This is a genomic window from Legionella sp. PATHC035 (assembly GCF_026191115.1).
Classification (GTDB): Bacteria; Pseudomonadota; Gammaproteobacteria; order Legionellales; family Legionellaceae; genus Legionella.
In genome coordinates this window covers 1675172-1732842 of record NZ_JAPHOT010000001.1, presented here as the reverse complement: position 1 = coordinate 1732842, position 57671 = coordinate 1675172, and the positions used below count along the sequence as shown (strand labels likewise).

Sequence of the window (57671 nt, the reverse complement as noted above, 5' to 3'; positions counted from 1 at the left end):
TAATGTTATTTAGGACCAGATCATTTTTGCTCATGACTTGTCTCATCACTCTGGGTACGTTGGGACGCTCCATAAATCCATAGGAAGCAACAATACGCCAGACATTAGGATAAATTTTCTTTAAGGTGATTCGTTCGCTGCTTTTTACCCAAGGGATTGACTTGGTGTCTATCTTTAAAATAAACACCTTTTTCTGCAAAGCACGATTTTGTCTGACATGCCAGATCAATGCCGAAGGCGCATCCTCCGATGTCCGGGTTAGGAAAACAGCGGTCCCTGGCACGCGGGCAACTTGTTCTTCTGCGATATGCTTCATAAAGGTTTTGATAGGGACAACTGCTTCACCCAGCCGTTGCGACACAGCCTTTGTTCCTGAATGCCAAATCAGCATAATCCCATAGACAAAAATGGCGAAAATAACCGGTACATAGCCACCTTCCATAAATTTTGACACATTAGCAGCGAAAAATGCGCTATCAATTATTAAAAAGATACCGATAATTATTGCTGTTCTGAGAAGACTCCAATTCCATACTTCACGAAAGGCGATGAACAGCAGCGCGGATGTGGCAAGCATAGTTGCGGATACCGCCACCCCATAAGCTGCTGCCAGATTATCTGACTTTTTAAACCCTATAATCAGGCCAACGGTTGCGATCATAAGCAACCAGTTTGCAACACCAATATAGATCTGTCCATATCCTTCACAGGAGGTTTGGGTGATACGTAGTCTTGGCAGCCATCCCAATTGAATTGCTTGGCGAGTCATAGAAAATGTCCCGCTGATGATGGATTGACTGGCGATAATAGTGGCAATCGTTGCTAATAGGACAAGAGGTATCATCGCGACGGGAGGACAGAGGCGATAGAAAATATTATCGGATAATGGCACCCCTTCTAACACCAAGGCCGCTTGCCCCGCATAATTAAGTACAAGACTTGGAAATACCAGCCCCAACCAGGCAAGGCGAATGGGTGTCGCCCCAAAGTGTCCCATGTCAGCATAGAGCGCTTCCGCTCCAGTAACACATAAAAAGACCCCCCCTAATACTAGAAATCCTTTGAGACCATGGGAAAGTAGATAATCAAGACCGTACGAGGGGTTAAGCGCTTTCAGTACTGAAGGATGCTGGATAATACCCCATAATCCTAAGATACCCAGAGTGAGGAACCATGCTCCCATCACCGGACCAAAGATTTTGCCAATCTTCGCTGTTCCTTTAAACTGAATGGCGAAAAGCGCAATGAGAATGGCAATGGATAATGGAAGAACATAAGGAGTAAAGGACGGTGTAATTATATTTAAACCTTCCAATGCGGAAAGGACAGAGATTGCCGGAGTAATGGCACCATCACCATAAATAAGCGCCGCCCCAAATAATCCCACCGCAATGATTATGGGCCGGGTATGGAGCTTTACACCCAGCAATGACATCAAGGCTAAAATACCTCCCTCGCCATCGTTATCAATACGCATGGCAAAATAGACATATTTAATTGTGGTCACCATAATTAGTGTCCATACAATGAGCGAAAGAGAGCCCAGTATTGCCTTGGTGTCGAGCGTTCCTCCCATGAGGGTTAACACGGTTTTGAAGGTATAAAGCGGGCTTGTGCCAATATCGCCAAAAACAATACCCAGGGCAGAAAAGCTCAATACAGCCAAACTGGAATTTGAAACGGATTTTCTCATCATTTATGATTTATCCTAGAGGACTTTCTATCCTGCATCAATTCGAATATTAATAAACTGCCAGGGGTCACTTTGATCCATATATCGATTATCTGCATGGTCTTTATCTTTTAGAGGCGTCCAATCGGTATAATAACCACCGACTTTTCCAAGATAAGGGCTGGCGATACTCAGAATGTATTCATGGTCCATCTCATCGGGCTCTATAATGCCACGTTCTGGATTTTTAATCGCCCAAATTACCCCCGATAAAACTCCAGCAGCAACTTGTAAGCTTGTAGCGCTATTATGACTTGCTATGTTTCTCGCTTCATGTATGGATAGATGAGAGCCATACCAATAAGCGCCGTTTTTATTTCCCATTAATAAAACCCCAAGTTCATCGGTACCATCAACAATTTCATTTAACATTATTCGTTTATCTGTTTGCGGTTTGTATTTTCTTTGCACGAGCTCTTTTAAAGATAAAACAGCATCAGGACAGGGCTGATAAGCATAATGAACAGTTGGTCTGTAATACACGGTACTGTCTTTTTTTAAAGTTAAATATTCGGCGATTGATAAAGACTCAGCATGAGTAATTAAATAACCATGAATAGGTCCAGAGTTAGGGGTCCAAGTACGGACTTGAGTCTCTGCTCCTGGCTGACTAAGATATATGCCACACTTCGAGCCAAAGTGGTGGTGATTGGCATCATGAGGCCAATGACGTTCATGGCTTCCCCAACCTAGTTCAGCAGGTCGAAGCGCTTCAGAGATTAAACCATCGACTGACCAGGTATTTATAAATTCATCCGTTTTTTTGGTTTGAGAGGAAATTTGCGTATCATGTTCGGAAATGTGAATCGTTTTGATCTCAAGATCATGGGCTAATTGAGCCCATTCCACAGATTTTTGTGGTCGATCGCCATTCCACTTATTATCTTTCGCCAAATTCCATAAGGCTTGTTTCAGAAAGTGAGATACTAATCCAGGATTCGCTCCATGGGTTAAAACAGCGGTAGGTCCTTTCTTTTTATGCTGTAAGGTCGCATCACGTAAAGCATAATTAGAGAGTAGAGGATTATTTTCGTTATGCCTTTCTTCCCAAGGTTCAGCCGCCGCATCCAAATAGAGTATTTTATTTGCCTGGCAATATTTGATTAAATCAATAGTGGATACTCCGACCGATAAATTTAACAAAAAATCACCGGGCTTGAGGATAGAGGATAACAGCTCTCGGTAATTATTTTCTTTAACCGCACGCTCATCGAATGTGACGCGATAATGGTTCGCTACATCGGCACCCAAAGTATGTTTTGATAGAATGTGAATTTGAGATGGGTCTAATTGAATACATTGAAATAACAGCGGTAATATGGCTTGGCCAATACTTCCAAACCCAAGAATTAGAATTTTATTATTAAATACTATTTGAGTTGCTGATTTATCCATAATTCCCCCAAATAGAGTGATCTATTTTTAGTTGGTAGAGGTACAAATTTCAAAGAATTTCATTGAGCTACCTCATTGTAATTTTAAGTATAGCTCACAAAGATAATCTAATTCTAAATTTTAATTGAATGCGATTAGCGGCTGAAATAATCCAATGTGTGAAAGCCTAGTTTTTCGCTGATTCTTATTTTTTATAAATACAATGAGTTAATTTACAGTCTTCTCCTATCTATATTATATTGGGTGAAGCGCTTTTACGACAGCACCAAATCGACTAGCAATGAACTTATCGCACTCCATACAAAGGGATTCAATAGATGAAAAATTATGAAATGTATATTGATGGAAAATTTACTTCAGCCAAAAGCGGAGCTACCCGCGATATTATTGATCCCGGTAATGGCCAATTGCTTGCAACAGTTCCAGAAAGTGGCAAGGAAGATGTTGTGCTCGCAATCAAAGCGGCGCGTAAGGCCTTCGATAACGGTGGGTGGAAAAATACCTTAGCGCTTGAACGAAGCAAACTGCTATTCAAGATTGCCGATTTGATTCGTGCCAACGCAAAAAGGTTAGCCGAGCTGGAAACACGAAACTGCGGAAAACCTTTGGCCGAAGCTGAGTTTGATGTAACCGATGCAGCCAATTGTTTTGAATTTTACGCGGGACTCGCTACTAAAATTCATGGCGAAACAATGTCGGTTCCAGCGAATTCATTCAGTTATGTGGTACGGGAGCCAATCGGGGTGTGTGGGCAAATCATTCCCTGGAATTTCCCTCTACTGATGGCCGCTTGGAAGCTTGCCCCAGCACTAGCAGCAGGCAATACCGTAATATTAAAGCCATCAGAACTGACACCAATCACTGCACTTGAGTTATTTAAGCTGATTGATCAATGTGGATTTCCAGCAGGCGTTGTGAATCTCATTACTGGTCCTGGTGCGCAAGTAGGTGAAGAATTAGCCATGAATTCGATGGTGGATAAAGTGGCATTCACCGGGGGAACAGTAACGGGCAAAAAAATAATGCAAGCTGCCACGGGAAATCTGAAGCGAATAACATTAGAGCTTGGAGGAAAAAATCCCAATATCGTCTTTGCAGACTGCGATCTTGAGATGGCAATTGACGGGGCTCTTTTTGGGGCTTTTGCTAATCAAGGCGAGGTATGCTCTGCAGGTTCCCGCTTGCTTGTTGAGCGTTCCATTCACAAAAAAATCTTAGATGGGATGTTGAAAAAAATTCCGAATATCAAGCTGGGTCATGGTTTAGATGATGGAGTGAAAATGGGGCCACTGGTTTCCAGTGCACACCGGGAAAAGGTAGAGCAGTACATCAAGATAGGTATTGCTGAAGGCGCAAAATTGATTTGTGGCGGCAAACGTCCTGCCGGTGAGGCTTTTGCAAAAGGAAATTTTCTTGAGCCAACTATTTTTGATGAGGTGACGCCTGCGATGCGCATCGCTCGAGAGGAAATTTTTGGTCCAGTACTAGCCGTCATCCCTTTTGATACCGAAGAGGAAGCCATTCAAATTGCAAACGATACGGACTATGGTTTAGCAGCAGCTGTGTGGACTAAGGATCTTACTCGTGCTCATCGCGTGACCTCTCAAATTCGTGCGGGCATTCTTTGGGTCAATCACTACCATCCAACGCATAATGAAATGCCCTGGGGTGGATACAAACAAAGTGGAGCAGGTCGCGAGTTAGGGCTATATGGAATCGAAAGCTATCTTGAAGTCAAGCAGGTAAATATCAATCTAGAGGACGCACCAATTGGGTGGTACTCATGAATCAAATTAATATTAAAACACAAATACCAGGACCAAAATCGCAAATGTTGATGGAACAACGTCATAAACATGTTGCGCGCGGTCCATTCCACGCGACTCCCATCTTTGTGGAACGAGCAAAAGGCTCGTTTGTAGAAGATGTAGATGGTAATGTATTTTTGGATTTCTCATCGGGAATTGGTGTGGTGAATACAGGACACTGTCCCGATACGGTGGTCAACGCACTCAAGGCACAGGCTGATAAATTCATGCACACGAGTTTTAATATTCTTCCGTATGAAGGCTATATTAAGGTGTGTGAAAAATTAAACCATCACACTCCGGGGAATTTTGAAAAAAAATCAATCCTGTTGAATTCAGGTGCTGAAGCGGTAGAAAATGCGATTAAAGTGGCGCGTGCCTACACCGGAAAACAAGCAGTGATTTGTTTTGATCATGCTTATCATGGTCGTACTTACATGGCGATGGCACTTACCGCAAAGAATAAACCCTACAAGCATGGATTTGGGCCATTTCTTTCAGAAATTCATCGGGCACCCATTCCTTATGAGTATCGTTGGCAGGGAATAAATTGTGTCGAAGAGTGTTTTCATGATTTTGCTGAGCTCGTTAATTTTCGAGTCGGTGTTGAAAATGTTGCGGCAGTGATTTTAGAGCCCGTGTTAGGAGAGGGGGGATTCATACAATTTCCAGCCCTTTTTTTACAAAAACTGCGAGCGTTTTGCACGGCGAACAACATAGTGCTCATTGCCGATGAAATTCAATCGGGTTTCGGACGTACAGGCAATCTATTTGCGATGAAGACTATGGGAGTGGATCCTGACCTTACTGTCTCAGCAAAAGGGCTAGGAGGGGGGACGGTCCTCGCCGCCGTAACCGGCAAAGCGGAAATGATGGATGCTGCAATGGTGGGTGGGTTGGGCGGAACCTTTGGAGGAAATCCACTGAGTTGTGCGGCCGCTCTAGAAGTATTCAAAATATTTGAGGAAGGAGCGCTTTTGAAACATGTCGCCACTCTTTCAAAAGTACTTCACACTCAGCTTTCTGGATTTAAAGAAAAATATGAACTAGTCGGTGATTTTCGTGGTTTGGGTGTAATGCAAGCCATTGAACTGGTGGAAGATAAAACTACTAAAGAACCAAATAAAGCGGCAGCAGACCGATTAACACGATTTTGTTTGGAGCATGGACTGGTAGTGCTTAGCTGTGGAGGATATGGCAATGTAATTCGCCTCCTCATGCCGCTTTCTACTGGTGTCAACGATTTAGAAATCGGACTTTCTATCATTGAAAAAGGACTTAAGACAATGTAAAGACAGTGTAGGTTTTTATTCTGATGGTTTTTGCAATAAAATCATTGTTCCCAAAGGAAAAAAAGTGAGGGCCCGATTCGATTTCCAAATCCTTTTGACCTGATGATGAAGTTCTGCTTTAACACTTAGGCTTATGTTCCTCTGCATCAGAGTTTGCGTCCTTATGTAGCTCTTTACTTGTTTGAGAAATATGCAAGCCATCGGTAAACTCTAAATAGCTCGTAATGATGCGAGCAACATCTTGAGGCAACGCATTTCCCTTAAACAGTCCCATAAGTGCCTGTTGCGTCAAATTATTGAGCTTCTCTTCTTCTTTGCTCAGCAACTCTTTCATATCCGGGCTAGTTGCTAAATCGATTGGTTTTGAAGTGTAGCCTTGGGTAAAATCCCTATCTTGAGTAGAGGGGTGAATGTAGAGAGGGAGCTTAAGCAATGCCCGCTTTTGTACTTTAGACAGGTTTTTAAAGAGACTTTTAATCTCCTCTACCTTACCTTCTTCGATTGATTTAATATAACCTTCAATTGTTGCGCTCTTCAGCTTCAATGGTTCGATAAATATTGGCTGGCTTATCAGTTCTCCCTTAGAATATTGATAAGTGCATTCATCTGCAAAATAGCGGCCACCGTTAAAACGAATAATTTCATTAATTGATTTTGGAATTTCAATGACTGGCCTTCTACTAGGTAATAATAAAGATTTTTCACAAAACCCATTCTTTTTAATATAAAGCCCGATATCCCAATGAGTAGACGGACTAATTTTTAGAGACATCACCCAAGAATGCGAGCTATTTACTTTTCCTAGGGAAAAAATAAAGGTTCCAATGGGCTTTGATGCCAGCGCCTTCTCAATGTGCTGATCTTTAAGATCCAATTGTTCCCATGTCATTGACAGCAGAGAGGAGCCTCGCAGACCGTCCATTCCTTTCACCGCTTCAATTTGATTTAAAGGAATCCAATTTCTCTCCCTGGTAAGTCGTAGCATCATCGTTTTCAGATCTTGGAAGTTGCCCGGGTGATTTTGTAGGGTAAGCGTATGCTCATCAGCTGGATTTTGGGTGACTAACAAATGGAGCACCTTGATATCTGAAGATTTTCCTCTGATCACAATACTTAATGCAGCGACGGCATCTTGTTGACTAGTAGGGCGCAATAAAAAGGTTCCAAAGGGCATGTTGAGGAGACGCTTTTCAGCTTCTTTGCGGTCAATATTATAATAACATGCAGGGGCTTCAGATTGATTTTTTTCTTGCATTAAAAGTACCCAATGTATTTTTTTTGAATATTACCAGTATATTTTACAATCTAATTTTAATCAATTTGTTCATATTTAATCGCTCGGTACAGCACAATGGATAGGCAAAAAAATATTCAATCATCCTAGCTATTTGAGATGGCGTAGCGACGGTCTTTAAAACAAGCCGAATTTTCCAAAATGGGCCTCTTGTTTTTAAGTCCTCTAATAGAACAAAAATAAAATATTATGCATTTTGAGGGATTTCAGGGTTAACATCTGAAAAAGGAAAAGCATTTATTTCCAGATTAAGTAGGCCATGTGCTTGAATCATAATTTTGTCGAACTCGCCTAATAATGGTTTTCCTTCTTCCCTGTAGCTTTCGTGTAACTCCTGTTGTCCTTGGGCAAGTATTGTTGAAATTTGCCCTAAATCATTGCCGTGACCCTCTTCATCGAGTTCATTTAATTTCAAATAAATGCGGTGGGCTAATTCTGATTTTTTGGGTGAAAAAAATGGAGGAAGAGTAATTACATTAGATAAGAGCTTATGAACAGCATCCCAAAACAGGTTGCGCAAAGAGTAGGCTTCAAATTTCTTTGCTATATCGCTCGCTACACTCATTTCAGAAAAGCCTGGGGCATTTAACTGATTTAATGATTTTAAAAGGACGGGAAGGGTATATTGTGCATTTGGATAAAAATTTTTTGCATGGAAATTGTACATTAACTCTTGAGCATCAGGAGATTGCAGGTGTAATGACAGGCTACTGACTTTAGATTTAGCAGCTTTATTTTTTTCCATATAATTTAAGGTAGGATCATCTTTGATTGCATTCAGTTCTGTTTTGAGGTTTGTAATATAGTCTTGTTGTTGTGGATGAAGAGTAAGATCGTGTTTTAAGTGAGCCTCAAGCAAAGCACTGACCTCATCGATATATTGAAATGAGTGACACACTTTACGTAACTGACGATATAAATAAGATTCTTGTTGATTGTAATTTTTTAAAAAAAGAACAACCTTTCTTAGTTGATTTTTTAAAATCGCCGTTGCTTGTTGGTCATCCAGATTGGCAGTTTTATTCAAAAATTCCTGTAGACGGTCTAAGGCAAATTTGATGGGTGATGAATTAGTTTCCTTGAGATGATTTTCATAATTAGTTACCGAAATGATTGCTTGCTCAAGAAAGGAACGTTCATCATCGACCAAAGTAGCACCTAAGGGACGACGAAAATGAAGGGTTACTTTTCGTGGTTTAGGTAAAGGACCAATCTCTTTAATATGATTAATTTTGCAAAATTTGGGGTAAAACTCTTCGTGTTCCTCACTCAATCGTTGTAACTCCGTACGTACTTCTGTTTCATCAATACTCTTTCCTTCATAGAACCATTGATATAGCTTAGGATACAATTTCTGGAACAATTCGCCATGTTCCTGATTCACAAATAAACGATGATCCTGACTATAATGCATATGGTTACTTAGAACTTGTCGAGTGTTAAGGGCCGGACCTTTCGAGTAGAGCCACCAGCAATCCCGCATCTCATTGTAATATTCAAAGCGTTTCCCCGGGGTTAATGGCTTAGCTGGCTTATCTTGAAATTCTGTCCATTGATTATTCATGACCATCTTATAAGGTGGGCGGGGGGCATTTTCTGCTAAACTACCGGTTTCCTGACAAAAGCGATACAAATCATCATGTAATAATTTTGGCACATGATTTGTTTTTTTTTCAGGAGTTAACAGCATCGCCTTTCCATGCCAGCCAGGATACACTTTTATAGCAACTTTTGTCGTATGCGGGCTTGCAAAAACATACCTGCTTCTATCTTGAGGATCAAAACCAGGTTTGTATTCATGCAACATTACTGCTGCCTCGAGTCTTTGTACGTTTTTAGGAATAATATAGGAATTGGGATCATCTGCCCGCCCGGCACCCGGTACATGGTCAACCAAAAATAAATTTACTTTGACATCAGGGTACAAATTATCCAGTAAATTAGCTAACCTCACACAGGCATCAGCGCCGCGGCTATAACCATGCAAATTGACGGTTTTAGGCATCTCCCCACCATTTTCAATGATAAGTTGTTGTAGAAACAAAGTTGCTTCAAACAATAAATCATCCATGCCATCACCCAGCAAGCGGCCGGTGACCAACTTCATAAGGTCTTTTATACCCGAAAGTATTTCATCTGTGGCTTTCACTTTTGCTTTTTGAACGGGATCATAAATGTAGCGCCCAGGAGTTGGATGATCGGTACACCTCGGATCTGGCTCTGAGCCTACGCCATCGAACAGATGAGTTGCAACCTTGGCTCCAGCCTTCTCGGCTCCCTCAGCTGCCTGATGAAAAGCAGTCAGTACATCTTCATACTTACTGCGATGACAGTCGGTGCCTAGGAAGAAAAAACTTACAGTGTCTTTCATTAGTATTTGAATTAAAGTTACAGACTATTATTAAAATAATAGCATCTGTTCATTAATAATAAAATTTGAATTAAAAATAATCACGTGATTCTTGTTATTGCCATAATAAGGAAAAACCGATGAAACGAATGGGAGGCGTTCTATTTTTATAGACGGTGAAATGCACAATTCAATACTGGTTCATGGCCCTATGCCTTACTCGGTTTTTTATACACATAATAAAAAGATAGAGCACTTAGCTAATTTCCTATAAGATGCGGCCATGATTATTTTTCTGGGCTATTTAATGGAAACCAAATTAATCACTGAACCCACTGCCAATCAATTTCGTGAATCACCAGCAACTCCATCTGAGCATTACAGTCTTATACATTTCGACAAAAAACAAGGAGAAACGGCCAGGAAAATTATTATTGAACGAGTGCATGCTTTTATTCAACGGATAAAAAAAACTGCACAACCCTTTGAAATAAAGAAAGAAGGTGCCTTTAAACTTAATTTTGAGGTCAGTGAAATTGAGGATTGTCTCAGTCAAATGGAACACGAATTATGTGTGGTTGAAAGAGACCCTTTCTATTACTTGGAGTGGAATATTTTAGTTCCCCTCGCAGATGCATCTCATGGCCACAATTTTTTTGGACAATATTTTAATGTCAGCAAAATCGATTTGATCGAAGGGATTATTAATTATTGCTTTGGCAATACAATATGCTCTGGGAGCTTCCAACCCTCGATGATGCCTATCGATAATCATGTTCCAGGAAGAGTGTGTATCGATAAAATCGATCAAATTGTAGCAATGTATTCCGAAGCTGTTTGCTATGAACACGTGCATATGCCTAGTGAGCCCACCCCTCCAGTTTATGCTCATGTAGAAATAAACGACCGAGAACTCCAGTTGCCGGTGGATGTGCATCAAAACAGACCCTAAAAAGTCAATGATAACGAGAAATTATTGATGATCATCAATACGCTTAAAAATAATATAGCAACACAACAAAATGGTCGCCAAACCATCAGGAACAGTGAATGGAAAAGCAACTTATTGGTTGCTATAGAAAGTAAACTTAAAAAAGAAGATCCGCAATATACTGATATAAACCAATATGTTGCTGATATTCGAGCTGTTTGCGCAATGAAAAGAAATCGCTCGCATTTTTGGTCAGAGCCACACAGTGTGTCTGAGTTTGCCTTGATGATTAAAGAGCTACCTTTAGAACAGAATTCCTATACTCCCTAGGAGGAAAAAGTAAGCGTAGCCTTACCTTTTAAATTTTCCCTATAGGTAGGATATACAAGGGTTCTTCTTGGATACCCAAGATTGCTTTAACTTGATTTCCATCAAATGCTCCTATGGATACAGTCCCAAGATTTAATGACACAGATTGCAGATAAATATTTTGTGCTGCATGGCCTGCTTCCATAAAAACAAAGGATGCTCCTTTATCACCATATTGATTTAGTGTTCGAGAAAATTGAGCTGTTATAACAACATCAACAGCCCCTAATTGGATAGCTTTTTGTCCCCAAGCTGCTGTAGCAAGTTGATTGCGTACATCATCGTTTTTTAACCGTTGCAAAAGATGTTTTGCCGGTATGTAGTGGTATATGCCAGGTGGTAAAGAGTCTATATTTCCACTGACTAAATAAACTTCCAATGGATAGAGGGCTCCTGCAGAAGGCGCAGTACGAAAGCCGTTATTTGAGGTTATCCCTTGCGATGCCCAGAGTAATTGTGCAACGTGCCGGAGTGTTATTGCTTCATTTTTATACTGTCTTACCGAGCGACGTTTTTTTAATGCTTCTTCAATTGAGATATGACTTGTGTATGCGGGTTTAGGTAATTTTATTTCAATTAGAGGTTTCGAGTGTGGGCTTATTTGGGGCTCTTTCGATAATTTTTTTGGCGTCATAATTAAGTATAGACAAATCAGGATTGCGATTATCAAGAGAAACATTCGTTTGCGCCGCCAAAATTCCATGAGCCATCCCCTGATCAAAGTCCTTATAAAATCCAATATATTGATTTTGACATTTATTCTGCAGTTAACCTAATAAAATGCTTGGTAAAATAATAGACTGTGATTTAGTAAATAGTCCATGATTCATACATGCCCTTAGCAATAGGAAGATCTGCATCATATTGTTTTATTAGGGACGCATAGCTCCAAGTATAAAAAGCTAATTCATCGTCCCTTAAAATGATCACATACATTTGTTTGTATTCGTTATTTTTATATTTATAAGTAAATATTAAATATTCTCCGTGAAATCTCTTGGGATTTTGAGGCAGCTCCATCTCTCCTTGAGCTAATAATTTAGGTTCGGTGGTGTTCGCAAAAATTTGTGATTTTAAATCATCTTTTAGTTCTTGAATGGTTGAGTATTGCCCTTTATTTTTTTTGGTCAAAAGGGTTTGGATAGTAATCGTTGTATGGTAAGAAGGCGTATCCTTTTTACCTCTAAAGACGACTGTTCCTTTTCCTGCTTTAATATATTCCCAGGTACTAGGGTATTTAAGGGTGTATTTATTCCCTTTATTCTCAAAATTAATCCATGCAGATTCTTGTGGTGTCGGCTCGTTTAATAAGGCGAGGGAGTTAAGCGCTACATTTATTCCTGCTCCCGTAGAACTTAGCTTAATATTTAATATCTTCCATGCCCCATCCTCCCATATTAAGCGATATTCAATTGGTGTTTTTGCTCCATCTTTTGCAGTCAACGTCCCTTTCACAATGCCCATATTATTTTCAATCATTCGCTCGTTAAAAAATGCACTCGCATTATTTTTTAATGAAGGATAGTGATTGATAAATTTTTTGAAATCAGCAAAAGAAGTGGCTTTCTGGAAATCTTTTGAGGTATAGGAGTATGCTTTTTCAAGGTCTCCTGATTTTAATGCACTGAGTTGTTGATTAATGGGGTAAGTCAAGCCGCTTATCAGCAGGAATATGATTATAAACACCGTTCCAACATAGAGTAACAACCAGGCAAAAACGGCCCCTATTACTAACATTACTTTTTTAAATGGAGATGGATTTTGGGTCAGTTGAATCAAGTTGCCGTTTTTATCTTCAAACTTGTTCGTCACTAATAGGATTAAATCGACTAAATACCAAATCCCAAATCCTCCTCCGGTAATCAGCATTAATATACCGGTCGCGATTTTTCCTAAATAAATTCGGTGAATCCCTAAAACTCCTAAAAATAATCCAAAAATAAGAACAAGGGTGGGGGATTTCTGATGATTGACTTGGGGGGGGTAGGTTTTTTGTATCGGTGTGAAGGAGTCTGTTTCAATTTTTGCCCCGCAATGACTACAGAACTGAGCATCGGATATGAGGTTGTTTCCGCAATGTTTACAAAATTTAGGTGCATCCATGCTTGTTCTCCAATTTTAATGGGGCATTCCGAATAAGCCCTAAATTCTATAGACAAGCTCCAGAACGTCAGTGCATCAAAGAAAATCTAAATAAGCTGTTATTTTTATAATAGAATAAGTTTTAATAAACTCAATAAACCCCCTATGAGTACTGCTGAAATTGAATTATTTTTTGCATCACTTGAATCAGTAAAATATAGGGCTTAAAAATTAGTTTTGATCTAAACTAAGTTTAATGAGCATCAATAAGCAACGCTTCATCCTTGGTGTTTCAAAGAGTGTTTTATGGTCGTTGACTGCACTCGTAATGCATTCAATCAATAAGGATTACCAAGCAAATTAAATGGATTTTGTAATGCCAAAAGCTCCAGCATTTATCATTCGCAATTTGACTAAAACCTATTTAATGGGCGAAGTGGTTATTCATGCTTTGCGATGTATTAGTCTTGATTTATATCAAGGGGAGCTCGTTGTATTTTTAGGGCCGTCGGGGAGCGGAAAGTCGACGCTCTTAAACATAATCGGTGGATTGGATGTGCCTTCATCTGGTGAAGTAATTTATAAAGATCATCAGATTACTGCATCGAGTCAACATGATTTAACCCGCTATCGGCGCGAGCATGTAGGATTTGTTTTCCAATTTTATAATCTGATTTCCAACCTTACTGCATTAGAGAATGTCTCTATCGTTACTGAAATTGCAGAGAATCCAATGCGTCCTGAGGAGGCAATTAAATTACTGGGCTTAGAAAATCGGATGAATCATTTTCCCTCGCAATTATCTGGTGGAGAACAACAACGCGTTGCCATAGCTCGGGCTATAGCTAAGAACCCCGATGTCCTTTTATGTGATGAACCTACAGGAGCACTTGATTGCGAGACCGGTAAAATTGTTTTGGGAACACTTGCTTTAGCTAACCAAAAGTTGAATACCACTGTAGTCATAATTACCCATAATATTGTGATCAGTGAGATGGCTGATCGAGTCATTCATATAGCAGATGGTTCAATAACCAAGATATTAAAGAATAAATACAAACGAAAACCAGAAGAGTTGGAATGGTAACCGCATTAAACAAAAAATTATGGCGTGATGTGATAAAACTAAAAAGTCAAATTATGACCATCGCATTGGTTGTTTGCAGTGGCGTGAGTGTTTTAATCGCATCAGTCAATACCTATGTATCTTTAAAAAATGCGCAACAGGAATTTTATTCCAATTATCATTTTGCCGATGTATTTGCTTCATTGAAAAGAGCGCCGAACTATTTAGAGAAGCGAATAACAGAAATTTCGGGTGTATCCCAAGTGGAGACGCGGATTGTAGAAGATGTAGTGCTTGATTTACCTTGGATGCCAGAACCTGCAGTAGGACGTTTTATATCCCTATCAAATAATGATACCTCAGGTCTTAATCAATTATTTTTACGGCAAGGAAGACTGCCTGATCCGAATCGTCATGATGAAATATTGGTAAATGAAAGTTTTGCCAAGAGCCATCATTTAAAAACCGGTGATGGCATTATTGCCTTATTAAATGGGTATAGAGAAAAACTAAAAATTGTTGGTATTGTTTTATCACCTGAATATGTATATGCCATTCGTGGCGAAGATTTGCTGCCTGACAATCGCCATTTTGGCGTATTTTGGATGAATCGAAAGCCATTAAGTGCTGCATTTGGAATGGAGGATGCTTTTAATGACATTAATATTAAGCTCGCACCCAATGCCTCAGAACAATTTGTAATGAGTCAATTAGAAAGAATTTTTCATTCTTATGGTTTGACGGTTAGTTACACACGAAAAGATCAAATATCAGATCGATTTGTAACGAATGAAATAAAACAACAAAAAATTATTGCAACCTATATACCTCCTGTTTTCTTAATCGTGGCAGCATTTTTATTAAATTCAGTTACAGGACGTTTAATCAGTAAGGAGCGCGAACAAATAGCCACCTTAAAGGCCTTAGGCTATCGTGATTTAGCCATTGCATATCATTATATTAAAATAATTCTGGTGATTATTTTCATTGGAGCACTTGGTGGAGTCGCATTAGGAGCATGGTTTGGTAATTTAATGACTCAGCTATATACCGAATATTTTATATTCCCAAAGTTTCCCTATATTTTTTCATATCTTGCGGCCATCATTGGAATCTTAATTTGCTTTTTAGCGGCCATTTTTGGGGCATTGCGAGCGATTCATCAGGTAATAAGCCTTATGCCTGCTGTAGCGATGAAACCGCCAATCCCTATGATGTATCGAGCAACCATGCTGGAAAAAATCAAATTTTTTTCCAGATTTCCCAGCAGTGTGAAAATGGTATATCGCTATATTTTCCGTCATTTTTTACGCACGCTATTTACCTGTGTGGGTATCGCATTAGCCATGGCCATCGTAATCCTCGGATTATTTTGGCAAGATGCGATACGTTATCTCATAAATACCCAATTTATTATGGCGCAACGGGAGCATGCGGTAGTTAGCTTTGTGAATCCCATCAATAAAATCGCTTTAAAGGAATTAAATCAAATTATCGGGATCACAAATAGTGAAGGTTATCGTATTGTACCCGCCCGCTTCGCTTATCAACATCGAAGCGAACTGTCCTCATTGTTTGGTATCTCTGAACGTGCACAATTAAAAGTATTATTCGACAAACATCTTAATCGCATCACCATCCCCACACATGGATTGTTAATCAGCGGGGGGTTAGCCGAACGATTGCATCTGGATGTTGGTGATCGGCTGGATATTGAACTGCTTGAAGGGAACAAAGCAAAAACTCAATTGAAAGTAAAAGGAATTATAAATGACTACGTAGGAATGTTCGCTTATATCGAAATTGAAGCACTTAACCGGTTATTAAATGAAGATCGGTTAATCAACTCCGCAGCGATTACTGTAGACACAAAACAGGTCAAAAATTTATATAAAGAAGTAAAAGAAATACCCAAAATAGGCACTATTACATTTAAAACCTCGATAATTAAGACATTTGAGGAAACTTTTGCAAAACATATCCTTGTATTTACCACTATTCTTGCCAGCTTTGCCATTATTATTGCGGTGAGTGTTGTTTATAATAATGCGAGCATTACCTTGGCCGAACGAGCCAGAGAGCTAACTACACTGCAAGTTTTAGGATTTACTCAAGGAGAGGTATCTACGTTACTTTTTTTAAATCACCTGTTTGAGATAATACTCTCTACCCCTTTAGGATTAATTATCGGGTATTTTTTGTCCTGGTCTATACTGCAATTAATGCAAACAGATTGGTTTAAAATTCCTTTTGTTATTGAACCTAGAACCTATATTATCTCAATTGTGGTTATATTTTTTTCGAGCTTAATTAGTTTTTATATTATTCAGCGTAAAGCCGGTCATCTCAATTTAACCTCTGTATTAAAGGTAGCAGACTGATGAAGATAATGAACCTGAATCTGAAAAAACTATTGTGGTATTCGCTGGTAATCATTGTATTTTTTGTTGCTATTCTGTGGTTCTTTTCTCATAAAGGTATTGCAGTTGAAACAGCTAAAGTAAGGTATGATCACTTTGTTCAGTACATTGAAGATGATGCGAAAACACGTGCTATAAAAATATATACAATTGTTTCCCCAGTATCTGGGGAACTATTACGCATTAATCTGACTGAGGGGGATAAAGTAAATCAAGATGAAGTGATTGCTATCATCAAACCCAAAATCCCAATCTTGCTTGATGTTCGGACCAAGCAAGAGTTAGAGCAAGAGTTAGGTACTGCTGAAGCTTTATATGAGCAGGCTAATGCAGAGTCGATTCGTGCTGAAACAGCACTGAAGACCGCTGAGTCTGATTTAAAAAGAAAGCAACCGTTGGTAAAAAAAGGGTTTGTTTCAGAAACAGAGTTAGAACATACCCAACTCGAATACCAATTAAGACAAAAAGAATACAATGCTGCATTACGTAAACTGCATGCAGCCGAGCATTATATTTTAAAAGTGAAAGCATCCCTCTCCGGTACAGTTGATAATGAAAAGAATCAGCAAGATAAGGTTGAAATTCACTCCCCTGTTACTGGTTCCGTTTTAAGAGTTATTGAAAAAAGTGAGACCACTGTTGAGCCTGGTACAAAAATTATGGATATCGCTAATGTACTCGGTCTTGAAGTCGTAGCGGATATATTAAGCGAAGATGCAGCAAAAATTCCTCCTGATGCACGAGTAATAATTAAACGGTGGGGCGGTTCTTACCCTCTGGAGGGTCGTGTGCGAGTCGTGGAGCCTAGTGGCTATACGAAAATATCTGCGCTTGGGGTTGAAGAGCAACGAGTGAATGTCATTATTGATATCATTACACCCCATAAACTATGGAAGAGCCTTGGTGATGGATACAAGGTAGATGTAGAAATTATTCTTTTTGAGTCGGCTCATTCCCTTGTGGTGCCTATGAGTGCTTTATTTAGGGATGAAGACCATTGGGCAGTTTTTGTTGTGAAGAAGCATAGAGCTTATAAGCAAAGAGTAGTTTTAGCACACCATAATCCAGATATGGCAGTCATAGAAAAAGGGCTAAAGGCAGGTGAGCAAGTCATTCTTTATCCTAGCTCCTTAATCCATGAAGGGGTCTTAATTAAGCCATGATGAGATGAGTCATCATGGAATATTAATCATCAATAAAATTTATCGCATTTTAATGATTTGATGCGGGTGATTACTCTCCATTTGAGGCGCTTTGCAGAAACCTTGTATGTTATTCGCGCGAATGGGGGTATCCACCCAACGGGCATTATGCCAGATGGGTGAGCCAATTCTTACCCCGCAGCAATGAGCAATATTGGCTAAATGAGCAACGACAGACTATGCTAATTTAAAGTACTAGTCAGGAAGACTCATGATGAAACATACAGTTCAGGATCGTGCTAAATCCAAACGCATTTCGGTAAATGCTATTTTAACCCTGTTGCTGTCTATTGTACTTTTATTGATGATGAATCAGGCGATAGCTCAAGGTGAGCGGGGTGTCACTAAACCTAAGAATGGCGCACCGCGTATTGCAGGTATTTTGATTAGTGATGTAGGAAATAGCGACGGTTATGTGAGCCAAGGCAAAGCGACTATCCCACCAACGCAATCGATATACGTAACGGTGCAGATTTTCCATGCAAAAGCTGGACTTAAGGTTCAGGTATTTTTAATCAATCCATCAAAAAACATTCACGAGCATGCTGAAAATGTTGCCAGTATCAGTGGCAATATTGCGAAAGCGTTTAAGTTTAATGATGCTACGGGTAACTGGCCGGCAGGCACCTATAAGGTTGAGGTCAAATTATCAACAGGCGATACTCGAATCACCACTTTTGAGCTCAAAAAATAGAGTGTTGACCACCATGTTCTACCTATGTCCTTTTATAGGAAACAGCCAGAGAGTGGCATAAATTTTAAATGAGAAGGTTATTGTCGCTTATCGAGGATCGAATAATCTGAATGATTTTTTTACTTACTGGATTATTATGTTTTTCAGGTCGATAGACCAAACAAATCGCATCATTAAATACAGGTGCATCACTTAGTTTTTTAAGGTGTTTGTATTGATGGGTAACCCTTGAAGGAAGAATACCATATCCAAGACCTAAAGAGGTGAGTTTGGCTACAACCTCAAGATTAGTTGAATTAATGACCCCATTGAAAATCAGCATTTTGTCAATTTTTTTCAGGATGTATTGAGATTGAGCCAGCTTTCTATCATAAATAAGCTTCTTTTGAGCATTCTTGGCATAAAAGACGGAGACTTCATCCGTGGACAGCTTGATGATGACCAGATCAGGATGTTGTATGGGGTTAACAACAATACCAAAATCGGCTTCCCAACTGATTACTTTTTCGGTCATTTCCCTTGAATGGCCATGAATAAAATCAAAGCCGAGCTTTGGAAATTCAGCTTGAAGTTTTGGCATAAAGTACTGGAGCGCGTAAAGAGCAACCGAAGGGTGAAGGGCAATGGTATAATTCCCTTGGACCAACCCCGATTCAGGATTAGCGATGTTTTGAGCCTGTTCCCATTCATAGACGAGTCGATGAGCCCGTTGCTTAAACTCCTCCCCAAGTTTCGTTAACTGAACCCCATTTTTAAGCCTAATAAAGAGCAATCCACCCAGTTTATTTTCTAGTCTCTTTATGGAATAACTCAGTGCGGGTTGTGATATCCCGATAATTTCGGAAGCTCTGGTCACATTGAGGGTATCACTAGCCGCAATAAAATATTTTATATCATCCAATAATAAAGACATGAATCATCCAGGGAACACCTGTCATAAATAAAATTTATCACAATCATTAAAATAAATCATTTTAATTATTTATTGAGGGCCAGTACTCTCTTGTGATGGGTGTCTGTCATTCCCACGAAAGCGGGATTACATCCATCAATCAGGCGCCATGCCCCATTTGTGCGTCGATTCCTGCCTCTGCAGGAGTGACAAATATCCAGTTTGGCAAAAATTTTATTTTCCAAGCAATGAAGTCAACAAAAGCATTTGATGAGAGAAGGAAAATGAACAATACAGCATTTACTTTAATTACAGAGCGTCTTTGCGCTGAAGGAATTGCCCAAAGAATATTAGCCGAACTGATGATTTATCGTCGTGTCCCAGAAATGATTCGCTTATGCCCTGGGGATTGTCAAAAGTGTGCTTCGCCACACTTGCCGAAAATCATCGCCGCCGTTGAAAAAAAAGAACCCGTGACGTTTATATTACCGGCTTTTCCAGGCAAGTCTCCAAATCCTGAAAAAGTTCTGGGTCCTCTGCCAGATTATGCTGAACGACTATCGCTTAATTTTTTGGGCACACTCTGTCAGCGAATAAAAAAATTTTATATCCCAGGAATTAAAATTATTTTGTGTTCCGATGGAAGGGTTTTTAGCGATTTGATTGGAATGAAAGAAAGTAATGTGACTGCCTACCAAGTTGAACTGGATAGACTGATAAAGGAAATGTGCCTGTCAGACCTCTCAATTTTTAATCTGGATGACTTTTATAAGAATCTTCATTTTGTGCCAATGCGTGAAGAACTGATCAAACGCTATGGACAGTCCTTGGATGCGCTTAAGCTCAAGATTCGCAATGGTGCCAAATCATCAGCAAGTCCTGATGAGCAAGAAGCAAATCGTATGTACAGTGGAATCACCCGTTTTTTATTTGAAGACGCCATGCATAAAGGGCGAATAAAAAGTCGTTCAGCCATCCAAAAAGAGTCACGTTCTAAAGCCTATGAGGTCATCAGAAGAAGTAATGCTTGGAGTAACCTAATCTGCGAGCGGTTTCCTGAGGCAGTGCGATTGTCCATTCATCCGCAATCATGTGGCTCAAAAAAATTAGGAATTCGCTTAATAGGAAATGAAAACTGGATGACCCCTTGGCATGGCGTTGCGGTTGAGAGCAAGAAAGGGTATGTCTTGCTGAAGCGCTCAGAAGCCGAAGCTTTAGGGGCTAAATTGATTTATTCTGCTGATGGACGGCACAGTCATTATCAATTAATGGCCGAGGTGTAATATGAAGTATCAAGTGACTTATCTAAAACCCTTTGGTGTGCTCGTTGAATCTGTAAGTGAAAAGACGAACGTGAACGAGTTGGATATAGAGAACTTACGTTACTTATTTAGGGAGAATCAACTCGTTGTCCTAAGAAGGTTTGAAACATTTCAAAATGGCGAGGATTTTTCCAGCTATTGTGAATTTTGGGGCGAAGTGAGTCTTTGGCCATTTGGCAAGGTACTTGAGTTAATTGAGCAAGAAGAGCCGGAAGATCATATTTTCGATCACAGTTATATGCCGCTTCATTGGGATGGCATGTATCGACCCCAAGTCCCCGAGTATCAGATTTTTCACTGTGTCAAAGCGCCTTTGCCTGGACAAGGGGGAAGGACCACCTTTTCCAACACCATTTTAGCTTTAAAGTTTGCGTCTCCTGAAGTCAAAGAGTTTTGGACGAAAGTGACGGGCATCTATCAACGAACAATGGAGTATTATAACAGTAAGACAGTATCGCCAATTATCACCAAGCATCCTCAAAAGGATGACTTCGTTATCCGCTACAATGAACCGCCCTCTGCCGATAAAGGTCATTTTGTAAACCCACCGAATCTTCAATTTACTGGAATTAACCAGGAAGAGTTAGAGCGCTTCCATCGAAGTATAAAAACAGCACTTTATTCACCCGATAATTTCTATGCCCACGAGTGGCAAACTGGTGACCTCGTCATTGCAGATAATTTTTCACTGCTCCATGGTAGAGAAGGATTTGTCTCTAAGTCCCCTCGCCATATTCAACGCGTCCATGTGTTGAGTAATCCCCCTTTTGATAACCCGGGTCTGGAGTCTTACGAATGAATGCGGAAGTTGCTGATATAGTCATTGTGGGGGCTGGTCCGGTAGGACTTATGTGCGCCTACCTGGGACAACTTTGTGGTCTCCATACGATAATTATTGATAAATCCGAGGGTCCTTTAGAAGTCGGTCGAGCGGATGCACTGAATGCACGCACGTTACAGCTTCTGGAGGTAGTCGATTTATTTGATGAACTCTATCCCTTAGGAAAGACCTGCAACACCAGCTCGGTGTGGGCAGGCGGAAAGTTCATTTCCCGGCAATCGTCATGGTGGGAGGAACTGGAAGGGTGTCTGCATCAACATTTCTTGATGCTGGGGCAGTCTTATGTAGAACAACTGTTAGATAAGAAACTTCAAGAGATTGCTGCCGCAGTAAAACGCGCAACAACCCTCGTCAATATTGAGCTTAATCAGGCGGGATGTCTCACCACCCTTGCTGATGGAGCGCGTATTCAGTCACGCTATGTCATTGGTGCAGATGGCGCGCATTCGTTTGTCCGCAATCACTTTGCAATACCTTTTGAGATCATCCGCCCACAAATGGTATGGGCCGTAATTGATGGCATTATCGCCACAGATTTTCCAAAAGTTCCTGAAATCATCGTATTTCAAGCCGAGACCTCCGATGTGGCATGGATACCAAGAGAGGGACAAATCGACAGGTTTTACGTCAGAATGGATGTGAAAGACTTTACCTTGAATGAAGCCATCGACAAAATTAATCAAGCAATGCAGCCTCATACCTTATATTTTAAGGAGATCGTTTGGTTTTCACAATTTTCGGTTAAAGAGTCTGTCGCTGAAAACTTCTTCGTGCAGGATCGTATTTTTCTTGCCGGTGATGCATGTCATATTCATTCAGTAAACGGCGGGCAAGGGCTTAATACCGGTCTTGCAGATGCCTTTAATCTCATGTGGAAGTTGAACATGGTCATGCGTTTCGGTGCCCCCAAAGAATTGTTACTCAGTTATGAAGACGAGCGCAAACCCGTTGCTTGCGATGTGATCAAGACTTCTGGTGAACTTGTCCGTTCGACTAAGTATTCACCTAATGGGACCCACGCCGAAGACTATGTCACGATTGTACAAAAACGTGCTGGGAATATTACGGGCATGGGGATTCGTTATGGGGGGCTGGAACTTCGTGGTTCTCGACTCTTTGATTTTGAAATGTTTCAGGGCCTCGTCAAAACACGACTTTACTCTCTTTTGGACTATAGGAAATTTACCTTACTCATTTTTGGTTCCTATGAATTGGATCTCAACGTTCCTGAGTTTGTCAACGTCATCCCAATTTATCCGCAACCTTGTTATAACCATTTTTGGACACATAACATGCACTATAAAAACCTTGCAATTTTAGTAAGACCTGATTCCTACATCCATTCTTTCGCGCCGCTCGATGAAATGGAGTCCTTATTGGATTGGGTACGGAGCATCGTTCATGAATAGGCCTGTCGTCATTGTCGATCCCCTCTCATCAGGAATAGAGTTGGCTCCTGCTTTTAAAGCGCGTGGGATACCTGCTCTTGCAATCATGCATAAACCAGTAGATTGGGATGGATTTGGTACAAAAATTCGAACCACCGATTTTATCGAAATCATTCCAGAACAACCTAATTTGGTCGAGGTGCTTAGAAAGTACAACCCACTGGCCATTATTCCTGGTGCTGAGGAGGGAGTTCCCCTTGCGGACGCTTTGGCTAGCGCGTTAACCCCTCAGTTCGCCAATGATCCCAACAAATCAGCGCACAGATTACACAAGGCTCTAATGCAAAAAGCGTTGCAGGAAGCGGGGGTTCCTGCCCTCAAGACACTCAATACCTCATCGGAGTATGAAGCGGAAACTTGGATTAAAGCAAACGGATTGATTCAGTCGCCGCTGATAATTAAACCGCCAGCTTCTGCTGGCAGCGATAAGGTTTTTCACATTCCAGCACGAGGTGATTGGAAAAAGGCATTTAACTGCGTTTTATCTGAACCATCTAAACTAACTGGAACAATGAATGAATCCGTTGTTGTGCAGGAGCAGGCTATAGGGATTGAATTTGCAGTAGGTACCGTGAGTGCCCATGGAAAACATTATTTAGCCCATTTAATTAAATACAATAAGACCTTGTTTAATCATCGCAAAACGGTTTACGACTATGTTGAGTTTGTACCTTATAGTGAAAAAATGTATGGTGAATTATTTGCTTATACTCAACAAGCATTAGATGCTCTGGGAATTCGCTGGGGCGCGGCGCATAATGAAATAATGCTCACTAAGGACGGACCTCGTCTCATAGAAACAGGAACCAGAATGTGTGGCGGCCCAGTGGTCGGCTTCGCTCGAGAGGCTACGGGCAGTAGTCAAGCAGATAAATTAGTTGAGATCTATACCGAAGGTGATGTGGTAACCAAAAAAATGATATTCAAAAAAACGGTTATGCCTGTTTTTTTGAAATCACCCGCTCAAGGGAGAATATTCAATGTCGAAGCCCTTGCTGCCATTTCTAAATTGCCCACATTTTTTAATCAGCATGTTTGGTTTAAAAATGGTGACCTTGTTCCCCAAACAGTAGACTATCTAACCAGTCTTGGCATTGTTGGGTTGACTGGTGACCGAGAGTTAATTTTATTAGATTATGAAAAAATTCGAAATATGGAGTCGAAATTGGTTATCCAGGAATCTTAGAGTTTTTATTGAATTCCTTGATTTTTTCGACTGTGGGCTCTTAACCCCGGTGCCCAGTGATCGTGTTTGACATCCTGAATCCAAATTGATTTAATTCCTATTAAGAAAATCATTAGGGTTCGGTACTCTTTTAAGTCATCCTGACCGTCCCTGTCTTGAGCAGATTTTTGGTGATGGCTTTTATTGTTCACACAATAGGAGCCATGATCATGCGTCGATACAAACACACCAGGAAAATAATTGGGTTGAATTATCTTAAAGCTCTGGTATGGGTTGGATTATCATTACCGTGTTTTGCAGCCGAGCAGCCTGAGTCACATAAATTATTTTTGGAAAAAACGTTTCAACTGGCACGATTGGCTCGTCATAAAGGAAATCACCCATTTGGTGCCCTATTAGTGTATCGAGGGCAAATCATTTTGACGGCAGAAAACTTAGTTACATCATCTCATGACGTGACAGCACATGCCGAGATGATGCTATTAAGAGCAGCTTCCAAAAAATTTCCCAAAAAAATTCTCGCGCACTCAATTCTGTACACAAGCACAGAGCCTTGTGCCATGTGTTCTGGAGCCATCTATTGGGCAGGAGTATCTCGCGTGGTTTATGGGTGCTCCGCTGAAGCACTAGAGGCGCTTGCTCATGGCGGATTGGTGATTCCTAGTAATCAGCTATTGAAGCACGGAAAAAGAACAGTGCGGGTAAATGGGCCTTATTTTGAGCAGGAGGCGATTAAAGTACATGAAGGATTTTGGGGCACTGCTACTGCAGCCATCTAGCAAAAATAAAATTGTACAGGAATAAATCGTGAGCAAATGAGCAATTCGCTTGAACTCTTGGGGGCCCTTTCTCAGTTAAGCCCCTGTATACGGTATTTTGTAACAACGCCCGCTGGAGCGTGGGGGGCCTTCATAGGTCATTAACTTGAGAAAGAAGGCAAGAGCTTGGGGTATTTTGTTGCCATTTTATCCAATATCACTTTGGGACCAAGCAGTCCTATGCTGATAGCAAGGGTAATCACTACTGCATTTAAGCCATCATAAATTGTTTGACTGAGTAAGGTAAAAGTAATGTGCTGGCTATTCGTTAATGCAACCATCCCACTGGCCATGCGGAATAAATAGACCCCTGGGATCATTGAAACAACGGCCGCGAAGGCCAACGCAGCGAAAGGCATTCGCTGTTTATAAGCGACCAAGGTCAGCACGATACCTACTAAAAAACAAGCCAAGAAAGAGGCTGTCGCAATACTGGCACCAAAACTGACTAAAGCCTGCCAGCGTAACATGTGCGCCAGTACGCCAACTATCATTGGCCAGACAATTAATTTTAGCGGTGTAGAGAAAAAGATGCTGTAGGCGATGATAGCAATTCCAGCTGCGATCATATCTTGCCAAAGAGGGACTATCTGGTGCGTAATAGGCTCAACAGGTAAACTTGCTCCCAGCAGCGTTGTTCCCAGTAATACCCCCAGAGAAATGCTCACACAAATTAATCCGGCTAAAGTCAAACGCGCGATTCCCAGGTGCAAACGACTATGAATAAAATCTAAAGCGCTATTGAGAAAGTGTGGGCCTGGAACTAATACCATGCAAGGGCATAAGGCGACGAGACGCAATGAAGAGCTTAAATGATAATCGACCGCAATCGCTCCGACTACCCCTGCAATTCCGGCGGCTACCAGCGGTTGTACAAACAAATTGGGCGTGATCGTTGCTAAATAACGTCGTGTTACTGCACCTAAAGCGGCGCTTAAGAAAATCAAACAAGCAGCTGACCATTCATTTAGGCCAAAAATCACGCCCAATGCTACTGCTCCCATGGCTGCTGCTAAGGTAAATAACCACGTTTTAGAGGGGGGTTGACGATTAATTTGTAAAAGCGTTTCATAGGCGTGTTCTAAGGTGATCGTTCCTTGATAAAAGGCATCTAAGGTTTGGCGCGCAGCAATAACCTTACCCATATGAACACTGGCTGGTTCTGTAACGACAATACACTCAAATTGGGCTCCGCTGGGTTCCGTCACATGCAACCATAATTCCCCCCATCGTGTTCCAAGTAAGACATTCAGATTCACTACACGCGCTATTTTTCTTACTTCGCGAATCACTTGCGTGGTTGTTTGTCCATTAACAAAAAGCACCTTGGCGAAAGCCAAAATGATCTCCGCTTGTTTTGCAAGAGTGAGTGATTGCGTGCTTGCTGAAGGATCATTTTTTTGAGACATAGGGTTCTACCATTTTTTTCGGATCCACAATACGATCAAATTCTGCCTCGCTAATATACTTTAATTGCAATGCCGCTTCTTTCAAAGAGAGATCATGGTCCATTGCATAATGGGCGATGGCCGAGGCCTTATCATAGCCAATCACTGGCGACAACGCGGTGACCAGCATCAGAGAGCGATCAACAAACGTTTGAATTTGATTCAAATTGGGTTCGGTACCCTCGATTAAGAATTGGCGAAAATTGGTCATCCCATCTGAGAGTAAGGTCATGGATTGCATGAGATTGTAAATGATGAGTGGCTTGTAGACGTTCATTTCCAGATATCCTCCGGCCCCTCCGAAACCAACTGCCACATCATTTGCCATCACCTGAACACAAATCATGGTCAGTGCTTCACATTGTGTGGGATTGACTTTGCCGGGCATAATGGAGGAGCCCGGCTCATTGGCAGGGATCTTAAGTTCCGCTAGTCCAGCACGTGGGCCACAAGACAGAATGCGAATGTCATTCGCGATTTTATATAAAGAAACAGCAAGACTACGTAAGGTGCCTGATAATTGCACCAGCGCATCATGTGCCCCTTGGACGGTAAACTTATTGGGAGCACTCATAAAGGGTAACCCCGTGAGTTTTGCAATGGCTTCCGCCGCTTTTTCTGCGAAATCTGGAGCAGAGTTCAATCCGGTACCCACTGCTGTTCCACCTAAGGCCAAATGATAGACATGGGTTAGGGCAGACTCGAGATGGTGCAGATTATCGGTAAGCATGCCTACATAGCCAGACCACTCCTGCCCAAGGGTCAATGGGGTTGCATCTTGCATATGGGTGCGACCAATTTTGACAATGTCTTTCCAGTCTTTAGCCTTAACCTGCATCGCTTTCGATAATGCCTCTAATGCAGGCATTAATCGCTGTTTCATTTGTACAGCGGAAGCAATGTACATGGCCGAAGGAAAAGAATCATTAGACGATTGGGCCATATTCACATGGTCATTCGGATGCACTGGCGTTTTACTGCCTAGTGGGGTGCCTGCAATTTGACTGCAACGATTGGCAATCACTTCATTAACATTCATATTAAATTGGGTGCCACTCCCAGTCATCCACACATGTAATGGGAACATATCGTGATATTGGCCTGACAAAATTTCATCGCAGACCTGTACAATTAATTGTTTTTGTTTGGCATCCAAACGAGCACTGGCATGATTCGCTAGTGCGGCAGCTTTTTTCAAAATGGCATAGGCTGTGATCATTTCTCGGGGGATTAAATCATGACCAATACTAAAATGTTGTAGAGAACGTTGGGTTTGTGCTCCCCACAACTTATCTGCTTCTACAGCAATTTCACCCATACTGTCTTTTTCAATACGTGTTACTGGCATGATTGACACTCCTTGGTTATCGATAGCCGCCAGGCCATATGCATCTAGTGTTACATGCAGCAAGATGACCTGCTGCATGTCTATTTAATCCCAATTGGGTATTCCCATTAGGTGATAACTTTCGGGTACTTGATAAGTCAATGCAACTGATTCGGGAAGTAATGAGGAAACGACACCACTATTAATGAAGCCCCCAGTACTAAAATCAAGGGGTAATGGCTTACTCGCCTCGATGGTATAAGTCCAGGTAGCTCCGCCATTTTGACTATTGGCTACGAGGGGATATTGAATCGAGTTGTCGAAATATAACCCACTTGCGATACAGCGTGATCCAGAGCAGGTTACACCTAGAAAAGTACCCTTATCAGTAAATCCTGACGGCAGGTTCTTGGCCTTTTCAATGGTGTACGTCCAGGTGGTTCCGCCATCTAGGCTGGAGGCTAATAAGGGGTAAACGATAGAACCGTCGGAATATTGGCCTCCCGCGACACAGTTTAACCCCGAGCAGTTCACATTGAAAAAAAGACCGCCATTAGCAAAACCTGCAGGTAAATTTTTACCTTTCTCAATCGTGTAAGTCCAAGTCGCGCCGCCATTTTGGCTGTAGGCTAATAACGGATATTGAGTAAGGCCGTCGGAGTATTGGCCTCCCGCGACACAATTCAATCCCGAGCAGCCCACACTGTAAAAAGTACCTAAATTAGCAAACCCCGAAGGCAACGTTTTGCTTTGATCAATCGCGTAGGTCCAAGTCGCGCCACCATTTTGGCTGTAGGCTAATAAGGGATATCGAATAGAGCTGTCAGCATATTGTCCTCCTGCAACACAATGTAATCCAGAACAACTCACCCCAGAAAAAACACCGGAACCAGCATAGCCTAAGGGTAAGCTTTTGCTTTTGTCAATTACGTAAGTCCAGCTGGTTCCGCCATTCTGGCTATGAGCTAATATGGGATATTGGGTATTAAGGCTGTCGGTATAAAACCCTCCGGTGACACAATTTAATCCTGAGCAACTTACCGTGCCAAGATTACTCAAATTAGAAAATCCAGAAGGTAAGTTTTTGCTCTTGTCAATCACGTAAGTCCAGGTGGTTCCGCCATCTAGGCTGGAGGCTAATAAGGGGTAAACGATAGAACCGTCGGAATATTGGCCTCCCGCGACACAGTTTAACCCCGAGCAGTTCACATTGAAAAAAAGACCGCCATTAGCAAAACCTGCAGGTAAATTTTTACCTTTCTCAATCGTGTAAGTCCAAGTCGCGCCGCCATTTTGGCTGTAGGCTAATAAGGGATAAAAGATAGAGCCGTCGACATAATTCCCCCCCGCGACACAATTTAATCCTGAGCAGCTCGTAGTGAAAAATGCACCTAAATTAGTAAACCCTGCAGGCAAGCTCTTGCTCTTCTCAATCACGTAAGTCCAAGTGGAGCCGTCATTTTGGCTGTTGGCTAACAGGGGGTAAAGGACGGCACCATCGGAATATTGCCCGCCGACCACTTCAGGGGGTAAAAAAGTGGATTGCTTGACATTCAAGGGGGTATCCGCAGTGGTACAGCTATTTCCTTTACACAAAGCGAAAGAAGACTTCACCGGTTTGGAAATGCTCAGTAGCAGCGTACAACTACTGCCGGCTGTTAAGCTAATTTGATTTTGGCAATAGGCTGGGTTCGCTGAATTGGTGACTTGAGTCACAGAAGCAGGCAGTCCTTGTATCCTATAACCTGAACGCGTAGATGAGGTCTTATTGGTGATGGTGTAATAGGCATAAACTGTCTCGCCAGAATAAATAGAGCTTGGGAATACAGGACCGTTCATGGGCGTGATGCTAAAATTAGCTGCGGCATAAACGTGTGAAGCAGGCAGGGCACTGCATAGGGCTAACGCCAACGATAAGTGCTTAAGATGGTAATTTTTGTGCATAAAAAACGTCCTCTTTTTCATGAGTCATTAGATAAATTAAGCCACGTAAGACAGCTGTACCATGAATTGATTGGCATAAGTGTGTGCGGTACTTAATGCAAAAGGTACCGGGGCTTTATATTGTTGGAACACCACTTGTCCTTCATCAAGGGAGGACTTACCGAAATCGGAGAAACGATATCCGACACCAAAGCGCATTTGTTGGTTGATTGAGGTATCGACCCCAACACCCAAGGTGTAAGAAAATGCGGAGTGAGTATGATCATTAAAAGTGGGTGTGAGATTGATGCTGCCTGTTTCTTCGGTCATGGTGCTAAATTCATTGGCATTATTAAAAGCCGCCCCTAATCCAACAGAAAGGTAAGGGAACAACTGATGCGGGGCCCCGAAGGTCAGCTCAGTGGTAGTAAAGAGTTTGGCTACCGCCAGCACTTGTTGTGTTTGAATACGCCACGAGTAGTTGTACAACGTACTGGTATCTGGCTCGATACCTACCGCATTTTGGCCATTTATCCATGCATTGCCGAAGTAATCGTATTCAACACCGGCTTGCAGGAAAAGCCCCGGGTGCGGAAGCTGATATTCAGTGCCAAGAAATCCCCCCACGAAACCCGTGGTTTGATTATGTTTTTTGCTAACATATAGGAACTGTTCGTCATCCGTTCCGCTAAAAGTTTGTGGCGAATTAGTTTTCGCATCAAGGCCGGCAACACCGCCAAAGAGCGTAAAAACTGGGTGGAAACCTTGGACTGGCGCTATTGAGCCCATACTGCCGGCGCTGGCAAGAGAAGAGAGTGCGAAGCAACTGGCCAAGCTAAAAAAAAAGCTCCTTGCTGACATAATTTTTGTCCTTTTATGAAATAGTCATGTTGATTGGTTTCGAAATAAATTGGTCCATTAAATGAAGTGATTTTCAGTTTTCAGTTGTAATTCTGGGATACGGCAATTAGAAGTATTAGAGCAGGATAATACCTCGTTTTCAATACGTTAGAGGCAATCCTTTAATTAAAATAATTTGCTCTGGCAATAGGTTTTTTAATTCGGCAATAATGGGCAGCTGCAAACAAAAAAATGGCTAAAGCATCATATTACGCTCCTATGATCCTTGATTTTAAGTGCTTTATTGATTGTGATAACATGCGCTTCACAATTGGAGGAAGTTTCATGGAATTGTTTTATAGCACATTTCTTAAAACGATGTAGCGAAACATTTCACCAAGGAAGTCACTGCACAATATTTTTTACAAGGAGTTTAATGGCCGTGAAACGATTTAACATTGCATTGGGATTGATTGTAAGTATTTTTTCAGGGGATTCATTAGCGGTTGAACCAGTAAAATTGGTGATCTCGGAAGTGAAACATGATGTTTCGGAACCATTAAAAAGTATGGCTTCGACTGTCCAAGCAGTTCAACCATCACCCTACATCGTTCCTCTACATAGAAAACCTCTCAAACTAAAGCCAATAGAAGATAATTTTATCGACGAGGCGATTCAGCCGAGTACCGAGTTGCCGCTAGTGACAAGACCTGGTCTTAGTTTTTTAGGTTTGGGGGCGGGCTTTTCAAACTTCCAACCGCAAGTTTCTCCTCCAGATCCTAATGCCTCAGTAGGATTGACCCAAGTGGTGCAGTGGGTTAATACCAGTTTTGCTATTTTTGATAAAGCTTCCGGAAACCTTATTATGGGGCCAACAGCAGGAAATGCATTATGGGCTGGGTTTGGTGGGCCCTGTCAAAATCAGAACAGCGGCGATCCGATTGTTAAATATGACCAACTCGCTAATCGTTGGGTGATGACTCAATTTGCTACTGCGGACAAACAACATCAGACGCAATGCATCGCTGTTTCCACTACCGCGGATGCGACGGGGACCTATTATCGCTATGCATTTGATTTTGGCACCAATTTTAATGACTATGGGAAGTTGGGCGTTTGGCCAGATGCGTATTATATGATGTTTGTGATGTTTCCCAGCGAACCTCTTGACGATTATGCTCCTTCGCTACCGACTCAGTCAGGGCCTGCTGCCTGCGCGCTCGATCGGGCAAGCATGTTAGTTGGTGCTCCAGCAACGATGCAATGTTTTCAACCCCAGCCAGAGGCAGGGATCTTCCTCCCCTCCGATCTCGATGGGAAAACACTTCCTTACCAAGGCCAGCCCAACTATTTTGTCGGGCTGCTTCAGGATGCAAATGGGGTTACATCGCGTAACCACCTCGCAGTATGGAAGTTCCATGTGGATTGGCAAAATCCGAATAACAGCCGTTTTGAGGGGCCTACTGCACTGAGAGTGAAACCGTTCAACCCAATGATATGTAATAAAACCCCTGATAACGTAGTGGGTGATTGCGCTGTGCAACAAGGAACGAATGCCAGACTTGAGGTGGTATCCGACCGACCGATGTATCGATTGGCTTATCGTAATTTGGTCACGCATCAATCGTTAGTATTTAATCATGTAGTGCAAGTTGGAAATCAAATTGCGGCTACTCGGTGGTATGAACTCAGGGTAAATCATCGAGGCAACCTAAAGGTCCATCAGCAAGGCACCTACACTCAACCGGATGGTAATGGGCGATGGATGGGTAGCATGGCCATGGATAAACAGGGAAATATAGCATTAGGCTTTAGTATCTCTGGTCCCGCACTGTTCCCATCCATCCATTATACTGGGCGCAGACATTACGACCCACGTGGGATGATGCGTGGTGAACAGATCATTATGAACGGCGGCGGACATCAATTGCCCTCTATAACAGGTAGGAGCAACCGTTGGGGGGATTACAGCAGTATGGCCATTGACCCAAGCGATGATTGCACCTTTTGGTATACCAATGAGTTTCTGCAGCAATCAGGAAGTAGAAACTGGAGTACTCTGATTACCTCATTTAAGTATCCCACGTGTCAGTAAATTCTGAATCTTAATTAATGAAACAGCATGAAAAAAGCACTCACGCTGTTTCATTCCCCATGAATGTCAAAACAAGCATTATGTAGAATTGCATCCTTAGGCCATCATTGGGCTCACTTGATTGTCCTTGACTAGGTTCTGGAAAATTAAGAAATATTTGTTTGCATCGAAAGATGTTTCGGGAGCCAATAACGCCTATTTAAAACGTGCGAACAATTGACTATCAGGCCACTGGTCCAATGCAAAAATAAAACTGCATTCGTTATTTCACCTGGACTGTTTTTTTGGGGGCATTTTTAAAAACCTACTTAGGAAGGAAAATTACTTTCTTTATACCCCATTATTTCTTGTGTTTTGGATGCAGAAGTGTTTGTTGTCTAGAAGTTGGTTATCAATTACCAAAAAAAAACAATTACCTTCACTAAGACACACAACTTTTTAAGTAAAAGTAATTATCAACTCACTTAATGATGAGGCCTGAAAAGTGTTTGTCCCGCCTAAAAGAAAAAAGAGGGAAGCAATTTTTTCATTATTTTACATACCGCCATATATTGTCTTCTTGTGATTCTTTTATCGTATCAAGTGCATCACCAATGATTTCTTTGGAGCGACCTTGTTGTAAAGCCTTCAATTCATTTTCAGTCATCTGTACATTCTCTTCTCCTTGTAAGATTCTTATTGCTTTTTTAGCGGCACTGATTTTCGTTGTAGCACTCAATACATCTGGCCTAAAAAATTCTGCCCATTTGCTTTTAAACTCTGACTTGGAGGTAGAACGTTCTTGTTCACGATCAGCGATATATTGGCTTAATTTTGCAATAGGATCCTTTTGCAATTGATCATGAATTTTAGGATCTCTTGGATCGGCATCTTTGCCATATTGTTCATGGAACTTAGCGATAGGACAAATATAAGAGCCAGAAACCACCATACAATTTGGTTTTTTAGGTAGATCTTTATCATCACTATCAATTATCTCGGTATGATTTCTTTTGCTGTCATCAAAAAAGTCAACGGTAACATCTTCTTCTGTGCCCAACAATCGAGGTAAATGAACCATAATCCCCTGGCATTGCTCTACTTTTCCTTGAGGGTAATAAGTTTCCGGAGATGCTCTTTCATCGGTAATGTTCAAATGTTTTTTTATAGTTCCAGCTTCTTCCGTCACCCTCTTGTTGAATGCTTTAAGATCGGGGTCTTTCTTTTGAGCTTCTTCTTTTAAGTCCTGTTCGAATACTTTTAAGGAGGTTTCATAATATTCAGTGGGTGCTCCAAAATACTGATCGACCGAAGTGGAGACTTTTACCGGCTTTTTAATGGCTTGGCTTAATGCATCTACAGCATCAGGAGTATTTACAATCGTATCTTCTTTCACATCTTCCGAAAGAAGATAAGCTCTTGTAATTTGTCCAATCTGAAGAAACTTACTCCTTTGGGTAAACAGGATAACCTCATCATAGGACTTAAGTTGCTCCACTAGAGCATGATTGAGTTTACCTCCAATAACCAAGCACCCATCTATATCTACAAAAGCCACTCTTTTCGTCATAGAGCCTCCAGACAATTAAACTATAGTGTTTCTCTTTATTATAGATGACTATTAATTAAGGATTTATTAATAGTTAATACATAAAAGACTTTGAGCTATGGAAACTACCTCTATTCGTGAAGGTTAGAGTTGTACCTAAGTGCTATAATAAAAAGTAGATGATTTCATATGAAATTCTGAGGTATCGCGGTTTCCTTATTTGGGGAGTTTATGATGGGTAAGGTGGTTTATCATTCTTTTGATTTTGATGGGTGTTTAAGTAATGAAGCTTCTGCCTTTGCGCTTGGTACAGGATGGGAGCAATCAAAATCAAAGGAGCAGATAGATAAGGCTTATATAGATGCAAATCGTGATATTTTAAAAGCTCTTGCAAGAGGAGATAAAACGGTTCTCTTGGTAGGTTCTAATCGTCAAGATCCTGAGATAGATTTTACTAATGGAAGTGGTTCAGCAATTCCTCCTGGGTCTGTTTTTCCTAGAATGGAAGCGATTGCCAAGGAATTGGGTGAAAACACTACATTCAATCCTTTCCTTCTCCTGGATTTAGAAATTGAGCCTGTTGCGATAGGACAAACATATGATAAATTTAAGGAGAAAGACTATTTAAACGAGAATGGAAGTTATAAGTCTTTTAATATATCTAGATTTGAAAGCGATGGTTTTCCCCGGCAACTAGATGACGAAAGTAAAGTCTCCTTATTATTTGCCCAAATGAAACTCGCAGCGATGCAAAATCCTGACGATGAAATTGAATTTAATTTTTACGACGACCGAAAAGATATTGTCCAAGGGCTCCAAAAATTTTTTGCAGAGAATCCGGAACTGATTCCTAAAAATGTAACTTTAAACATAAAGGGATATTCCGGACCCCAATTAACTCAAGAACAGGTTCAAAACACTCTCCAGAGTTGTATATTCCACTCAACAGGGAGCTTTGATTCTGAAAAACCAGATCCTGCAACAGTACAAGCAATGAATGAGGCCAGAGAAAATAACTATCCCGTTTTAATTCGAATCATTGGAGAGGAGGATAAGTTTAAACTATATCGCCGTGATATAGATGGGACATGGGGATTTGCTGATTTCGAAAGCCAATTAAAATTAGACGTCACAATGTTCCCGATGGATGGAGGAAAAAAAACTTTAAAAAATCCAGAGATTGCCGCCGAATTAATCAAACAACACTTTTTACCTATCCCATCAACAAGACAATCAAAACCAGGACAAGAGGTTTATGATTTTGGTGAGCCACAAGATATTGCTACAATAAAAGGGGTAGGCCGTATTCCAGAAACAAACGCAATAACTGATTTGAAATCTGAATATCAAGCATTACGTCAAGCTTCAAGAGTACCTGACTCCCTGTTGGAGCTTAATTTTAAGTTGTCTGTTGCACATGATTTTTCTTTAACACGGCTTTTAGCTCAGTCCTGTTCGGATTCCAAAATTTCACCCCCTAAAGGAATCCAAGAGTTTATTTCCCAAAAATTTAGCAAGATGAGTTCGGAAGAGATTGCCAAAACACTGGTCGACAGCAAAATAAATGGTCACTCCATAATTCAAATACTTGAGGACGAGCAGGGTAAAGATGAAATAATTCAACTGGTAATAGATGCAAAGCTTTCTAGATTAAAAGGTGATTTGACAATTAAAGAACGTTATGAAATTGAATCTTCTCTTAAAGGAATAGAAGCCCATCTTCCCCACGATTTTACCAAGATGAGTGCAGAGGCGCTCAGTGCAGCACTTAGTGACAGCGAAATGCGCGGTCAGGCGATAGTGAAGCTACTTAAAGATGATGAGAATAAAGAGCAGATAATTAACTTAATAATAGATAGAAATTTTTCTAAGCTGCAAGGCGAATTAATGGATGAAGAACGTCAAAAAATAGAAGCTTCTTTTAATGGAATGGAACCGTTTATTACTCAAAAATTTGCCCAGATGCAGAGCCAAGAGATCGTTAAATTGCTTAATGACAGCCATATGAGCGGTCAAATGATAGTGCAGCTACTTAAAGATACTGAGAATAAAGAGCAGATAATTAGTGACTTAATAAAAATAAAACGTTCTAAACTTCAAGGTGTTTTATCAGAAAAAGAACGCATTGAATTAGAATCTTCCTTAATGGAACTTTATAGAAACAGGATTAATTCTGGTCTAAGTAAACTGAGTGAAAAAGTAGAAGTTGAAAGCCTAAATGAAGCAAGACAAGCACTTCATGCCACAATTTCTGAGACATTGGAAAACCCTGATTTAACCCTTGAAGATTACCAACATATAGATAAAACAGTCCATCATGCGAACATAGCTTCAGATTTGAAAAATCCCAAGCATTTGAAGTCCATTTGCAGACTTGGCGAGCTTGCTGACAAAGTCGTTGGGAAGAAATCTGAGCGATTAAGCGGTGTTTCAGCAGCCTGCGCGGCTCTGGCTGGAGTCGCTTTAATAGTCGCGGCGGTCCTTGCGCCCACGGGCATTGGTTTAATTGTTGGCCTCGCTCTAGCAGCAGCGTTCGCCGGGGCTAGTGCGGGTACTGGCATAGCAGCAAAAAGATCTGAATCCGATTTATCGAAAAAAACCCACGCGTTCAAGGATGCACTCGAAGCGGCTAGTGCGGGTACTGGCATAGCAGCAAAAAAATCTGAATCCGATTTATCGAAAAAAACGCACGCGTTCAAGGATGCACTCGAAGATATGAGAGAGCAAGATGAGGAAGTTAAAGATACGCAGCTGGGTCAAACTAACATTCAATTGTCGACTTAAAATAAAAATAATCTGATGCCAGGTGAGTTTCATTCATTTTAATCCAGGCCCCATAAAAAAACCTAAGGCCTGGATCCATTGCGGTCAACAAGCACTTTTATGGCTCAGTGAATTAACTTTTATGTTTAAAGCTTATCCAGCGAGTTCTAAGGAAGTTTCGTTAGAGCACAGTATCCACTGGAAGATTTCAATGCAACACTATAAGATAGGATTTGAACTAACTATGATTTTTGGACAAAAATGATCTTGATGTTTGCAATTCCCAATTGTGATACGGTGAAAAAAGCGCGTACTTTTTTAGAACGCAATAAAATTGATTATGAGTTTATTGATTTCAAAAAGAAACCGCCAACCCAAGCCCAAATTCAGGCCTGGAGTGAGTATTTAGGGGAGCTTCCCATCAATAAAAAAGGCACGACCTACCGGAAATATAAAGACGATTTTGAAGCATTGAGCGATGCTGAAAAAATTGATTTCATCATTGCGAATCCATCACTTATCAAGAGACCGATTTTATTACAAAACGGCAAAACAATCGCGGTGGGTTTTAACGAAGAACACTATAGAGAACTCATGAACTCTTGAGGCAAATTGAACGAAATTTGCTGGCGTGAGCATGGACGCCGAGATTTTTCATCAGGGAGGATGCAAAAGTGTGGTTAACTAGAACATTTAAATTGATAGGAGCCAGTTTTTTACTCGCTTTTTTTTCATTAAGTTTTGCTGGAAAAAATAACGAGGTTGAGCCCGCAGCAGTGATTACGTTTAATAATCCTGGAGTTGCAAAATTAATTGTTTTCGCTGCCTATAAAACAATTACTCATATGGATAAGCCAATTTATAAATTATTAAACTTGGCTGAGAAATCAATAGCAGAAGCGGATTCTACTACAACAGATTTCGATTATCTTAATTTGAAATTCCAAGCGAAAAAACAGGAGATATCGGATGTGCTACTTAAATCCAAGATATCGATGTCCTCACTTTTTCGTCATGAAATGGCCATTGAAATTAAAGAGGATGGATTTGGAAATCATTTAATGTTTTTTGTACCTGCAATCGATTTTTCTGATTTGCTGCGAAACAGTATCAGCTCTGTAGATGAGGCGAACAAAACGATTGCTCAGTTAGCCGTACTAATCCAGAAAATAGATAATGCATTGCCTTCTACTACATCACATGATCAATTAAATAAATTTACTAATCCAGAGGCTTTGCCGCAGTTGAGCTCGAACGAAATGAGTCGTTTAACGATAATGCACGCGGAAGATAGTCGCGCTATTTTGAAGACACTGATAGCACTTGAGCAGAATATTAAAAGTGAATTACATAAACTTCTTGCGCTTGCGCAACTTGCAGCAAACGGTAAACATACTGAACAGGAAATGGAGGTGTTAGATAATGAATATGGACAAAGGTGTTGGCTTATTTTTATGAGTGTTCTCTCAGACGATTATAACCCTCTTAGAAATATTAGATTGTTTCATGATATTTCTCTAAACTTCGAAATGAATGGTAAAACTCGTGAGTATTTCTTTCCCCAAATCGATTTAGTGTCATTAAATTTGGATACAGATAATATTCTTTACATTGATGCAGCCATCCTATCAATTCGTCATACAATCTTTGCGATTACGTGGATGATCGATTGGTCAATTACGGGGAGCACTCGCTTATCAGAAATAGACCGCAATGATCTATTGAAGACAATATCCTTAGTGCATTTAGACCCTAAATTGATTGTGGTGTTAGAGAAGCATTTTGGGAAATCAGTATTAGGGGGCAGCAAGCAATTAGACTTGCTATGATGATGGATTTGGGATGAGTATTCATGCCATTGCCCTAGTTTGAAATTAAAAAGGCTGTATTGGTAAAACTGGGCAATGAGTTGTGACTTAGTACGCTCCTCAATTGATTTAAATGGTACTTATTTACTGTGCCCAATTGTTGCAATTTCTCATGATTAATGCGATTGGATGACTTTTTTATTACGAAGAATTCTTGTGACAATTGGACGCTTGTTTGCCGTTTTTTTGTGGTTTACTCGCTTCATTTCTGTTCATGTAAATTACATTCGTTTTATTTTGGCATTAAATATGTACCGTAAGCTATGATAAAGATTATGAACGATAAAACGAACACCAATCCAGGATACTGGTATGCCATTCTTTCCGCCGTACTGTTTGGTGCGGCGACACCAGCCGCTAAATTTTTATTAGAGACGATTCATCCATTATTGCTAGCGGGATTGCTTTATCTTGGAGCCGCAGTCGGTTTATTCATTATATTTTTCTTCCAACGATACATAACTCAATCAAAAGCAAAAGAGGCCTCTTTAAGGTACCGAGACATGCTGTGGCTTGGTAGTGCGGTAGTACTGGGGGGGATTTTGGGACCGGTTTTTTTGATGGTGGGATTAATGAAACTTCCTGCAGCATCTGCCTCATTATTGCTCAATCTCGAATCGGTATTTACCGCCCTAATTGCATGGCTTGCATTTAAAGAACATGTCGATCGCACTATAGCTATGGGCATGATGTCGATTGTGATTGGGAGTTTTATGCTGTCCTGGAAAGGGAGTTTAACGTATCAAAATATTTTAGGTCCTTTACTGATTGCCGGGGCTTGTATGTGTTGGGCAATCGACAATAACCTAACAAGAAAAATCTCTGCTGCTAATCCCTTACAAATCGCAATGCTCAAAAGTCTCATTGCTGGATTAACCAATACAACAATTGCCATGGTTTACGGAGCGATACTACCCACACCTGTGTTTATAATTTCTGCAGGAACAGTGGGATTTTTAGGCTATGGGGTCAGTTTATTATTGTTCATTCTAGGATTACGCCACATTGGTACGGCCAGGACAGGGGCTTACTTTGCACTGGCGCCGTTTGTCGGTGCCGGATTTGCAATTATTTTTTTGAATGAGCCTTTGAGCTTGCAACTGATTCTTGCATCCCTTTTCATGGGGATTGGTATTTGGTTACACCTTTCAGAGTATCATTCACATGCTCATCAACATGAAGCAATGGAACATGAGCATCGACATATGCATGATGCGCATCATCAACATGAGCATCAACCGACAGATCCACCTGGCGAACCGCATACCCATTGGCATCAACATAAGCCGTTATATCATACTCATCCCCATTTTCCTGATATTCATCACCGACATAAACACTAGATTCAATACTGAGCCTATCAAAGAATTTGAACCCGTGCATTTGATTATCAATCAAAAACATTGGCTTTTTCGTTGAGTTCAACTATATCTTTAGGAGAAATACGAAGGAGTGAACAACGATAAGGAGAGCATGACATGCCCAGTTTTTTAGTAAATTATGGAGGGCCCGCGCCGCAATTAAGCACGAACAGCCATTCATTTCCAGAGACATTAAAGGCTTGTGAAAAATTTTATCATAGCCAGATTAAATCATCGGCCTTTACGGTAAATGGCCTTGATATCACTTATTATCAAGTAGGAATTCATCGGATGATAAAAGTCGACTTACCGGAGCAAGTGCTTGAGGATATGAAATCTAAAGATTCAGCGACTAAGAAAAAAGCCCTTGAAACAAGGAAATTATTTGACAAGGCCAAATCTCACGCCAGTGATTTTAACACAAAAGATTATAAGTTATTGGGGAACAATTGTGTCTCTGCAGTAGCAAATGTGCTCAATATTATTGAACCGCGCATTTTGGGAGGAGCACATAAAATCATACCGCAAGTGCTGGATGACAATATGGATGCTGCGCTCAAACTAGATGAGCAGGTGGACAGTATGTTAAGGGGAACCATGTTACCCCAACAGAATAAACAGCATAAAGATTATACCCATGCGCATCTATCTTCTGAAATATGGGCTCAGGTGATGACCCCTGTATCTCCTCAGCATCAGAAGGATCTAAAACAAGAGTTACAAAAATCAAAGCAGGGTAAAATCGAACCTCAATCTGAAAACGATATGACCCATAAGCTCTGAGATGAAGTGATGATTTGTGTGAAACAGTTTATGAGTCAGCATCAAGCGGTGGACGAGCCACAACGGCTCGACCTTGCCTAGGTCACCACTCATATTTTTGTCCTCAAAATGACGGTTATTTGTTGCTAAAGCCCGGTTTTTTAACTAGCCCCTGAGGCATTGATTGTCCGTGGCAGCCCGCCTTTTTACCGGGATGTCAGCCAGGAGCAGTGCTCTGTTTATGGTGACGCCATGCAAAGACACTTGAGGTAGACGTTGCGAGGATTACAGCCAGTGTAGATTGGCAGCTTTATCCCTCAGCTAATAATTTTATTGTAATGTATATCGTATAGAAGATAAGATCCCCTGCTCCGATTGAATCAGCTCGACACACTCTCCACGCATGGCTTGTAATACGTGTTGCAATGTAAGGAATTGTTCACTCAGTTGAATAAACAAATCTGCTGTATGCTTTCCTTCAAGCTCACTGACAGTGAGGTAAGCGGCTTGCCCCATTCCAGAGAAATACTCAAGGCTGACATGGCGTCTCTTAGCAATTCCTGGGAAGAGCCCACAAAAAAGTAAGCTTTTATCACCGACATCCCGTAACAATTCCATTTGTAAGTTTCTTGGACGATGCATAGACTCGAGAAAATCAAGGGCCACAACCGATTCAATCAATTTAGGCCCTTGAGAGAAACGCATTAACAAAAATACCAAATAACTTTCAGTATTCTCAGTGAGTATCAATTGAGTTGCGGCTTGCGCCTCATTAACCAATGCATGCCATTGGCTAATGTCAGTGGGATGTAAAATTAGTTTTTTCATCATTACTCCCTATTTTTAACCCCTCATTATTATTTTAGCAGCTAAAAAATAATTGGTAGATTAAAGAGCAGTAATTAGTAGCGTAATAGGCTATTGTCTGGTTAGGTGTAAGCCGTTGAATCTTCGGTATCTCTCAAAAATCAGTTCTTGCTCTAGCCTTGTCCCAGGGATTATTTCAGGGTGCAAGGGCGTTGCGATAAAAACCACACCCTGCGGACCAGCCGCAGGACCCAGGCAAAGAGCAATCGACAGCGGCACTCGCTAGGATATAAGTGCAGTTTACTGCTAAAATACAATAAGCAGATAGGTTTTAGCTGCTTATTGATGTATAATGTCAAATCTATGAACAAACACTCAGCTTTTTCCTTCAAAGGTTATTTATGATTGATCAGATTCGCAATATCGCCATTATCGCCCACGTTGACCATGGTAAAACCACGCTAGTAGATAAATTACTCCAACAAACAGGTACTCTTAACGAGAGAGCACCCAAAGTTGAACGCGTGATGGATTCCAATGCTTTAGAAAAGGAGCGGGGCATTACCATTCTTGCAAAAAATACTTGTGTGTATTGGAAAAATCATCAAATTAATATTGTTGATACCCCGGGACATGCTGACTTTGGTGGCGAGGTAGAGCGTATCTTATCAATGGTTGACAGCGTATTGCTGTTGGTTGATGCCGTAGATGGACCGATGCCTCAAACACGTTTTGTGACCCAGAAAGCTTTTGCGCGGGGATTAAATCCTATTGTGGTGATTAATAAAATTGATCGTCCCGGAGCACGGCCTCATTGGGTTATGGATCAAGTTTTTGATCTGTTCGATAATTTGGGTGCCACAGATGCCCAATTGGATTTTCCTGTTGTCTATACTTCTGCCTTAAATGGCTATGCTAAATTGAATTTGGAAGACGAAGCGACCGATATGAGTGCTTTATTGCAGACCATTATCGATAAAGTAGAGGCGCCTAAAGTGGATGCAGATGGTCCTTTCCAAATGCAAATCAGTTCTTTAGATTATTCCTCTTATGTTGGGACAATTGGTATAGGCCGCATCACTCGTGGACAAATTAAAGCGAAATCTGCAGTGAAGATTATTGATAAAGATGGGAATATTCGCTCAGGTCGCTTATTGCAATTATTAGGCTTTAAAGGGCTTGAACGAGTTGAAGTCGAAGAAGCCAGTGCAGGTAATATTATTGCCATTACCGGTATTGAGGGCATCAAAATTTCCGATACGATTTGTGATCCCAATATCGTTGAAGGCTTGCCTGTTCTTTCGGTTGACGAGCCAACAATTAGCATGACCTTCCAAGTCAATGATTCACCTTTCGCAGGCCAAGAAGGAAAATTTGTTACTTCGCGCAAAATTCGGGAACGTTTGGAAACGGAATTGTTGCATAATGTGGCGTTACGGGTTGAAGATTGTGACGATCCCGACAAATTTCGCGTTTCTGGTCGTGGCGAATTGCATTTATCCATTCTCATTGAAACAATGCGTCGTGAAGGTTATGAACTTGCGATCAGTAAGCCGGAAGTCATTATTCGTGAAGTCGATGGGGAACAACAAGAACCCTATGAGCATTTGACTGTCGATGTGGAAGAAAATCATCAAGGCTCCATTATGGAAAAATTGGGTGAGCGTCGCGGTGAATTACAAAATATGGTTCCCGATGGCAAAGGTCGCGTACGTCTTGACTATATGATTCCTACTCGCGGTCTCATCGGTTTTCATAATGAATTTTTGTCCTCTACCTCCGGTACAGGGTTGATGTATCATGTTTACGATCATTATGGTCCAGCTATAAAAGGACGCATAGGAAAGCGAGCTAACGGGGTGTTGATTGCTAATTGTCAAGGAATGGCTCGTGCTTTTGCGTTATTCAATTTGCAAGAGCGGGGTAGATTGTTCGTTGAACCGCAAACCGTATGTTACGAAGGAATGATTGTTGGAATTCATGCACGGGATAATGATTTGGTGGTGAATGTTACGAAAGAAAAACAATTAACAAATATCCGTGCCTCCGGTTCTGACGAAAACATTATATTAACTCCTGCAGTTAAGTTAACTTTAGAGCAGGCCCTGGAATTTATAGATGACGATGAATTAGTTGAGGTAACTCCTGATTCTATCCGGTTACGAAAAAAATCATTGAAAGAACATGAACGAAAAAAAGCATCAAGAACAGCAAACATTGAAGAATAAAGTTCAATTCAAACGGATCATCTTGTATGCCCGCCAGCACAGGGCGAATCAAGGGGTGAATGAAACTTTATATCGTTTGATTGATTTTTTGCAAAAACAAAATGTTCAAGTCTATCAAGATATCGACACGGCTACGGGATTTGATGTGAAAATCCCGGTCCTAGCCAGAGAAGATATGGGCGAAAAAAATGATTTGATTATCGTTGTTGGCGGTGATGGAAGTCTGCTCTCAGCAGCCCGTATGGCGATCAGGGTCGATACGCCAGTCATTGGGATTAACCGAGGACGCTTAGGATTCCTCACCGATATTCTGCCTCATGAGTTGGAGTCCCAGCTGAGTGCCGTTTTAACGGGTCATTATGAAGAAGAAAAACGCTTTCTTCTGCATACGCGGATATACGATGAAGACCATACTTATTTTGAAGGTGATGCCCTCAATGATGTGGTTTTAGGTCGTGGAAGAGAAACACATCTCGTAGAATTTTCCGTATATATCAATCAACAATTGGTAAGTCATTACCGTTCTGATGGGATGATTTTATCCACACCCACAGGCTCGACGGCCTATGCTTTATCTGCAGGTGGTCCAATCATGCATCCGCACTTGAATGCCATCGTTTTGGTGCCGATGTTTTCCCATAGCTTGAGTTCGCGTCCATTGGTTATTGATGGAGAGGCTAAAATTGAACTGCATATCAGCCAGTTTAACGAATCTGATCTGCGAGTGAGTTGTGATGGTCATGAGTCAAGAATGGTCAAACCCGGACAAAAGGTCGGCATTCAAAAAAATGGTCACCAATTACGGCTGTTGCATCCTCTTGATTATCATTATTATGATACATTACGATCAAAGCTTGGTTGGGAATCCAAACATCAAGGATAGAACATGCTCACTACTTTGTGCATTGAACAGTTTGCGATTGTGCAGCACCTGGAGTTAGATTTTACTCAAGGGATGACCGCGTTCACTGGTGAAACCGGTGCGGGTAAATCGATTATGATCGATGCGTTGATGTTGGCATTAGGTGATAGAGCAGATGCTTCCGTGATTCGGCCTGGCCAAGAAAAATGTGACATCACCGCAGGATTTTTTGTGGGACAAGGCTCTGAACCGGCGCAATGGTTAGAAGAACATGATGTTCCATGCGATGATGGTGAAATTTATTTGCGGCGTGTGATTTATGCCGAAGGCCGCTCCAAATCTTATATTAACGGCCAACCTTTTCCATTACAAAAGGTAAAAGAATTAAGTGAAAAACTGGTCCATATTCACGGACAGCACCAGCATCAAACATTGATGCATCATACGACACATCGTCAACAGTTAGATCAATACGGCAAGAACCAGCTCTTGCTGGATGAGGTGGCTCGCCTGTACAAACAATGTCAAAAAATTCAGCAAGAAATTGATGTATTACAAGGGCAGGAGCAGCAAGCGGATAGGATTGCGTTATTACAATTCCAAATTGAAGAATTATCAGCGTTGAACTTGCATGAAAATGAAATGGAAACTTTGTATCAAGAACATCAAATGCTGCATCATGCAAAAGAGTATTTACAAAAAAGTCAGCAAATACATGGATTATTGAATTCCGAAGATGAGCCTAACCTGTGTACAGGCTTAAATCAGATTCTGCAGCTCCTCAGTCAATTACCCGCAGAACAAGCACCGATTAAAAATACCTTTGAATTAATCAATGGTGCATTGATTCAATGCGAAGAAGCAATCGATGAAATGCAGCAATTTGTTGACCGGGTGCATCTGGATCCAGAACGGTTAGATGAAATAGAAACGCGGATGAGTCTAATCCATCAGCTTGCGCGTAAATATCATATTGATAGCAGCCAGCTTCATGAACATGCGTCGAACTTGCAAAAAGAGTTAGATACTATGCAAGACAGCGAGAGCAGATTAGCACAATTAAAAATCGAACATCGTCAGCTGGTTGCCGCCTATGAAGCCGCTGCCCTTAAATTAAGAAAAGAACGGCAAGGACAAGCAAAAAAATTGGCTAAGGAAATTACAGCCAGTATTCAGCAGCTGGGTATGCCTAAAGGTTGGGTCGAAATCGAAATCACTCCACTAGAAAAAATGCAGGTCCATGGGATGGATAAAGTGGAATACAAAGTATGCACCAATCCGGGTATGGAACTTGATTCGCTCAGTAAAGTAGCTTCAGGCGGTGAACTTTCACGAATTAGCTTGTCCATACAAATGATTACTGCCCAACAAGGGACAACACCTACTTTATTGTTTGATGAAGTGGATGTAGGAATTGGTGGTGCTACAGCTGCCCTGGTCGGTCAGATGCTTCGTAAATTAGGTGAGCGGTTACAAGTATTTTGTGTCACGCACCAACCACAGGTTGCCGCCTCAGCGCATAACCATTTTATGGTTGAAAAACGAAGCGATAATAAAGAAACCTTTACCAGGATTTCCTTGTTACAGTCTAATGAAAAAGTGGATGAAATTGCGCGTATGTTGGGAGGCTTGACCATAACAGAGCAAACGCGTTCTCATGCTAAGGAATTATTGCTACAGAGTAATTAATTCATTAAAAATTCTCCTGCCTTGTAGCCTGGGTGTCGCGTCGCAGAACCCAGGCTACAAGCAGTCAACTGAATCATTTTTAATAAAAATGATATTGATTTCCACCCGCATATTTAGCGGTATACATGGCACTATCCGCTTTTTTCATTAACTCAGTAATATCATGCCCATGTTCTGGATAGGTAACGATGCCAATACTGGCTGCAATTTGCATGGATTGGTCGCAAATCGTGATGGGTTGCCTGATGATTTTCAGGGTTTTCTCCGCAACAATCGCTGCGTCTTGCGGTGCTTTAATTTCTGTGAGCACCAGGATGAACTCATCACCTCCTGTACGTGCAAGCAAATCACTAGCTCGAAAGGATTTATTTAATCTTGATGTCACTTCCTTAAGCAGATTATCGCCGACATCATGACCAAAGGTATCATTAATATTTTTGAACTTATCAAGATCAATAAACAGGATTGCAAAAATGCGCTCATACCGTTTAGCAAGTGCAAGTGTCTTGATTAATTGTTCATATAAAAGCTGACGGTTGGGTAAACCCGTTAAGATATCATGATAGGCGAGATAGCGAATTTTCTCCCTGTTTAGTATCTGTTCATTGATGTCTTCTACTTGAACAATAAAATACAAGGGGGCGCCAGTGTGGGTATTGCGCAAAATCGATCGGGTAATTTCTACCCAGGCAAAGACCCCATTTCTACGGATGCGTTTTTCAATTTGATAATAACGATCTTTGCCTTCAATCAGGCGCTGTATTTGGTTACTCTCATTTGCTAAGTCATCAGGATAAACAATATCATGCAGGCTTAGTTTTTCTAAGGCTTCTTTTTGATAGCCGGTGATCTCACAAAGTGCATGGTTTACTTGTAAAAATTGACCATCTAACGATTGAATAGCCATGCCTATGGGCGCGTTGTTCATAATGGAGCGGAATAGTGCTTCACTTTCTCTTAACAGGAGTTCCGCTTTTTTGCGCTCAGTAATATCTACAACGTGCGCAATAAAATATAACGGGCCCTCTGGATCGCTATCACGGACAAGTGAGCGAATTGCCAATACCCAAATAATCGTCTCATCTTTACGTACGTAACGTTGTTCCAGTTGATAAGAATCAGTTGTGCCAACCAGCAATTCTTGTACTTTTAATGCATCGATTGAAAAGTCTTCATCATAAGTGAGCTGTTTATAATTCATCTGTTCAAGCTCGCCTTTATTGTAACCCGTAATTCTACAATAAGCAGGATTGGTAGCTAATAATTGACCATCAAGTGAAATAGTGACAATCCCTACTGGCGCATGTTCGACTATGTTTCTGAGATAAGTTTGATTGTTTTTAAGAGTATGTTCAGCTTCTTTACGTGGGGTGATGTCTTCTATCTGGGCAATAAAATACAGTGGATTATTCGTCGAATCATCTCTTAGGATCGAGCAAGTGACTTGGACCCATATAATTTTACTATCTTTTCGGAGATAACGTTGTTCAAGCCTACAGGAGCTGATTTTTCCTTCAAGTAATTGCTGTACTTTATAGTTATCTACGGCGAGATCATCATCCAAGCTCAATGCTCTATAATTCATGCCTTCTAACTCTTCCTTGAAATAACCGGTGATCTCACAGTAAGCAGGGTTAACTTGCAATAGATCTCCGTTAATAGACATAGTCACCAGGCCGGTGGGGGCATGTTCAATAATATTCCGAAGATGTTGTTCCGTTTGCAGAAATACACGATCAGCGGCATTCTCCGCAGATTGGCGTGAGGCTTCGGAAGTTTGATTTCTTTTTGCACCCATTTATTTTCGTCCGTCGCCCAATTTATGGTAACTGTTTAAAGCCCACCTGCCCACACTGGCCGTTATAGAAATAGTCGTAAAGGTACAATGGTCGTCGACCTGTATTCACGAAGATTTGGCCGCTCGCCGTGCTATCAATCCATTGTACTACAGTAGGGGTTGCACTATTGCTCGGGGGAGTACCGTCAACTGCGGTGAAATGGTATTGCATTGCTGGTGTACTTAATGCCCCCATTAAAATCGCCATATTTATTCCTGCAGGCACCTCATCTCTGGAGTTATAAGTTCCTGCGGGCCATTGGGCTTTGGGCAAGTCAATGAACATCGAGTCGATGCCGACATCGAGAAGCGCTGTACCACAGAACTGATTGGGTAGCGGAGCGCTGGGAAAACTGTAACATCCTGCCTGAGGATAAAAGTCACCAGGCACATTTGGGTCAGGTGTTAATTTGACCACGTTGTATTGATTATTGGTTGTAATTCCCAGAGTTAATCCTGTAGCAGCCATCCCATCATTAGGTGTGAGGTAATAACCTGGACTCAGATTGGTGCCATTTTGTGCATTGGTTAAATGAAGAAAAGCATTAGCCGTAGGCGAGTTAAATAAATCTCCGGCGGTAGTACTGTTTCGGTTAAAACCAACACCCAGGTAATGCAGATCGGGCAAGGGTGGGTTTGAATAGCACGACTTGGTAGTGGGGCCACTACAGTAAGCTTTGTCAATTCCAAGAACCATAATAGGATACGTTTGTACTGTACCACTGGCGGTTTTTACTCTTACCGGTGCAAGGTAGTAATTTCCTGAATAAGTATTGCCGCTGCTGTCATAATATTTAACGCCCGGTGCCCCTGGGCCGATTACACTAGGGGTTCTAGGAAGCTCAACGCTCGGCACAATAACTCCTAAAGAACCCGTATCAATCGTGAAATGAGTCAGAGTATCTGTTGCCGAGGTCACGTTGTAGCCTACATCGGCCATTATCTGTAAGGCATTAGGTAGTGTTTGTACTAACGGTACTTGATAACTTGTACTGCCATACGTACACGACGGCGTATTTTGTTGCAGCACCTGGGTTACCCCAAGTGCGGCACCATTATTGGTACTATCACTAATCCAGGCATTGATCGAAATGTTGTTCGGAAATGGTTGGCCAGTGTAGGTAAAAGTGACTGATCCAGTGCTCGTCGTTGTTGATGTTGGCGAAATCACTCCCTCTGGTGCCCCATAAACATCCACATGGATTGGGTTGCTCTCGCTGGGAATAATTGGCTTTCCTAGCGAATTACACATGGTCATACTGATTGTAAATTGCTGTGAAAGCTGAGGGGTATTTCCAATAGGATTGTTAACGTGAGTTACTGTTGGCGTAAAAGCAATGACATCCGCTTGGCATGTCGGCGGTGTCAGCGGAATAATTGCTGCTTTCGTGTTGCTCACCGAAAAGAGGCAATATCCATTGCCTTGCAAGTGACAACCTGAGAGGGCATAACCTGGTGTATTTATTTTGATCCCAGCTTCTGGATAGGTATGATTGGGTATGGTTGTAAGAATACTTAATGTTAAGGCGGCAACATTATAATTTTGACAAGAAACAGCTCTTTTTCCGTTTAAGCATAGGGTAAGATTTACTTGGGCTGGAGTCCCTGTTGCAGAAACATTAAAAAGCGTACTCCCCCCAGAGTAAACGTTGTGACACACCATCAACAGAAACGCAACGACTATATTCCTTAAATATCTTATCATCATCAGTTAATCCATAAACTATAAGTTGAGTTAAAAAGTAGTTGGTTCCATTCAGTTTTTTCGCCTAACTCCTCTCTGAATATTAAGTACTTACTCAGAAGTTTTTACTGCAAGAATCTTGACATAAATAAAAGAGTTTGTAACTACAACTCATGTTATTGAGCAGAAATTGATTTGATTTTGATAACCACTCTTTTTGTATCCAACCCGATTGAGTTTTCGGCAAGCGTGCGTGCAGGGCGATAGGGCTGTTATTCACTTAAAGGCTCGATGAGGTGAACACGCGGATTTATGTTGAATGACACTAACAAACGAGCTGCTTTAAACAGGCAATAAAATGCGAACAAATCCTAGATGCATTAGGGGATCAGGTCAGGGGTTTATTTGCGGAGGGTATTCAAAAAAATGACGGCACATTGAGTGTCATCCTCTCCCGATATCCAGTTTTATTTGGTCTATAATTAACTGCGTAGTCTGTTTATAAGCACTTCCGCAATCAAACAACATGGAATGAGTTGATTATGTCACATAATGATCCTGCATCACAGAAACCGATACTAACGAAATCAGTACCCTATGAAGGCATTACCACGTTCTTCCGTTCGGAGTACACACGAAATCTCCAAGGAGTCGATCTTGCCGTTTATGGCGTTCCCTTTGATTTAAGTACTTTCAATCGCTCTGGGGCACGATTTGGACCTCGAAGCATTCGAGATCTTTCATGCTACCTCAGTATACTTGGGACGTGTTGGCCGCATACCTATCGATTAAATGAACAATTTAAAATGATTGATTATGGGGACATTGGCTTTTTTCCGGGTCAAATTAATCATATGTTGGAAAACGTTGAAGCGGCTATCAATGAGCTGTGCTCACACGGTATTTTTACCTTGGGATTGGGTGGTGATCACTTAGTTGCTTATCCCGCTATCAAAGCGCTAGCAGGTCAACATGGAACGCTATCATTAATCCATTTTGATGCACATACTGATACAGTGCAAATGCCTCATTTGACTCATGGCAGCATGTTTTATTACGCCGCCAAAGAGGGACTTATCGATCCTAAGCATTCTGTTCAAATTGGCATTCGTACAAGTGTTCCAGAAACCCCCAAATTACACGTAATTACTGCAAATCAATGTTTCCAAATGGGGAGCCAAGCTGTAGTAGAACAAATAAAAAAGATAGTTGGCGATCGAAAATGTTATATCAGCCTTGATGTGGATTGCATGGATCCTGCGTTCGCCCCTGGTACAGGAACCCCGATGCCAGGCGGATTATCCTCTGCAATGCAGCGAGAAATTTTATGGGGCCTGGTGGGATTGAACATGGTTGGCGGGGATGTAGTTGAGGTATCTCCGCCCTATGATGTAGCTCAAACCACTGCTTTAGTAGGTGCCACCGTTGCGATAGATATGCTCCATATTCTCGGTGATGCAAAATTACGCCTGGGTTAAAGTGCCCGCTGCGTTATCCATCCCCGACGGGTCTATAACCATGACAGTTCGACATGGTTATAGGCCTAATGAAATGGCAATACAGCACAAAATGTCAGCGAGCCGGCTCATGGCATGGCATTTTCTAAGCTAAGGATAGGCCTTTTCTAGTGGACTTAAGCCCTATTTTATTGCGGTTTTAATGCGTCACCTAGTGAAATAAAATGATAGCCATGCTCTTCAAACATATGCAATAAGTCATCTAAAAAATAACTGTTTAGTAAATTTGCATGGATGAGTAAGACTTGCTTTCCAGGAGTATTTTTTTCAGCAGTTAGCGTCCGTTGCCAAACATATTGAAGATAACGTTTTTTAAAGTCAGTTATCGAGGCAGAGGGATTTTGTTTGAGACGTTTAACTAATTCGTCGTTAAACTCAAAGTCTCTGCTGTCAATGGTGACTGGGGCAACTATATAATGATTCTCATTGAGATAGTGACGAATAACACTTTTGCGCCACAATTTACCCTCAGAAAGGTATGGGTAGCGAAAGTACTTAGGCTGTGACATATAATGGGTAAGAATTACATCTGCTTTAATCAAATCATCAATGTATTGTTCACAAGAAACATGCTTTAAATTCAAATGGGAATAAGTATGGTTTCCCAACTCTAATCCATTGTGTTGAAATAGTTTAAATTGTGCTACGGTTTCTTGGTTGACTCGGTTGCCAATGATAAATGCTATTGCAGGAACTTTATGTTTCACCAGGCTATGAACTATCTGTTCAATGGCCTGGGGGGGGGCATCAATAAGAGGCAAGTCATCAATGGTAATTGCAATGTCACGTTGTTGTGCACAGCACATGCCAATAAATAGAAAAAATAAAGCGATACTCTGAGTTAGAATTTTTTGCAACAGATTCCTCCAAAAGCATATTTGAGCTAACAAAATGATTTAGGCAACGAATTGAACGATCTCAATTTTAGTGCATTATTGCTTATATAAGAACACAAGTCATTTGCTTTATAGTTAAATAAACGTGTGGGTTTAACGGACACCAAAGATTTTGATGCCCATGTTTTCCTTGACTGAATAGGATAATTCAGTCCAATTTGTCATCGCCTCTGCCGAAAATCCAGCGCGTTGTTTTGGCATAATAAAAAATGAAAGTAAGGAGTAGGGCTCAGATTGCCATCCCTACCCATTGTGTTGATAGGGATTTTTAAAGAATGAAAATGCATTAAATTGCATGAACACGCTCTGGTAAGTCGGCAATAAATTCTTGGGTGGCAGTGAGCTCATCGTCTTGTAGCGCAAATAATCGATGCTGATTATAAACAGGATTCCTTTTTGCCTGCGCAAGTACACTAGCCAATGAAGAACCATTGTTTTGGCGAATTTCCGTTTTCAAGTTCTCGAGAGCTGCTTTTTTCTTTCCAGCAATTTCATCGCCTAGCCAAACCGTATCCAAATGTTTTCTTTCATATTTTTCAATCAGAGAAACAGTATGTTCAGCCTGCCACTCTGTTGATGGACGTTCCACATCTTCGGCTAATTGGACGTCTACTTCTTTTTCAATACCTAATTGTTTATTCAATGCCTCAGCCAGAGTAAGTCTCTTAGGTTGCAAGGGGGGAGCATCACCAGAGACGGAACGATTCATTTTACTTGCCAAACAATCCCAACCTGCTGCGAAAAAATACACAGGTGAAGCCAGAACTTTGAGAAGGAACGTTGGAATATCTGCGTTTTGATGGTCTGCTTCAGAACCGAGACGCTCTTCCAATACTGTTTTTGCTTTTTGATTCGCTCCAACAAAATAATGAGCATCTTCGAAGCCCTCACAGATAATTGCTACAAGTGCAGACAGGATTTGAGGCACGCCGGGCATGCGATCTGAAGTCAGTGCAACACTCACTAAATGCCCTAGGAAAAGCAGGATACGTAGTGGTGTAATCGTTAATTTTAATAGAAGGCGGAATGGGTTAAGGAGCTGCAACCAATTCTCAGTATTCCATACATGAGTGAGTACATTAGCGATTTCCTGGTACGTGCGCTGAAATACATTAGTCTTCTTTTGGGCATCCGTGTCTGCATCCGGGGCGGTAGCCTCATAGACCATCTCCAAGGATTCTAATGAGTTTTGAATATTAAAGAATATAGCGGATAATCCAGTAATGATGGGATTAATCACGCCCATAACAAAACTGGGCATTCTTTTCATCCACTCAAATAAAGGACGTGCACTGGTTGCTACAGTCCACCAGGTACCTGCAGTACACACAGTAAGCGCAATGGCTAAGCTGACTAAAAGAACAGCCATGGCGGCCATAAAGAGATTACGGACGGTTAGGCCTTGACTCAAGTCATTGCGAAGTCGATTATACCAGCTGTTGAGTGTATCATTATTAATGAGATCGGTGACGGTATTATAAATCAACATTCCATAAGCAGCCCCAGCAACTAGAGCCATGGGCACAATGAAAATGGGCCAAAAAGCAAAGGGGATGGCGGCTATCAAAGGAATCACGCTAAAGGCTTCGACAATCAGGTAGGTGCTACCAAGCCCCATAAAGGTTGCCGCGAGAAGACTAAACCCTTTAACAATCTGAAATGTGGATCGGCGTTTTTCTAAACGTGCTTGCCATTCATTTTGTTCATGGCTTTTAAGCCACTGACTTAATTCTTCGGCGTAAGCAGATTGTTTTTTCTTTTCTTTGGTTGCAAATAATTGTAAGGCGAACCATTTTTCCATATCCGCGAGAGTTTTTTCTATTTGCTTTTTGCGTTTTCTGCTCTCTTTATTGAGTGGTTTATGATGAAACTCACTGAGCAGTTTGAGTTGGATATCATAATCCTTGAAAAATTGAGGGGTTTCTTTAGAATCAATATCTTGAGGGAAATGCTCTAGCAAATATTCTTTGGCCAGGTGATTCTCTAAGTAATTTTGTTTAAATAACTTTTTAAAAGCCCCTTTAATATTTTGTAAATATATTTCACCTTCATAGGCTACGGAAAGGCCAAAAGTAGCACATGCTAAAAATAAAGCTGGATATAATGCATACATCCCTCCAAAACTTAAAAAGCCAAGAATTAAACTGGCTCCTACGGTAAGGGAACCCAGAGCAAGGTAACGAGGAATTTTTTTGAACTTCTTTCTGTTTGCTGCCATTTATTTGCTCAACTAATGGATTGGGCTTAAAACTGTATCTCAAATGAAAATGATTATCAATAGCGATAAGATTAAAAATGAATCATTTGGTTATTTTTTTATTGAAGAAAACTTAAATTAAACAGTAGATCCCACTGCAGAATTTAGGTAAAGTGGATTTTTACGATAAAATCACCTTTTAGAATTTAATTTAACCTAGGAGTAGAAATGCGTTTGAATCAATGGATGACTTATATTGCGGTGGGCTCGGTGCTTGCTAGTACCCCTGTTTTAGCGGCAAATCCCCCTGTTCATGAACAGTTGCAAGTCCCTCAATGTCTTGCAGCAAAAATTACTACTCCTTATGAAGTCTTGGCAGAAAATAAACAATTTAAAATTATTGATATTTCTGCAGCGGATGTAAATGCACTAAGTCATTTGGCCGATCAAGTGAATTGTGGTCGTTTTGTGAATGTAAGCCACCACATCATCGGTTCTTTACTTCAGGCCAAAAAGCAATCCGCACAAAGAATCCTTCAGAAAAAAACCATTAAAGCAGCACAGCCATCAAGCACTGTTTATGAAATTAAGCATCAAGATGAAGTCAATGCGGCATTAGAGAATGTGCAGCCAGCCAATATTTGGAATACCTTGACACAACTGACTTCGTTTCATAACCGTTCAGCGACTAAAGATACGGGAGTGGATGCAGCAAAATGGTTGAAAAAAACCTTTGATGGTATGGTCGAGGCCAGTGGTCGCACTGATACAACCTCATTTTTCGTGAAAACAGGCAGTTATTATAAGCAACCGTCATTAGTAACGGTCATCGGTAAGGACATCAATGCGCCTGCAGTGGTAATCGGTGCCCACATGGATACGCTTGATGGTCGTATGCCAGGGGCTGGGGATGATGGCAGTGGTTCTTCATCTGTTATGGAAATGGCGCGAATTCTTTTGTCTTCCAAAACAACGTTTAAACGCCCTATTTACATTATTTGGTATGCTGCTGAGGAGCGTGGTTTAGTCGGTTCTCAATATGTCGTCGAACATTTTATGGATAACTCCATTCCAGTAAAAGCCGCGATCCAGTTTGATATGACCGGCTATCGTGTAAATCCTAAAGATCCAACCATGTGGGTATTTACTGATTATACCGACCAGAGTTTGAGCAATTTTGTGGCTGAATTAATTAGCACCTATGTCCAGGTTCCAGTTGCTTATTCAGAATGTGGATATGGTTGCAGCGACCATGCTTCTTGGGATGAGGTGGGAATTCCAGCAGCGTTCCCATGTGAGTCTAATTTTGAAGAGCACAATCCTTACATTCATAGTTCGCAAGATACTATGGACCGATTAAGCCTTGAGCACATGACTAATTTCTCGAAATTAGCCTTGGCTTTTGCTATTGAAATGGCTTCAGAGTAATTTATGTCCCTATGAATTCATCTGAATCTTAGATGCACCTGCAAGCCCAGTCGTGCTCTTCTCCGATGTCCTGCCCCTGCGACTAAGCCGTGGGGGGAGTAAGGGCTTGTTGGCCACAATCAATACCCTTATCCGCCCTAAAGGGATCTTCTCCGATGGGGTGCAGCAAACTTGACCGTGATGCGGGATAGCCCGAGAGGTGATCAAGAGATGGAAGAACTCATAGAGGCGATGTGTTCCTTTAATCAGTGTGAGATGTAATGATGAATCGAGTAGTAAATAAAGTAGGGCTATTTCTGGGTATCATTTTAAGCAGTATGACCTTCACCGCAAGTGCGGGCAAGCTTCTTCCCCCCTGGTACTTATTAAATAATCAGTTGAGTGCCACCCTAAATGCTGATCCCTGTGTGAAGGTGAATGATTTAACTGGTGATGGGCTTGAAATGGAAATCAAAGTGACTGTTTGTAATGAGGATAAAGCACTTGCATTAGCCTCTTTCATCAATCGTGTTCATGAATATGGGGATAAATTAGCAGTCACTGTAAAGGTTTACTCATCTGATTCTGTACCTGTCGAAGCCCATGCGCCCAGTTCTCCTGATGACGCTGCGGAGTTGCTTAATCAAGCACTCAAAGGGAACAAATATTTTGTGAGAGCAGGCGTTGGCACAAGATACTTCGATGAAGTTGCATTTGCACTATTTAAGCCGATGATTGTGCAATATTATTCTGATGACCTGAGTGATTGGTATCTCCATACTAATGAAGTAGCGGCTAAAGCCTTCGCCGCGGTGCTGAATCTGGATCCTTACCTCGAGGGGGCGATTAAGGTGTATGCAAGTACTGAAATTCCTGAAGAAGTTAAAACGAATTAAGTATTTTTGTGGCCTGGGTTAGGTCAAGCCGTAACCCAGGTTATCCTTGTTGCGAAGGGTGTTTCCTGAAAAAAGATTAAAGTGCTGGGTTAGCCAATGGCGGGCAATGATATTCTTCGGTGATCTCGTTGTCGGAATTCACTGCTTGCAAAATAATGGGAAATTTCCATAAAGAATAGAGATGTTTCAGCACATCCAGCGTAGTATTACCCAAAGGCACCCTATTTTGCTGAGTGTATCTTAAGGTCATTGAGCGATCGCCTTGCACGTCAACAGAATCAATTTGAATATCCGGTTCTAAGTAACCTAAATTGTATTGTCGTGATAATGCTTCTCTTATTTTTTGATATCCTGACTCATTATGAATTGCATTCACATACAAATCGGGACTGCGGTCATCATCAATGATGTGGAATAATTTTAAATCACGAATTAATTTAGGTGATAAATACTGGGCAATAAAACTTTCATCCTTGAAATGGCGCATGGCATTATCCAGGCTGCTTAGCCAATCGGTATTGGCTAAGTAAGGGAACCAAGCTTTATCCTCTTCCGTAGGACTCTCACAAATCCGTTTGATGTCTTGCATCATAT

The 57671-nt window shown here is 41.2% G+C and carries 44 protein-coding genes (2 of these 44 running past the window's edge); 25 read left to right on the top strand and 19 right to left on the bottom strand.

Annotated elements, in window-relative coordinates; all coding sequences use genetic code 11:
* Both OQJ13_RS07655 and OQJ13_RS07650 read right to left on the bottom strand, forming a co-directional pair.
* Nucleotides 1-1696: the 5' portion of a potassium transporter Kup gene (locus OQJ13_RS07655; RefSeq protein ID WP_265710288.1), read on the bottom strand. Its footprint begins 173 nt before the window's first position; 1696 of the gene's 1869 nt are visible here — the first part of the coding sequence; it begins with the start codon at nucleotides 1694-1696; the stop codon falls past the left edge of the window.
* 24 nt (nucleotides 1697-1720) lie between these two features.
* Nucleotides 1721-3127, bottom strand: a complete 1407-nt coding sequence (locus OQJ13_RS07650; RefSeq protein ID WP_265710287.1) for a saccharopine dehydrogenase C-terminal domain-containing protein — start codon at nucleotides 3125-3127, stop codon at nucleotides 1721-1723.
* A 317-nt stretch (nucleotides 3128-3444) separates the two neighbouring features.
* Here OQJ13_RS07650 and OQJ13_RS07645 point away from each other — a divergent pair, with 317 nt between their 5' ends.
* Nucleotides 3445-4914, top strand: a complete 1470-nt coding sequence (locus tag OQJ13_RS07645) for an aldehyde dehydrogenase family protein (protein ID WP_265710286.1) — start codon at nucleotides 3445-3447, stop codon at nucleotides 4912-4914.
* Nucleotides 4911-6227 carry a 4-aminobutyrate--2-oxoglutarate transaminase gene (gene gabT, locus OQJ13_RS07640; RefSeq protein WP_265710285.1) on the top strand — a complete coding sequence of 439 codons (1317 nt, stop codon included), beginning with the start codon at nucleotides 4911-4913 and terminating at the stop codon, nucleotides 6225-6227. Before OQJ13_RS07645 ends, gabT begins: the two co-directional genes overlap by 4 nt.
* A gap of 118 nt (nucleotides 6228-6345) precedes the next feature.
* Here gabT and OQJ13_RS07635 read toward each other — a convergent pair whose 3' ends face one another.
* On the bottom strand, nucleotides 6346-7482 hold the full coding sequence (locus tag OQJ13_RS07635) for an SH2 domain-containing protein (RefSeq protein WP_265710284.1): 1137 nt from the start codon (nucleotides 7480-7482) through the stop codon (nucleotides 6346-6348).
* A gap of 226 nt (nucleotides 7483-7708) precedes the next feature.
* Nucleotides 7709-9892, bottom strand: coding sequence for a DUF5621 domain-containing protein (locus OQJ13_RS07630; RefSeq protein WP_265710283.1), 2184 nt, complete (start codon nucleotides 9890-9892; stop codon nucleotides 7709-7711).
* 262 nt (nucleotides 9893-10154) lie between these two features.
* On the opposite strand from OQJ13_RS07630, the gene OQJ13_RS07625 reads away from it, so the two are divergent.
* Both OQJ13_RS07625 and OQJ13_RS07620 read left to right on the top strand, forming a co-directional pair.
* Nucleotides 10155-10823 carry a hypothetical protein gene (locus OQJ13_RS07625; RefSeq protein WP_265710282.1) on the top strand — a complete coding sequence of 223 codons (669 nt, stop codon included), beginning with the start codon at nucleotides 10155-10157 and terminating at the stop codon, nucleotides 10821-10823.
* A gap of 27 nt (nucleotides 10824-10850) precedes the next feature.
* Nucleotides 10851-11132, top strand: coding sequence for a hypothetical protein (locus OQJ13_RS07620; protein WP_265710281.1), 282 nt, complete (start codon nucleotides 10851-10853; stop codon nucleotides 11130-11132).
* A 28-nt stretch (nucleotides 11133-11160) separates the two neighbouring features.
* On the opposite strand, the gene OQJ13_RS07615 is transcribed toward OQJ13_RS07620, so the two are convergent.
* Nucleotides 11161-11874 carry a SagB/ThcOx family dehydrogenase gene (locus tag OQJ13_RS07615; protein WP_265710280.1) on the bottom strand — a complete coding sequence of 238 codons (714 nt, stop codon included), beginning with the start codon at nucleotides 11872-11874 and terminating at the stop codon, nucleotides 11161-11163.
* A 104-nt stretch (nucleotides 11875-11978) separates the two neighbouring features.
* The gene (locus OQJ13_RS07610) at nucleotides 11979-13274 is read right to left on the bottom strand and encodes a DUF4864 domain-containing protein (protein ID WP_265710278.1); all 1296 of its coding nucleotides are present in this window, start codon (nucleotides 13272-13274) and stop codon (nucleotides 11979-11981) included.
* A 355-nt stretch (nucleotides 13275-13629) separates the two neighbouring features.
* Between OQJ13_RS07610 and OQJ13_RS07605 the strand changes: the two genes are divergently transcribed.
* The 4 genes from OQJ13_RS07605 (at nucleotide 13630) to OQJ13_RS07590 (ending at nucleotide 18635) form a co-directional block, all read left to right on the top strand.
* Nucleotides 13630-14340, top strand: a complete 711-nt coding sequence (locus OQJ13_RS07605) for an ABC transporter ATP-binding protein (RefSeq protein WP_265710277.1) — start codon at nucleotides 13630-13632, stop codon at nucleotides 14338-14340.
* Entirely contained in the window at nucleotides 14334-16700 is a 2367-nt protein-coding gene (locus OQJ13_RS07600; RefSeq protein ID WP_265710276.1) for an ABC transporter permease, read from the top strand. Before OQJ13_RS07605 ends, OQJ13_RS07600 begins: the two co-directional genes overlap by 7 nt.
* Entirely contained in the window at nucleotides 16700-17902 is a 1203-nt protein-coding gene (locus tag OQJ13_RS07595; RefSeq protein ID WP_265710274.1) for an efflux RND transporter periplasmic adaptor subunit, read from the top strand. The genes OQJ13_RS07600 and OQJ13_RS07595 overlap by 1 nt, the downstream gene beginning before the upstream one ends.
* 250 nt (nucleotides 17903-18152) lie before the next feature.
* A complete protein-coding gene (locus OQJ13_RS07590) occupies nucleotides 18153-18635 on the top strand; it encodes an ABC transporter permease (RefSeq protein WP_265710273.1) in 483 nt (160 codons plus the stop codon).
* A gap of 64 nt (nucleotides 18636-18699) precedes the next feature.
* Here OQJ13_RS07590 and OQJ13_RS07585 read toward each other — a convergent pair whose 3' ends face one another.
* Nucleotides 18700-19548 carry a LysR family transcriptional regulator gene (locus OQJ13_RS07585; RefSeq protein WP_265710271.1) on the bottom strand — a complete coding sequence of 283 codons (849 nt, stop codon included), beginning with the start codon at nucleotides 19546-19548 and terminating at the stop codon, nucleotides 18700-18702.
* A gap of 263 nt (nucleotides 19549-19811) precedes the next feature.
* Here OQJ13_RS07585 and OQJ13_RS07580 point away from each other — a divergent pair, with 263 nt between their 5' ends.
* Genes OQJ13_RS07580 through OQJ13_RS07565 form a run of 4 tightly spaced genes read left to right on the top strand, consistent with a single transcriptional unit; the run spans nucleotide 19812 to nucleotide 24324 of the window.
* Nucleotides 19812-20810 (top strand): isocyanide synthase family protein, encoded by a 999-nt coding sequence (locus OQJ13_RS07580; RefSeq protein ID WP_265710270.1) that lies wholly within the window; start codon nucleotides 19812-19814, stop codon nucleotides 20808-20810.
* 1 nt (nucleotide 20811) lies between these two features.
* Entirely contained in the window at nucleotides 20812-21648 is an 837-nt protein-coding gene (locus OQJ13_RS07575) for a TauD/TfdA dioxygenase family protein (protein WP_265710269.1), read from the top strand.
* Nucleotides 21645-23099, top strand: coding sequence for an FAD-binding protein (locus OQJ13_RS07570; RefSeq protein ID WP_265710267.1), 1455 nt, complete (start codon nucleotides 21645-21647; stop codon nucleotides 23097-23099). The genes OQJ13_RS07575 and OQJ13_RS07570 overlap by 4 nt, the downstream gene beginning before the upstream one ends.
* The gene (locus OQJ13_RS07565; RefSeq protein ID WP_265710266.1) at nucleotides 23092-24324 is read left to right on the top strand and encodes an ATP-grasp domain-containing protein; all 1233 of its coding nucleotides are present in this window, start codon (nucleotides 23092-23094) and stop codon (nucleotides 24322-24324) included. The genes OQJ13_RS07570 and OQJ13_RS07565 overlap by 8 nt, the downstream gene beginning before the upstream one ends.
* Before the next feature lie 5 nt (nucleotides 24325-24329).
* On the opposite strand, the gene OQJ13_RS07560 is transcribed toward OQJ13_RS07565, so the two are convergent.
* Entirely contained in the window at nucleotides 24330-24515 is a 186-nt protein-coding gene (locus OQJ13_RS07560) for a hypothetical protein (RefSeq protein ID WP_265710265.1), read from the bottom strand.
* An 18-nt stretch (nucleotides 24516-24533) separates the two neighbouring features.
* On the opposite strand from OQJ13_RS07560, the gene OQJ13_RS07555 reads away from it, so the two are divergent.
* A complete protein-coding gene (locus OQJ13_RS07555; protein WP_265710264.1) occupies nucleotides 24534-25103 on the top strand; it encodes a nucleoside deaminase in 570 nt (189 codons plus the stop codon).
* 140 nt (nucleotides 25104-25243) lie between these two features.
* Here the strand turns inward: OQJ13_RS07555 and OQJ13_RS07550 are convergent, their stop codons facing one another.
* The 4 genes from OQJ13_RS07550 to OQJ13_RS07535 form a co-directional block, all read right to left on the bottom strand.
* Nucleotides 25244-26551 carry a threonine/serine ThrE exporter family protein gene (locus OQJ13_RS07550; RefSeq protein ID WP_265710262.1) on the bottom strand — a complete coding sequence of 436 codons (1308 nt, stop codon included), beginning with the start codon at nucleotides 26549-26551 and terminating at the stop codon, nucleotides 25244-25246.
* On the bottom strand, nucleotides 26535-27938 hold the full coding sequence (gene fumC, locus OQJ13_RS07545) for a class II fumarate hydratase (protein WP_265710260.1): 1404 nt from the start codon (nucleotides 27936-27938) through the stop codon (nucleotides 26535-26537). The genes OQJ13_RS07550 and fumC overlap by 17 nt, the downstream gene beginning before the upstream one ends.
* 84 nt (nucleotides 27939-28022) lie before the next feature.
* Nucleotides 28023-29861 carry a sialidase family protein gene (locus tag OQJ13_RS07540; RefSeq protein WP_265710258.1) on the bottom strand — a complete coding sequence of 613 codons (1839 nt, stop codon included), beginning with the start codon at nucleotides 29859-29861 and terminating at the stop codon, nucleotides 28023-28025.
* A gap of 36 nt (nucleotides 29862-29897) precedes the next feature.
* Nucleotides 29898-30701, bottom strand: a complete 804-nt coding sequence (locus OQJ13_RS07535) for an outer membrane protein (protein WP_265710257.1) — start codon at nucleotides 30699-30701, stop codon at nucleotides 29898-29900.
* 415 nt (nucleotides 30702-31116) lie between these two features.
* On the opposite strand from OQJ13_RS07535, the gene OQJ13_RS07530 reads away from it, so the two are divergent.
* The gene (locus tag OQJ13_RS07530) at nucleotides 31117-32775 is read left to right on the top strand and encodes a hypothetical protein (RefSeq protein ID WP_265710256.1); all 1659 of its coding nucleotides are present in this window, start codon (nucleotides 31117-31119) and stop codon (nucleotides 32773-32775) included.
* Between the two features lie 529 nt (nucleotides 32776-33304).
* On the opposite strand, the gene OQJ13_RS07525 is transcribed toward OQJ13_RS07530, so the two are convergent.
* Nucleotides 33305-34324: a hypothetical protein gene (locus tag OQJ13_RS07525; protein WP_265710255.1), complete on the bottom strand. Its 1020-nt coding sequence runs from the start codon at nucleotides 34322-34324 to the stop codon at nucleotides 33305-33307.
* Nucleotides 34325-34534: 210 nt separating this feature from the next.
* On the opposite strand from OQJ13_RS07525, the gene OQJ13_RS07520 reads away from it, so the two are divergent.
* The 5 genes from OQJ13_RS07520 to OQJ13_RS07500 all read left to right on the top strand — a co-directional run bounded on the left by OQJ13_RS07520 (nucleotide 34535) and on the right by OQJ13_RS07500 (nucleotide 41078).
* On the top strand, nucleotides 34535-37087 hold the full coding sequence (locus OQJ13_RS07520; protein WP_265710254.1) for a hypothetical protein: 2553 nt from the start codon (nucleotides 34535-34537) through the stop codon (nucleotides 37085-37087).
* Between the two features lie 240 nt (nucleotides 37088-37327).
* Nucleotides 37328-37672: an arsenate reductase family protein gene (locus OQJ13_RS07515; RefSeq protein ID WP_265710252.1), complete on the top strand. Its 345-nt coding sequence runs from the start codon at nucleotides 37328-37330 to the stop codon at nucleotides 37670-37672.
* Nucleotides 37673-37740: 68 nt separating this feature from the next.
* On the top strand, nucleotides 37741-38895 hold the full coding sequence (locus OQJ13_RS07510; RefSeq protein WP_265710251.1) for a hypothetical protein: 1155 nt from the start codon (nucleotides 37741-37743) through the stop codon (nucleotides 38893-38895).
* A gap of 314 nt (nucleotides 38896-39209) precedes the next feature.
* The gene (locus OQJ13_RS07505; RefSeq protein ID WP_265710250.1) at nucleotides 39210-40277 is read left to right on the top strand and encodes a DMT family transporter; all 1068 of its coding nucleotides are present in this window, start codon (nucleotides 39210-39212) and stop codon (nucleotides 40275-40277) included.
* Between the two features lie 135 nt (nucleotides 40278-40412).
* On the top strand, nucleotides 40413-41078 hold the full coding sequence (locus tag OQJ13_RS07500) for a DUF778 domain-containing protein (RefSeq protein ID WP_265710249.1): 666 nt from the start codon (nucleotides 40413-40415) through the stop codon (nucleotides 41076-41078).
* Nucleotides 41079-41387: 309 nt separating this feature from the next.
* On the opposite strand, the gene OQJ13_RS07495 is transcribed toward OQJ13_RS07500, so the two are convergent.
* Nucleotides 41388-41885, bottom strand: coding sequence for a hypothetical protein (locus OQJ13_RS07495; RefSeq protein WP_322783757.1), 498 nt, complete (start codon nucleotides 41883-41885; stop codon nucleotides 41388-41390).
* A 380-nt stretch (nucleotides 41886-42265) separates the two neighbouring features.
* Between OQJ13_RS07495 and typA the strand changes: the two genes are divergently transcribed.
* The 3 genes from typA to recN are packed head-to-tail and all read left to right on the top strand — an operon-like array spanning nucleotide 42266 to nucleotide 46643.
* A complete protein-coding gene (typA, locus tag OQJ13_RS07490) occupies nucleotides 42266-44092 on the top strand; it encodes a translational GTPase TypA (protein ID WP_028381708.1) in 1827 nt (608 codons plus the stop codon).
* A complete protein-coding gene (locus OQJ13_RS07485) occupies nucleotides 44049-44975 on the top strand; it encodes an NAD(+) kinase (protein WP_265710246.1) in 927 nt (308 codons plus the stop codon). Before typA ends, OQJ13_RS07485 begins: the two co-directional genes overlap by 44 nt.
* Nucleotides 44976-44978: 3 nt before the next feature.
* Entirely contained in the window at nucleotides 44979-46643 is a 1665-nt protein-coding gene (gene recN, locus OQJ13_RS07480; RefSeq protein ID WP_265710244.1) for a DNA repair protein RecN, read from the top strand.
* Between the two features lie 79 nt (nucleotides 46644-46722).
* Here recN and OQJ13_RS07475 read toward each other — a convergent pair whose 3' ends face one another.
* Both OQJ13_RS07475 and OQJ13_RS07470 read right to left on the bottom strand, forming a co-directional pair.
* Nucleotides 46723-48441, bottom strand: a complete 1719-nt coding sequence (locus OQJ13_RS07475; RefSeq protein WP_265710243.1) for a bifunctional diguanylate cyclase/phosphodiesterase — start codon at nucleotides 48439-48441, stop codon at nucleotides 46723-46725.
* Between the two features lie 22 nt (nucleotides 48442-48463).
* Entirely contained in the window at nucleotides 48464-50188 is a 1725-nt protein-coding gene (locus OQJ13_RS07470; RefSeq protein ID WP_265710241.1) for a hypothetical protein, read from the bottom strand.
* Between the two features lie 518 nt (nucleotides 50189-50706).
* Between OQJ13_RS07470 and speB the strand changes: the two genes are divergently transcribed.
* Complete coding sequence (gene speB, locus OQJ13_RS07465; protein ID WP_265710240.1) at nucleotides 50707-51642, top strand: agmatinase; 936 nt, start codon at nucleotides 50707-50709, stop codon at nucleotides 51640-51642.
* A gap of 167 nt (nucleotides 51643-51809) precedes the next feature.
* Here speB and OQJ13_RS07460 read toward each other — a convergent pair whose 3' ends face one another.
* Together OQJ13_RS07460 and OQJ13_RS07455 are read right to left on the bottom strand one after the other, a co-directional pair.
* Nucleotides 51810-52538 (bottom strand): polysaccharide deacetylase family protein, encoded by a 729-nt coding sequence (locus tag OQJ13_RS07460; RefSeq protein ID WP_265710239.1) that lies wholly within the window; start codon nucleotides 52536-52538, stop codon nucleotides 51810-51812.
* Nucleotides 52539-52863: 325 nt separating this feature from the next.
* Entirely contained in the window at nucleotides 52864-54795 is a 1932-nt protein-coding gene (locus tag OQJ13_RS07455; protein WP_265710238.1) for a hypothetical protein, read from the bottom strand.
* A gap of 207 nt (nucleotides 54796-55002) precedes the next feature.
* Between OQJ13_RS07455 and lapA the strand changes: the two genes are divergently transcribed.
* Complete coding sequence (gene lapA, locus OQJ13_RS07450; protein WP_265710237.1) at nucleotides 55003-56202, top strand: aminopeptidase LapA; 1200 nt, start codon at nucleotides 55003-55005, stop codon at nucleotides 56200-56202.
* 260 nt (nucleotides 56203-56462) lie between these two features.
* Nucleotides 56463-57077: a group-specific protein gene (locus tag OQJ13_RS07445; protein ID WP_265710236.1), complete on the top strand. Its 615-nt coding sequence runs from the start codon at nucleotides 56463-56465 to the stop codon at nucleotides 57075-57077.
* Between the two features lie 76 nt (nucleotides 57078-57153).
* Here OQJ13_RS07445 and OQJ13_RS07440 read toward each other — a convergent pair whose 3' ends face one another.
* Nucleotides 57154-57671: the final stretch of a SpoVR family protein gene (locus tag OQJ13_RS07440; protein ID WP_265710235.1), read on the bottom strand. Its footprint extends 997 nt past the window's final position; only the last 518 of its 1515 coding nucleotides appear in the window; its start codon lies off the right edge, out of view; its stop codon occupies nucleotides 57154-57156.

What these genes read in the sequence shown, in the direction of transcription:
- OQJ13_RS07585 (WP_265710271.1), bottom strand. Translation starts at nt 19,548, where the DNA reads ATGTCTTTATTATTGGATGATATAAAATATTTTATTGCGGCTAGTGAT.
- lapA (WP_265710237.1), top strand. Translation starts at nt 55,003, where the DNA reads ATGCGTTTGAATCAATGGATGACTTATATTGCGGTGGGCTCGGTGCTT.
- OQJ13_RS07530 (WP_265710256.1), top strand. Translation starts at nt 31,117, where the DNA reads ATGGCCGTGAAACGATTTAACATTGCATTGGGATTGATTGTAAGTATT.
- OQJ13_RS07445 (WP_265710236.1), top strand. Translation starts at nt 56,463, where the DNA reads ATGATGAATCGAGTAGTAAATAAAGTAGGGCTATTTCTGGGTATCATT.
- speB (WP_265710240.1), top strand. Translation starts at nt 50,707, where the DNA reads ATGTCACATAATGATCCTGCATCACAGAAACCGATACTAACGAAATCA.
- OQJ13_RS07500 (WP_265710249.1), top strand. Translation starts at nt 40,413, where the DNA reads ATGCCCAGTTTTTTAGTAAATTATGGAGGGCCCGCGCCGCAATTAAGC.
- OQJ13_RS07615 (WP_265710280.1), bottom strand. Translation starts at nt 11,874, where the DNA reads ATGGAATTTTGGCGGCGCAAACGAATGTTTCTCTTGATAATCGCAATC.
- OQJ13_RS07495 (WP_322783757.1), bottom strand. Translation starts at nt 41,885, where the DNA reads ATGAAAAAACTAATTTTACATCCCACTGACATTAGCCAATGGCATGCA.
- OQJ13_RS07635 (WP_265710284.1), bottom strand. Translation starts at nt 7,482, where the DNA reads ATGCAAGAAAAAAATCAATCTGAAGCCCCTGCATGTTATTATAATATT.
- OQJ13_RS07540 (WP_265710258.1), bottom strand. Translation starts at nt 29,861, where the DNA reads ATGCACAAAAATTACCATCTTAAGCACTTATCGTTGGCGTTAGCCCTA.
- OQJ13_RS07610 (WP_265710278.1), bottom strand. Translation starts at nt 13,274, where the DNA reads ATGGATGCACCTAAATTTTGTAAACATTGCGGAAACAACCTCATATCC.
- OQJ13_RS07565 (WP_265710266.1), top strand. Translation starts at nt 23,092, where the DNA reads ATGAATAGGCCTGTCGTCATTGTCGATCCCCTCTCATCAGGAATAGAG.
- OQJ13_RS07650 (WP_265710287.1), bottom strand. Translation starts at nt 3,127, where the DNA reads ATGGATAAATCAGCAACTCAAATAGTATTTAATAATAAAATTCTAATT.
- OQJ13_RS07580 (WP_265710270.1), top strand. Translation starts at nt 19,812, where the DNA reads ATGAACAATACAGCATTTACTTTAATTACAGAGCGTCTTTGCGCTGAA.
- OQJ13_RS07575 (WP_265710269.1), top strand. Translation starts at nt 20,812, where the DNA reads ATGAAGTATCAAGTGACTTATCTAAAACCCTTTGGTGTGCTCGTTGAA.
- OQJ13_RS07625 (WP_265710282.1), top strand. Translation starts at nt 10,155, where the DNA reads ATGATTATTTTTCTGGGCTATTTAATGGAAACCAAATTAATCACTGAA.
- OQJ13_RS07505 (WP_265710250.1), top strand. Translation starts at nt 39,210, where the DNA reads ATGAACGATAAAACGAACACCAATCCAGGATACTGGTATGCCATTCTT.
- OQJ13_RS07550 (WP_265710262.1), bottom strand. Translation starts at nt 26,551, where the DNA reads ATGTCTCAAAAAAATGATCCTTCAGCAAGCACGCAATCACTCACTCTT.
- OQJ13_RS07470 (WP_265710241.1), bottom strand. Translation starts at nt 50,188, where the DNA reads ATGATGATAAGATATTTAAGGAATATAGTCGTTGCGTTTCTGTTGATG.
- OQJ13_RS07595 (WP_265710274.1), top strand. Translation starts at nt 16,700, where the DNA reads ATGAAGATAATGAACCTGAATCTGAAAAAACTATTGTGGTATTCGCTG.
- OQJ13_RS07455 (WP_265710238.1), bottom strand. Translation starts at nt 54,795, where the DNA reads ATGGCAGCAAACAGAAAGAAGTTCAAAAAAATTCCTCGTTACCTTGCT.
- gabT (WP_265710285.1), top strand. Translation starts at nt 4,911, where the DNA reads ATGAATCAAATTAATATTAAAACACAAATACCAGGACCAAAATCGCAA.
- OQJ13_RS07520 (WP_265710254.1), top strand. Translation starts at nt 34,535, where the DNA reads ATGATGGGTAAGGTGGTTTATCATTCTTTTGATTTTGATGGGTGTTTA.
- OQJ13_RS07620 (WP_265710281.1), top strand. Translation starts at nt 10,851, where the DNA reads ATGATCATCAATACGCTTAAAAATAATATAGCAACACAACAAAATGGT.
- OQJ13_RS07605 (WP_265710277.1), top strand. Translation starts at nt 13,630, where the DNA reads ATGCCAAAAGCTCCAGCATTTATCATTCGCAATTTGACTAAAACCTAT.
- OQJ13_RS07590 (WP_265710273.1), top strand. Translation starts at nt 18,153, where the DNA reads ATGATGAAACATACAGTTCAGGATCGTGCTAAATCCAAACGCATTTCG.
- fumC (WP_265710260.1), bottom strand. Translation starts at nt 27,938, where the DNA reads ATGCCAGTAACACGTATTGAAAAAGACAGTATGGGTGAAATTGCTGTA.
- OQJ13_RS07525 (WP_265710255.1), bottom strand. Translation starts at nt 34,324, where the DNA reads ATGACGAAAAGAGTGGCTTTTGTAGATATAGATGGGTGCTTGGTTATT.
- OQJ13_RS07630 (WP_265710283.1), bottom strand. Translation starts at nt 9,892, where the DNA reads ATGAAAGACACTGTAAGTTTTTTCTTCCTAGGCACCGACTGTCATCGC.
- OQJ13_RS07535 (WP_265710257.1), bottom strand. Translation starts at nt 30,701, where the DNA reads ATGTCAGCAAGGAGCTTTTTTTTTAGCTTGGCCAGTTGCTTCGCACTC.
- OQJ13_RS07515 (WP_265710252.1), top strand. Translation starts at nt 37,328, where the DNA reads ATGATCTTGATGTTTGCAATTCCCAATTGTGATACGGTGAAAAAAGCG.
- OQJ13_RS07570 (WP_265710267.1), top strand. Translation starts at nt 21,645, where the DNA reads ATGAATGCGGAAGTTGCTGATATAGTCATTGTGGGGGCTGGTCCGGTA.
- recN (WP_265710244.1), top strand. Translation starts at nt 44,979, where the DNA reads ATGCTCACTACTTTGTGCATTGAACAGTTTGCGATTGTGCAGCACCTG.
- OQJ13_RS07485 (WP_265710246.1), top strand. Translation starts at nt 44,049, where the DNA reads ATGAACGAAAAAAAGCATCAAGAACAGCAAACATTGAAGAATAAAGTT.
- OQJ13_RS07600 (WP_265710276.1), top strand. Translation starts at nt 14,334, where the DNA reads ATGGTAACCGCATTAAACAAAAAATTATGGCGTGATGTGATAAAACTA.
- OQJ13_RS07475 (WP_265710243.1), bottom strand. Translation starts at nt 48,441, where the DNA reads ATGGGTGCAAAAAGAAATCAAACTTCCGAAGCCTCACGCCAATCTGCG.
- typA (WP_028381708.1), top strand. Translation starts at nt 42,266, where the DNA reads ATGATTGATCAGATTCGCAATATCGCCATTATCGCCCACGTTGACCAT.
- OQJ13_RS07555 (WP_265710264.1), top strand. Translation starts at nt 24,534, where the DNA reads ATGCGTCGATACAAACACACCAGGAAAATAATTGGGTTGAATTATCTT.
- OQJ13_RS07645 (WP_265710286.1), top strand. Translation starts at nt 3,445, where the DNA reads ATGAAAAATTATGAAATGTATATTGATGGAAAATTTACTTCAGCCAAA.